Source organism: Bartonella sp. MR110HLJHH (assembly GCF_042194225.1).
Classification (GTDB): Bacteria; Pseudomonadota; Alphaproteobacteria; order Rhizobiales; family Rhizobiaceae; genus Bartonella; species Bartonella grahamii.
Genome location: NZ_JBHIMQ010000011.1, coordinates 1 through 57,671 on the forward strand (window position 1 = coordinate 1; position 57,671 = coordinate 57,671).

Consider the following 57,671-nt stretch of genomic DNA (forward strand, 5'->3'; position numbering starts at 1 on the left):
TATCAACATTTGATGTTTAACACCATTGAAGATGCTGATAATTTCACTGTTGATATGAACAATCCTTCTCAATGGTTAATCCGTGTTGGTGGACGTTTGACCAAAACCATTGCCACTGAAAACAACCGTCCTATGTCTTTCTATGGAAAAGTAAACTTGATCAAAACCTTTGGTGATGATGGTAGCATTCATATTGGTAGAGACTTTGACCTTGATCCTATGGGACCTGCAATTGAAGGCGGCATTGGCATCAATGCACAACTGTCTCACAATTTCTCCCTTCATGGTGATGTAAGCTATCAACAAAAGCTTCAGAAAACTGGTATAAGTGGTGCAAGCTTTTCAGGTGGAATACGCTATCAGTTTTAAGACAAGGCTGTAAAAATAGCCTATCATTCTATTCAATTTAACAAAAAGGCAACACAATGTGCTGCCTTTTTTGTATATTAAAGCCGTCTTTTTTACTTTTAAAACACCCTTCCCTCTTTATACTTAGCCCTTTACGAAAATCACCAAGACAAGACACAACAAACGCAACAGAGTACTTCATCCCAAATGGATGAAGAGTACTTCTTACTTTGAGAAAAAGAGAAGTCTATTAGAAATAAGTTAATACCACTGTGTTGAAAGGTGAAAACCCACTTTAAGACCAAGTAAGTTAGCTTTTTTACCAGCCTCTTCTACACCCTTTTCTGTTCCCTCATAACCCCAATTTGCACCATCTAATAATCTCTACCATCACTCAAAAGATGTCATGGTGCCACTATATCAGTATCTCACAATATTTCTCTGAATAATAATATTCAAAATTATAATGCTTTAAATAAAATCAATTATAAATACATTGTGTATTAGACATAATTCATATCAATGATTTTTTAATTTTGACAAAAAACCAGAAATGTCTTACCAAATAAAGACAATTACCGAATTTGAAAACAATTATCCATTTTCACTTCTTCTTATGAAGTTCGCGGGGAAATGAATATTTGGGGGCTCTCATAAGGAGAATACTGGTGTATAAAACATTCCTTTTATCATGCACGGCTACAGCCGCTATCATCCTGTTCAACATCCAGTTCAGTGCACGTGCTGAAATTCTTGAAGTTTCTGAGGGAAAAACAATACCAGTATCCGATAAAACCTATGAAAGGCTTCACGCAAAAGACGGTGGAAAAATCATTGGCAAGAATTTAACGATAAACCACCCAGGCCATTACGATGTATACGCTGTAACAGCTGAAGGTGTTAACAGTGTAATTGAATTACAGGATAGTAGAATTATCCCAAAACTTGATTCTGATATTGGCCTAGGTCTTGAAGCCAAAGACGGAGCTACAATCAAAATGATTGGAGGTTCCATTGCAACTGCCTTTGTTGGCGCTTCTTTTAATAACACGAATAGCAGCGAAAACATGCTAAAAGACGTAGAGATATCAGACTTAGATAAAGATGGCCTGCAATTACTCTCAGGAATAGTTACCAAGGGAAGCACGCTCACCTTAAAAAACGTAACTGTTATGCATGCATCGCACGCTCTAAAGGCAGATGATCACTCGACAATAACAATCTCTGGAGGATCATTTGATGGAGAACTCGATGGAATATATGCTTCAAATGGCAGCACGATTACTATCGACAACAAGGCTGAGATTACAACATCCAGTAGTTATGGACTCCATGCTGATGGTATAGAATCTAAGATCACAATGACTGGAGGAACAGTAAGTGGATGGGGTACAGGCACATTGTTTGCCGAAAACGGCGGACAGATTGATGTCACTGGTATTACTATAACATCGACAGATGGCACCGGAGACGGCACACACGCCGATGGCTCTGGCAGCATAATTGAATTACATAATACAACGATTAAAGATGTTTCAACGGGGCTTATGGCATACAAAGAAGCTACAATCAAGATGACTGGAGGTTCTATTACGGCTATTGCAATGGGTGCTCTCTTCGGCGACGAAAACAGCGAAGAAAATAAGCTAGAAAATGTGAAAATATCAAGTGGTAAAGACGATGACCAACAACTCTTAGGGGTAATGACCACCCATAACAACAAACTTACTTTAAAAAATATAACAGTTATTCAAGCCAATATAGGCATAGTTTCCGATTTTAATTCTCAAATAAACGTATCAGGGGGAGAATTTAATGTAAAAATCTCAGGGGCATCTGCTGAGAGTGGCGGCACCATCATCATAAAAGACAATGCTAAAATTAATGCATCTGATGGTATTGGACTCCATGCAAGCGATCCACAATCCCAAATCACAATGACAGACGGAACAGTATTTGGGAAAAAAGCTGCATTATATACAGAAAACGGCGGGCATATTGATGTGACAAATGTTTCTGCAACAGCAAAAATCGGTGGTTTGCAGATCATGTCTCTCTCTTACACGGATCCCGATAATCCACAAAAACGTAAAAGCAGTGAAATCAATTTGGTCAATACAAAACTTCATGTTGAAAATGGTACTGGAATTCTTATTGGAGCTCTCACTGACAACGATATTGAAAATAATGCAAATCTGGCAATCGGTACAGCAAATCTCAAAAATTCAGAAATCCATGCCGATGTTTTACTAGGAAACGGCATTTATTGGAAAGATAAAGAGTTTTGGAACCAGGTAGGTTTAAAATCGATCTCCAACGGCACCTTCACATTAAACGCTGATCAGTCTACTCTAGAAGGCAAAACGAATATTGCTAAAGGCAGAAATGTACACTTTGATCTGAAAAACAATACAACATGGACGTTGAAAATCAGCAAAAACGAAAAAGATGATGATGGCAATCTGCTTGATATTGCTCAAAGATCTCGTTCTGATATTTCCACGCTTAGTCTTGATAATAGCTCCATTGTTTTTAGCGAACCAACAGAAGAGCATTACCAAACATTGCATATAGGTTCTGGTAAACCAGACACAAAAGCAGTCTACAATGCAACGGGTGATACGAAGATTTACTTCAACGCAGAATGGAGTGATGGTGCTGCAATAAATGAGCAAAAAACCGATAGACTTTTGATCAATGGGGATGTCTCTGGCAACACATCAGTTTATGTTACGGGGCGCTTAGAAGAGAACAATGTCGAAGAAAATACCTCTGCTGCTGCCAATGTCCGTGGTCTTTCACTCATTCAAGTTTCTGGAAAAGCAGAAGAAAGCTCTTTCAAACTTGTAAATGGCTACACCACAAGAGGTGGTTTACCAGATATGTATACACTACGTGCCTATGGACCAGACTCAAGCCAAGGCAAAGCCAATATTGCGCAGAACCTGTTTGATGAAAAGAATGAAAATTTCTGGGATTTCCGTTTGCAACCAGAACTGCTTGGAAATGGTTCTGGTTCTGGCTCTGGTTCAACTCCTGATCCTGAAATAAATATCCCTACCGTTGCCCCTGTACCACAAACAGCAAGCTATTTGGTCATGCCAAATGCTCTCTTCTACAGTGGATTAACCGATATGGCTAAACAAAACGCGCTTTTAGCCACGATGAGAACATCCGTCTTAGGAAAAGAAGAAGAGAAACAAACAGGTTTCTTCCTCTACACTTACGGAAGCACAGGAACCTTATCTTCTGAACGCGGACCTCTCAAATACGGTTATGGTGCTGATATTCGTTATGCTGCTCTCCAAGCCGGTGTTACATTAGCAGCAATTGAAGGGCAAAATACCACAACACATCTCGGTCTTGTAGGTACCTATGGGCAGCTGTCGTTTACACCAAAGGACATGTCAGATGCCGGTAAGAACACGCTGGATAAATGGTCACTGACAGCCTATGGCAGTATACAGCATAACAATGGTTTCTACATTGATGCACTCTTGTCCTACGGTATCCTAAAAGGGCATATCGCCAATGCTCTCAGAGGAAATACCGCAAAGTTGAACGATGCCAAAATGTTGAGTGTTTCCACCACTGTTGGCAAAGAGTTTGCAACCGGAATGGAAGGTTTAACATTTGAGCCACAAGCACAAATTGCCTATCAACATTTGATGTTTAACACCATTGAAGATGCTGATAATTTCACTGTTGATATGAACAATCCTTCTCAATGGTTAATCCGTGTTGGTGGACGTTTGACCAAAACCATTGCCACTGAAAACAACCGTCCTATGTCTTTCTATGGAAAAGTAAACTTGATCAAAACCTTTGGTGATGATGGTAGCATTCATATTGGTAGAGACTTTGACCTTGATCCTATGGGACCTGCAATTGAAGGCGGCATTGGCATCAATGCACAACTGTCTCACAATTTCTCCCTTCATGGTGATGTAAGCTATCAACAAAAGCTTCAGAAAACTGGTATAAGTGGTGCAAGCTTTTCAGGTGGAATACGCTATCAGTTTTAAGGAAAGGCGGTAACAAGAAGCGTATTGCTATTCTGTACATTTTATCAAAAAAGGCAGCACAATATGCTGCCTTTTTTAATCTATATAAGCTACTATTCTTATCCCCTGAAACTTTTTTCTTTTCTCCTCAATGATCTTCTTCTCTCCCATTTACACGAGCCGCGCGGCATATTCATTATCGAATTTGTCTATAAAGCTAAGCAAAGTGTATTTTTAAACAATATAAAGAAAAGAACATTGGAAAAGATAATGATAAAAGAAGCTCTCTCTTCGTACCTTTAATCTGTTTCTTCAATCCATTAGCTTAACACCACCTGTAAGGATTCATTTATATTTCCATGTAGCGTTTTTTAGGCAAAGCATTTTGACAATGCTTATCCCTCTCATTCCATACAATATATTGATTTATAAAGATAATTATTTATTTTGCATGTTAAATGAGAGTCCCGAATATCGTAGAATTCTCTCATTTCAAACTTGTTTCATGTTGAATCAATTAAAAATTTTCTTGCACGTTACAAGCGGGGCTAGCGTGTGGAGAAAAGTTATATAAGAAAAGCTTAAGAAGCCCTATAATGAACTGTCTCAAGAACCAAGAGCTTGTCACAAACATTGGGAGCTAGCAAAGTGTGTGATGGGCTTGCTCTTTTATTAAGCTTAAAGGTATCAGCTTGCTCCTTCGTAAGCGTAAAGATGATGAGACTCTATGGCTTTAGCGTTATAACATTCATAACCACCGTCGCGAAATAGGCTTTGCTACCCTTAAGGAAAAGTCTCTTTAAAGAAAGCCTGTGAATAGCCCCCTCATCTCTTCTTCTTATAGCAGAGAAAATTTGCTGATCGTTTTGGTGAGTGCACAAAATAATACATCTCAACGCTATAGAGCTTTTATAACGATTATCCTTAATAGACAATTTTAAATATCATACTTCATAGTGTTTTTTAGCATAAGCTTGACCAAGCTAGGTTTTATGAAATCCATTTTTCCCGACTTCTTATGATCATTAAAAAGTTTTTCTTAAGAAAAACTTCAAATCATAGAGAACACCATAACTATAATTCGTTTTGTTGTTTACAATAAAAACATAATGATATAAAAACTGATTGGGTACTTGCGCCATCAGGGGAATGAAGTAAGCATCAAAGCATACCAAATACTAAAGGCATATCTATGTGTAAGAAATATATTTATAAGAAAAATTTTTTGTTATGTACAATTGCTGGAACTTTCATTTTTTCTCATTTTGCTCCAACTTATGCAAATAGACAACCTCCTGAAATTATTAGTGAGTTTAAGCTGGAAAAAGGAGAAGAAAAAACTCTTAATAACGTTTTTATCCGCAATGGATTGAGCGCAGTGCACGCCTCTGAAAAAGCAATTGCCACAATTACGAACTCAACAATACATTCAGCTTCGTTTGCTTTTGCTGTATCACAAGGTGGACGTATTAATGCTAAAGAAGTAAAAGCCAATGCCCTGTATACTGGTCTATCGATTTCAAACGGTATCATTAACATTGAAGATTCATTCATAGAAAGCAAAAAACAATCCGGTATTGTTTTTCATAGCATTTTAGATTATTTTCTGAAAGATGGTGAAGAAGTTATCAATAAGGCAATTCTTAACAATACAAAACTTCTTGTGAAAAATGGTGTCGGTATTTTAGGACCATCATCTTCAAAGTCTGTTGCCGAGGTTCAACTTAGAAATTCAGAAATTCGTTCTGATGTACTATTACAAAATAATGTAAAAAAGAAAACAGATTCAGATCCTCATCCTGTGACTTTTGTATTAACCGCCGATAATTCGATTATGGAAGGAAGAGCAAGAACCTTAGCAGTAAATACAACTGTTTTTAATTTAAATAACAATAGCAAATGGTATTTAAATGTAAGTCAATACGACATAAATCGTGATTTTAGTTCATTTAATTATGCACTCCATGATATTAAGCAACGAGCACTGTCTACCGTTTCAGTACTGAACTTCAATAATAGCTCTATTGTGTTTAATGCACCACATAGGCTGGCAAAGAGTCAATATCAAACCTTGAGTGTAGGACGAACGATTGAGCTCCCTAATCCACACGAAAACAGGGATCCTGCTATAAAAACCGTTTATAATGCAGTAGGCAATGCAAGGATTTATTTCAATACAGAATGGAGTGATGGTTTAAAAAGAGAACAACAAAAAACTGACCGCCTTCTTGTCCATGGAGATGTATCAGGCACCACAACAATTAGTTTCAATAGTCTTTCAAAAGGTGCGCCATCAAAAGAAGAAGCTTCTATTCCCGCGAATATGCGTGGACTGTCGCTCATTCAAGTATCTGGAAAAACAAATGAAAATGCCTTCAAACTAGCAAATGGCTATGTCACAATGGGCAGTTTGCCTTATAAATATGTCTTAAATGCCTATGGACCGACATCACGTCTTGGAAAAGCAGAGAGCACACAAAGCCATTTAGGAGAAGTAACTCAACAATCAAAAGAAAAGTCCTCAAAAACCGACACGACCCCCGTTGTATTAGGTGGTGTAGTTTTAAAGATTGAGGATAATATAAAAGGTGAATCAACACCAAATTCTGAGCAAATAGGGAGCACACAAAACCATTTGAGAGAAAATCAGAATTTCTGGGATTTCCGCTTGCAAAGTGCAACGCTCGATGATGAAGGAAAGATCAGAGCTCTCGTTCCTCAGGTGGCAAGCTATTTGTCCATGCCTAACGCACTATTCTCAGCTGGACTGGCTGATGTAAACAATCAAAACACTTTACTGAACACGATACAAGAAACAGGCTTTGAGAAAAAAGATCATAAAAACAAAGGAATCTTTTTCTCGACTTATGGCAATAAGATGACATTATCCTCTCACCGTACGCCATTGCAATATGGCTATGGTGCCGATATTCACTATGCAGCTTTACAAGCAGGATTTACATCAGTAGCTCTAGAAGATCAAAACATGACCACCAATTTGGGTCTTTTCGGGACATATGGGAAATTAGCTTTCACCCCAAAAGATATGGAAGGTGCTGACAAGAGTACACTCAATAAATGGTCAATTTCTGCATATAGTGGACTGCGCCATAATAATGGTACATATATCCATGCTCTCTTTTCCTATGGAATGCTCAAGGGAGATATCACCACAGCTCTCATAGGAAAGACTGCAGAATTGAAAAACGCTGATACATTCAGTGCATCGGCGACCATTGGACAAAAGTTCGAAACCAGTACAAAAGGATTGGTCTTTGAACCACAAGCACAAGTTGTTTATCAGCGTCTCATGCTTGGCACATTCTCAGATGTCGATGGCTTTGATGTAGATATGGGAAATCCTCATCAATACTTAGTGCGTGTTGGTGGGCGCTTAACACAAACGACGATTTCTATTGAAAAAGGCAGTATTCTTTCTCTCTATGGTAAATTGAATATTATTAAAGCTTTTTCTAACAATGACACCATACAGATTGGTGAATCATTCCACTTTGATTCTATGGGAGCTTCTGTTGAAGGTGGACTTGGTGTGAATGCACAATTATCACAAAATATCGCCCTTCATGCTGATGTTAACTATCAACATAAGCTTCAAAAAACTGGTATATCTGGAGCAAGCTTTTCAGGCGGAATACGCTATCAGTTTTAAGAAAAGGCAAAAAACAATTTATAGTCTATTCATTTTTAATAAAAAAGCAGTACGAATGTACTGCTTTTTTTGCAATCTATAGGAAAGAGCCATCAATAACGGTTCTTTCTATACAGCTTTCTTTAAAGGATTAGTTTCATTCAAACCAAATGCAACAAAATTCTTTATCTCTCAATGACTGTTGAAGTCTCAAGAGAGCCGCCTTTTTGACTTATAAAAATCGAATGGATTCAATAAAAATTGTTGTATATCGATAAAAAATACAAAATATTTTAGCTTTTTTACATCAAAAAAATTCATAGTGAATAATTCTATATACAAGAAAACCAACTGAAAGCTTTTTGTAAATGCACAACAAATCTTCTCCAAAAACTTTGTAGAGTTTTCATAACAACAGCCTTAAGCAATAAACATCCTTGCAAAATATTTTGATCCTTAGCACTTTAAAACAAAAATACTTATCAAGCTAGGTTTTCTGAAATCCATCTTCGCTGCATTGCGCTTTATATTTTAAAAGCTCTTCTAAGACCAATTTTTAAACGATAAATAACAAAGCATAATATTCGTTTTGTTGTTTACAATAAAAATATAATGATATAAAAACTGATTGGGTACTTGCGCCATCAGGGGAATGAAGTAAGCATCAAAGCATACCAAATACTAAAGGCATATCTATGTGTAAGAAATATATTTATAAGAAAAATTTTTTGTTATGTACAATTGCTGGAACTTTCATTTTTTCTCATTTTGCTCCAACTTATGCAAATAAACAACCTCTTGAGATTCCTACGGTCCAAGTAGCTAATGGAGAAGAGAAGAGCCTTCATAATGTTTTTGTTCGTGGTAAGTATGATGCCGTGATTGCTAAGAAAGGTCATATTACCATTACAAACTCAATAATGCACTCAGGCTTTACTTTGCTTTCTGCAACGTCAGGTGGTCAAATTAATGCCAAAGGAATTGTGGGAGAGGCAGAAGGGCATGGTTTGTCACTCACAAACGGCACAATCCATATTGAAGATTCAACATTAAAGGTCATAGGCCACAGCAGAGCCTATGGTATCAATTTTGGTTATATTTCAAGTTCTACAATAAAAGAAGGAGAAGAAGTTGTAAACAAAGCAATCCTTAATAATACAAAACTTCTTGTAAACGACGGTGTAGGTATTTTCGGACCTTATTATCCCAAAACGAATGCAGTGTACCTTAAAAACTCAGAAATTCGTTCTGATATGTTATTAAAAAATGAAGTCTCACCCTTCTTCGAGGTTCAACCTGCTACTTTTACATTAGAGGCTGATAATTCGATTATGGAAGGAAGAGCAAAAACGCTTCCTCAAAATACAACGGTTTTCACCCTAAACAATAACAGCAAGTGGCATTTAAAAATTAGTCTATTTGAGTTGGAAAATAGTTTTAGTCTATTTGATTATAAGCTCCTTGATCTTAAGCAACGAGCACAATCTATCGTTTCAGTCCTAAACCTTAATAATAGCTCTATTATATTTAATGCACCGCATAAACTAGCAGACAATCATTATCAAACCTTGCATGTAGGAAAACATCCACAAAAAGCAGAGCAAAACAGAAGCTCCGATGCAACAACGGTTTACAATGCATTGGGCAACGCAAGAATTTACTTTAATACAGAGTGGAGTAATGGTCTTACAAAAGAACAACAAAGAACTGACCGTGTTCTCGTTCATGGTGATGTCTCAGGTACCACAACGATCTATTTCAACAATCTTTCAAAGCATGCAGAACCATTCGATGATGAAGAAGATTCAATTCCTTTGAATATGCGTGGGCTCTCACTTGTTCAAGTTTCTGGGCAAGCAAATGAAGATTCCTTCAAACTTGCCCATGGCTACACCACAATGGAGGGCTTACCTTATAAATACATACTCAATGTTTATGGACCAACATCCAGCCGTGGGACAGCCGATAAGACACAAAGTCATTTAAGCGGAATATCACAAGAATCAAAACAGAAAGATGCACAAAATACCAATGCATCATCCCTTAAAAAAGAAAACAATGGACAAGCTCCCTTGGAAGAAAATGAGAATTTCTGGGATTTCCGCTTGCAAAGTGCGACTCTCGATGATGAAGGAAAGATCAAAGCTCTTGTTCCTCAAATGGCAAGCTATTTGGTTATGCATAATGCAATATTCTCCTCTGGCTTGGCTGATATAAACAATCAAAATACACTATTAGATAATATGCACTCAATAGTTTTCGGATTAGAAGGTCATAAACAGAAAGGGATATTCTTATCGACTTATGGAAACAAGATGACGTTATCTTCCAGCCGTAGTCCATTGGAATATGGTTATGGTGCAGATGTTCGTTATGCTGCTATCCAAGCAGGCATGACATTAGCAACGTTAGAAAATCAAAATATGACCGCGAATCTTGGTCTTTTAGGCACATATGGAAAGCTTTCTTTTGCGCCAAAGGATATGGAAGGTTCTGACAAAAGCATACTAGATAAATGGTTCTTTACGGCATATGGGAACCTCCACCATGACAATGGTCTCTATGTTAATGCACTTTTCTCTTACGGCATTTTAAACGGACATATTACAACAGCCCTTATCGGCAACACCACAGAGTTAAACAATACGGATACATTAAATATATCAGCTACCGTTGGACAAAAACTAGCAACTGGTATTGAAGGGGTGTCCTTTGAACCACAAGCACAACTTATTTATCAACACATTGCATTTGGCACTCTTTCAGATATTGATGGCTTCCAAGTTAATATAAAGACCCCTCATCAATGGTTGGTCCGTATTGGAGGGCGTTTAACGAAAACAATGCTTCCCATTGAAAAAGATCGTGTTCTTTCTTTTTATGGTAAATTGAATGTCATCAAAGCTTTTGGTGAAAAGCGCACTATCAATGTTATTGAATCTTTCTATCTCGATTCTATGGGCTCTTCCCTTGAAGGTGGGCTTGGCATTAACGCGCAACTTTCTAAAAATATCGCACTTCATGCTGACGTTAATTACCAACATAAACTTCAAAAAGCTGGTGTCTCTGGAATTAATTTTTCCGGTGGAATGCGTTATCGCTTTTAGAAATCTTAGCTCTCTATTTTGACGCATAAGCAGCGCTGAGATGAAAACAGTGCTGCTTATATTTTACTACATTACAAAAATTGTAGTGTGTCAAAAAGTGGTTCATTTTTAGCAAAACAAAAAAATATCTTAAGGAACATCTCTATGCATAAGAATCTTTTATGTACAGCCGCTTGTGCTTTGTTTTTTTCTTCTTTTAATTTTACGTCTACCAGTACCGCTTCTGGCTTAAACCCTCAAACACGCCATACCATTGATTTAATAAACACACCAACACAAGCATCGAAAACGACTCTTAACACATCCGCAAAAGCTCATGTGAAATTACCCATAAAAGTTAGGAGAACCGCTACCGCTGATACCGAAAGCACCTCTAAACTTACAGATAATGAAGCAGCCGCAACTTCTGCTTCTCTTGATTTGGCAGAAAAAAGAACAATTCTTACGCCACAAAAAGAAAGCTCTTTAGTCATGCCTATCGCGATGTTTTCTGTCGGTTTTTCTGATGTCAACAATCAAAATATCTCGTTAGACAATATGCAAATAACAATGTTTGAACCCAAAGATCATCCAGAGAGAGGCGTTTTCTTATCCACTTATGGCAATAAGAGCACCTTTTCTTCCAGCATTCAAGCAAAACAAGATGGTGTTCAAGCAGATATTCGCTATGCTGCATTTCAAGCAGGGGCAACATTAATAGCGCTAAACGATCAAAATATCAGCAGCAATTTTGGTCTTTTCGGAACATATGGGAAATTGTCTTTTACTCCTAAAAACAAAGAAAGCTCTCATAAGAAAATGCTTGATAAATGGTCACTCACCGCATATGGAAATATTCAACATGACAGTGGCCTCTATGCAAGTGCATTTCTCTCTTATGGAATTTTCAAAGAAAATAACACCACAGCTTTCATCAAACATACCTCAAAAGTAAATAATAGTAAAACATTAGGGGCCGCTGCAACTGTTGGTCAAAAACTGTCAACCAGTTTGAAAGGTGTAATCCTAGAACCGCAAGCACAACTTGTTTATCAGCGTCTCATGCTTGGCTCTTTCTTAGATGACGATAACTCTAAAATAGACATAAGCAAACCTCATCAATGGTTGCTCCGTATTGGCGGACGTTTGACGCAAAACAAAGGCCATGCCCTTTCCTTCTACGGCAAACTGAACGCGATCAAAACTTTTAGTGAAAACCTTCCGCTTGCTGCTATGGGATTTTTAATCGAAGGTGGTTTTGGTATTCAAGCGCACTTATCTGAAAATATCGAGTTTCATAATGATCTCAGCTATCAACATAAATTTAAAAAAGATGGCATATCTGCAATAAATATTTCCGCTGGAATGCGTTATCACTTTTAAAAATACTGGTATTCCTATCTTGAAATATAAAGCACTCTCATTATGTTTCGTTTTGTCTCTTACAAAAGAAACATAATGAGGTCAAAGTTTTATCTTTTATGAGAGAGGGGAAATATTTAGGAATACATCCATATGAAAAAAAGTTTTTTACTATACACAGTTTCTGGAGTTCTGTTTTATTCTTCCACCAGCTTGTCTTATGCTCTTCATGATACGAATGCACAACCTACGATAGATCTCCCGTCTCCACAACCCGCTCATTCAAATGCATCATCTTCATATCCACCTTTAACATCTAGCTCTACAAGAACGATCATAACCCCTCTTGTTACAAAGAGTGAATCTACAACGCCTACTCCTACGAGCACTCTACCTTCCACAACCCAACTTGAAGGAAATTTAGTTGGAAATACAATTTCTTCTTCAAAACAAAACTCTGATCTTAGCCAAGGAAGTACACAAACATCAAAGACTAAAGTGGCAAAAGGTGTACAATCTAACCCTACAGCCACACAAGATATTCTTACACAATCTCCAACGACAGAAATAGCTCCAACAGCAGGAATGGAAGCAAAATCTAGAAGACGTTCAGGTGTTCTCACCTCTTCTACAGACTCTTCCAGAAAAAAAATGCCCGAAAATTCTGTTGTATCATCACAGTCAGAACCTCCACAACCTGCACCCAGTTTACGACCAACACTTACAAACTCAGAACCTATAAGAGTGGAACTTACAAAACCAACAACAGAGCTATCGCCAACGCCTAAAGAACCAGAACTCGCACAGCCAATATCTTTAAGACCAGAAACTGGAAAACCAGCATTATCGGTACCGCCAAAATCTGTAAAACCAGCGCCCGTACAATCTGCCTCTGCACAAAAAATATCTGAAAAATCAGAGCTTGAAAAACCAATATCACCAATAAAACAACCTGAAAAGTCTACACAAATTGAGGATATAAGCTCTAGAGTTGAGGCTGAAAACGGTAAGACCATAACGCTACATAACAAAAAAATTCAAGACAATGGTTTTGCTGTACATGCAGAGGGAAATAATTCAAAAGTCAACATGATAGGGGGAACAGTTGATGCGCGTTTTGTTGCATTGAGTGTATCAGATGGTGGAGAAATTGATGCTACAGGTATTACTGTAACAGCAGAAACAGCTGGTTTGGTCAACATAGAAGGAACAATCAAACTGAAAGATTCAAGCGTACATGTCACGGGCAATCATGAAGCGGACGGTATTATTTTCCGCAACAATCCGTATAATGCCCCTAGAAAACGATATACACGCAATGCTGAAAGGAATGCCAACGCCGTTCAAGAACAAGATTTAGCCAATATTGCCGATAAAGTAACTCTAGAGAATACAAAGATTTTCGTTGAACATGGTAGGGGTATCAACCTTTATGGAATAAACATAAACGGTGAAGTCAGCCTTAAAAATTCAGAAATTCATGCCGATATTTTATTAAAAAATATAAAAAACGAAAATGCTTTCACAAACACCCTTACACTGGTTTCTAACCACTCTTCTTTAGAAGGTCGAGTAAAAACTTCTAAAGATAATAGAACTGTTTTTGATCTAAAAGAGGGGACGAAATGGCTTTTAAAGGCGAATAAAAACGCTGGAAATAATGATAATGTTTCAGATGACCATGTACAGTTTGGTGTTGATGAAAAATCATACTCTAACCTTTCTGGATTGCGCCTTACAGATAGTGTCATTATGTTTGACAAGCCAATGGAGGGACATTACCAAACTCTGTTTATAGGACCTAATCTTCCGAAAGCAGATGGAAAAGCTCATACAACAGCGGTTTATAGTGCAACAGGTGTTGCAGAAATTTATGTAAATACTCAATGGGATAAACATTCTCCTATCACGGAGCAACAGACCGATCGCATTGTGATTAATGGCGATGTCTCAGGCCGTACTGTTGTTCACATCAATCTCCAAGAAACAGATAAAAAAATAACCGATAGCTCTGCTGTTTGGGGAGAAGACATGGCGTCACTTCCTTTAGGGACACATGGGATTTCAATCATTCAAGTTTCCGGACAAGCAAACGAAAATTCCTTCACGTTATCAGGAAACTATATGACAATAGGGAAACAGCCTTATAAGTATGTACTTACAAGCTATAAACCTGGGACATCTCATGAGAGCCAAAATCTTTTTGGTAAGAACAGTAATTTCTGGGATTTCCGCTTACAGAATGCCTACATTGATAAGGATAAAAAAGTTCGAGCACTTTTACCACAGGTAGCAAACTATTTAACCATATCTAATACTTTATTTTCTGCTGGATTTACTGATGTAAACAATCAAAACACGTTGTTAGACAATATGCGAACAACAGTATTTGGGGCAGAAGACAATAAAAAGAATGGTATCTTTTTCTCTTCCTACGGCGAGAAAGTCACCTTATCTTCCAACCGCGATCCACTGCATTATGGTTATGGTGCTGATGTAAACTATACTGCTTTACAACTGGGTGTCATATTAGCCGCCTTGGAAGGCAAAGACATAAGCACACATTTTGGTTTTGTAGGAACATACGGGAAACTTGCCTTTACGCCAAAAGAGATGCAAGATTCTGAAAAGACGACACTTGATAAATGGTCTCTTGCCGCTTACAGCGGCATCCAACATAGCAATGGTATATATGTAAACACCCTTCTTTCTTACGGAAAGTTAAAAGGAAATATTACCACAGCTCTTGTTGGAAATGCCGCACAACTGGATGGTACGGAGATGCTTAATATATCTGCAACCATTGGTCAGAAATTAGCGACCAACACAAAAGGATTGGTATTTGAACCACAAGCACAATTCATTTATCAAAATCTCATGTTTGATATCTTCTCAGATGCCGATGGCTTAAAAGTAGACATGGGAAACCCGCATCAATGGTTGATGCGTATTGGTGGACGTTTAACAAAAACTATAATGGCTGTTGAAGAAAGTAAGGCTGTTTCCTTCTATGGTAAAGTAAATGTTATCAGAGCTTTTGGTGATGGAAAAACAATAAAAATTGCTAATACCTTTCATGTTGATCCTACCGGCTCTTCAGTTGAAGGAGGCATGGGGGTGAATGCATATCTTTCTCAAAAAATCGTACTAAACGCCGATATCAGCTATCGGCAAAAACTGCAAAAAGCCGGTGTATCTGGCACCAATTTGTCTGGCGGGATACGTTATCGTTTCTAAAGCAGAAGCTAATTTTAGTTTAAATAAAATGGCAGCACAAAGTGCTGCTTTTTTATTTAAACTTATATTTTTTAAATTCTCAAAAATCATTATCACATTAAAGAAGATTTTGACTTATAATGTTTTTTTGCATATTGAATAAAAAACTGAATACCATAGCATTCTCTTATCAAAACACCCCATGCATAAAGCTTTTATGCCTTACACCACACCTCAAGCGATGATATTTTTACAGCACAACAAAATAAGCATTCATGCGGATTTTAAAAAAGTCAGCCCCTTCTTCGCTGTGGACGCTCCATTTATTTTAGATGATGTACATTTAATATACCTGCTATAAAAACTTGCTATCTGTTATAAATTCTTAAAAGCGTGTTTTTCCTCTAAAATCTCAATGCCACACCAACTCCACCATAAGACAAAATATTGATTTATAAAGATTGTTCATTGTTTTGCATGTTAAATGAGAATCCAGAATAGCGTAAGATCCTTTCATTTCAGACCTGTTCCATGTTGAATCAACCAAAATCATGTCTCTTGCAAGTTACAAGCGGGAAGAGCCCTTGTGGATAAAAAACTATTAAGAAAGGATTAAAAATGCCCCTGATGAACCGTCTCAAGTGCCAAGAGCTGTAGCAACACCCACGAGCTGGCAAATATGCACCAGCTTACTCCTTTATGAAGCGTAAAAATCGTGGTGCTCTATAGATTTACCGTTATACCATTCACGGACACCACCGTGAAATGGGATTGGGTGCCTTAAGAGATGTTTCTTTAAAAAAGCACGTGAATTGGCAACACAATGACGTTCTGTTTTACATGAGGGGCGCGTGCCCCCATTAAAGAACGAGAGAAACTGAAGCGTGAAATAATGCGTGATCTTCATCATTTAACAGATAATGCTTTAGATGCTTTTGAACAAAATAAAGCTAAATTAAAGGATGGTGGTACAGAGGAAAGCTGATTTCTAGCCCTTTATTCTTTCCCAATAAGATCGCCTCCCCATTTAAAATATTACGCCAACAAAGATATAAGCAATCTATTCATTCAAATCTGGATGCTCTCTCCAATCTGGCATACAAAAACTAAAAACAGCAGAAGAAAATATTAAACCGCTTTAATTTTTGTCTCAAACATATAGATTTAAACAACTAACCGCTTCATATCACCACACTTCAAAGGACAGTGCTCTATAAGGCTTATAGGCAATATTCATCACATACTCTCAAAAGACTAATGCATAAAACCTTACATTACCATAGCTCCAAGCAAGCTGTTTTTAAGGCATCACGGGCTGGTCTAAATATTCCCTTGATCGCCTCCCTAAACTAAAAAATGAAGCTCCCTATTAACTCAGTCTGCAAACAATACTCCGTAAATATTCCCCCTTCTCTTAGTCCTCTCCCAGCTAGCTTCCCACAGCACGCAGTTCACATCACTACACCTTAAAAGACACTGTTTTAAGAACAGCGTTTTACAGTACAACAGGATAATAATCTAAATACCCAAATGCGCTTAAAACAAGTCTACTCACTAAACGCATTATTTATCCAAATAAACTGATCTACCTAATCATTGTCATCACTTAGAACAGCCAATATTCATCAGATTTGAATCATTCCTCTGTTTCTTTTACGCGTCCAGATAATTGCATAGCTCTAGAAAGATCATTAACTGCATTTAAATGCGTCTGAAGCAATTCACTATTACGCTGTAATTTTTCTTGTAAATCAGACAACAAACTTTCAACTTCATGCTCAATATCTTGATTCATGTAGCGCTTCACATCGCTCATGGATTTATTAAGATCACGCAAACCACGTATTTTACATAAATTTATTTCTTCGTAATCTGGAACACCACTGCTCTCTAGCATATTGCTTTCATAATCAACAACTTGAGCTAATCCTTTAACAGCAGCAACAAATTTTGTCATCGCCCAATCACGATCAATAAGATTATTATCAAGAACTTTTGCTTTTGATGCAAAACTATCATCACCATATTGCACTACAGACATTTTTACTTCCCCTTCAACACTCTTGTTCAATCTTTCAAATGAGGGAGATTAAACAGGTTCTCTTCAATGCTGATACACTCAATAAAGCTCGTGGTGCAAACATCGCTCAAACAACAGCACGACAATCCTTCAAAGCGTATACCACTTCAACTTTCAACGCATTCTCTCAAGTATTTTTCTTGCTTTGCTACAAAACCATCATTACGGCTATACTAATTCACCAAAACGCTATAAACTTAAACCTTACGCAGCAATATCGAAAGTTCTACATTTGCTCTGTCTATTTTGGTCTATTTCGCCTTGCCGATTTTATCTTTGCCTATTTCGTCACCAGCATGCCTTCAACAGAAAACAACAACGCTCTCACGAGAACTTTGTCCATAAAAAGACCACCTGCCGACAAAAACCCACAGCATATCTCGCAGCATATCAAAGACTTAAGCTCATTAAAAATTTCAGCATTTTAACGATAGCAGCATCTTACCCTCCATAACCTTATGGCTCTTTTTGCACCTAAACTTGCATACCTTCCGGCACCCCATAAGATGGCACCCTACAAAATTAGTTGCACCCATTCAAAAAGACACACCCTCCCCCATGCTCCTTCTGCACATATGCAGTACTTCGCATAAAAAACAAAAAGAATGCTCTTTTGAACAGATTAGCCATACAGCAATATTAAAAAAGACATCTTAAAACAGCTAAACAGCCATCAATCTCCCTTTTTTTTTAATTATCATTCGCTTTTCTTTGCAATGAACGACTATATAAGATTTTTTGAACCTTTTCAAGAGTTTCTTAGCCAATCAATTCGATACGTCTTCAATTGCATATTCACGCGCTTGTTTTAAAGAAACATCTCTTAAGTGTACCCAAGCCTATTTCGCGCCATAACCCATGAATAATATAATGATAAATCCCCCATGACATGTATAAAATCCATTGAGCACTGTCCATCTTTACGCTTAATAAAAGAAGCAAGCCAGCACACCATCACATATTTTGCTAGCCCCTCATGTTGCGATATCCTTGACATTTAAGTGCGGTTCAAAAAGCATGCCTTTCTTGTACAGTTTCACTCCGCATGGACCCTCCCCACTTGTAACTGCAAAAGACATGGTTTTGGTTGATTAAACCTAGAGCAGATTTGGAATGAAAAAACTTTACGGTATTCAGGACTCTAATTCAAGTTGAATAACGATAGATTATCATTATAAATCAAAATATTATCCAATGCATAATGCTTAACGCTCCCCACATTGATATTTTCAGAATTTCCACAGCATCTTCCTATAGGTTATTTCACTCCATAACACAGTTTGCTCTTAATATCGCGGCTTTACATGTGCTACTGGTATAAAAACATAGAAACAATCATTTTATAATAAAGGTACAATTTTTGTTACGAACTTTCTCTCATTTTCAACCTTCTAAATGCAGCTCTTCTCTTTCATACTCATCACATTTCAAATCTATCCCATGTTGAATAAATTAAATTTACTTGTTTGCACATCACAAACAACGCCCTGATGTGTTGATAAAATACACTGAAAGAAAAATGCCTCTTATGAACCGTCTCAAATGCCAAGGGCCATAGTAAACATTGGAAGCAAGCGTACGATGACAGTGACTTGCTATTTCATAAGTGTAAAGATGGTAGGATTCTATAGATTTTTATATTATTCAAATTTTATATTATTTCACGAGAGCTTTACTGTTATACCATTTACGAGTGTCATCGTAAAATGTTTGTCGTGTGCATTGAGAGATGTTTTCTTACAAGTACATAAATATGCAATACAAATATATTAATATACAACATAAGTATATTTCGTTTGGAACGTTCTGTTCTTTTGTGCAAAACATGCCCATTAGAACAGCATTAACCAATCTTACTATGAGATAAACGATCAGAAAACATTTTTGTCTTCTTCTGTGCACCTTAAAGGACAAAGATCTTAACTCAATCTGCTCTGTACGCAGTCCGAATTTTTGTCAAGCAATCTTCTCTTGACTTCCTACTCATGTGAGTCACTTAAACGAAAGGCTCAATAAATCAACCTACGAATATTCATCGCACACTAAAAAATACTTAAACGTTACAAGAAAACTTATATGCCTTATATTACCGCTATAAATGATAGTGTTTCATAGCATAACAGGATAAAAAAGTTTTCTGCAACACAAAACCTACAAAATCAATTAATATTCTCTTTAAAACTTTCTTTTTTAAGATTTACAGTGCTCTAATTCCTCAAGCCTTTACAAAAAAGGAACGATTTTAAGCTTGCCTAATATATTGTATCAACATACACTACGGTTTGTAACATATTGTTATTCATAAAATCACCTCAAAAAGAACAGAAAGAGGTTTTTATGGCTGATCTCGTAAAAGCCGCAGTGCTTTATTCAACCTTGATTATCACCATGAATGCTTTTGTTGTTATTTTAGTTCTCGTAATAGAAATATACTAAACATACTCTCTTGGCTTTTTGTAATTTGCGCAAACGATCATTTTAATTTTACATAAGATCAAAGCGAAATTTTAACTCTACAGATAAATTACACACCTAATTTCAAACATCGCTTGCAACTATTTAAGTGTTAACTCTGCTTTTTGTATGCATTTTTAACCATCAGTTTCCATCTTTTCACGCTACTTGAATCTCAACTTCATTCCCGCCTTAAAGAACTAAATTTTCTACCAGATCCGATCTGTAAATAATTTGTCTCCTTATTGAGTAAGTTCCTCTTGCTTCTCCCCTTCAGGGCATATCACAATTCTAAAGGAATATTTCAAGAAGCTTATGATAAATCCATTGAACACCATCATCACACACTTGCGAGGGAATAAACCAGCACCATCACATACTTTTCCAGCACCAAATGTTGCAACAACCTTTAATCCTTGAGATAGTTCATAAAAGACATTTTTACTTCTTTCTTCAACAGTTTTTATCCACACGGCTCTCCATGCTTGTAACGTGCAAGTAGATGGTTTTAATTGATTCAACCTAGAACAGATTTTGACGAGATCCTTATTCAACATAAAATAATTAAATTATTTTTATAAATCAAAGTATTATTCAAAAAACAACTCATACATAAAGTTTTGCATGAGCTCCACCACTCAACATGATAATATTACAACACAATTAAAATAAAAAATAACAAGGAAAAACCTTACAAACTCAGAAAAGAGAGGGGGAAAATGAAAAGATATGGAGAGCGCTCAATTCCTCACACATCCAGCAAAACCGTCCTAGCAAAACTGCCTCACGTCTTAACTAATGTTATAATATTCTCAAATCAAAAGCAATTTTTTAAAAATATTTTGAGAAAAACATTTAAGTATAAAACGATAATAATTCCATTCAGAATATTTTTCTCTTTATTAAGACAGAGAAAAGTAAATTCCAAACAAATGTTTCCTCCCAATTTTTCCGAAATTAGCCGCAACGCTTAAAGCCGGTCTTAGTGTGATGAAACATTTATTTGTGATGAACGCAGAAAAACACCCCAAAGGTAGATTCAATCTCATGTTTTAAATACATGCGACCAAAACATTAAACAATCAGCACATAGTTTGAAAAATTAGCAATAACACGTAGCAACTCATTCGGATGCAATACTATCACAATTGAAAGCACTTTTTGGCTGGACAAATAGACAGTATAGCATCCGTTTACACAAAGAGTACAGATCGTAAACGGCTAATTCTTGAAGCCATCAAAAGGCTCTCTAAAAGTTAGAGAGAGCCTAAAAAACGTAATAGAATCAACAATTAACCAATTCCTTATTGATAGAATCAATTTATTGAATTTTATGTTTTTAATTAATGCCAAACATAAGTTCCATATACGCTTGTCTGGCATGTTGACAATTTTTAGATTTCTTTATAGACGATGGATCCATCTTTTCACACTTTTTTACCCACTCTTCGAGTAATGTTTTATCTTTCTTGAATTCCGCCACGCTGTGATTTTTTTCGCAAGCAGCAAGGACAAGTCCAGTACAAAGCAGCACTGCTGTAATAATGACTTTATTCATGATTTAATTCCCTTCCTTTTTATCTTCAGTTTTTTCTTGGTCGTCCTTTCCAGAGCCGAAAACTCCCCATTTTTTACGAGTTTCTAATTCAGCTTTTTCTGCGTTTTTACAATTTTGAGAATCAAAACTCCCTGCAATAAAACATTTCTCTAACCACTGATTGAGTAATTTAGGATCTTTCTTAAAATCTGCTACGCTATAGTTTTTCTCGCATCCAGCAACAGCAAGTCCAGCACAAAGCAGCACTGTTGTAATAATGGCTTTATTCATAAATAAATTCCCCTTTTTTCAAATTTACAAAGTTTAGGACACAATTTAGGGTTCCATTAAATTTGTACATTCGGTTCATTGGTGCATTTTCAAAAATTTTAAAATCGACTTCTGTACGCAATTTTTTCCAACCTATGATGATAAATCGCGTACAAAGAAAAACACCGCTATCAATATATTTTTATGATTTAATTGTTGTCCTGCTTTTTTTCAGTTTCATTCCCTTTTTTGCCACTTTCACGAAGTTCCTTTGCAAGATTTCTATAATGCTCTTGAAAAAGCTCCATATCGGCTTGCATGACATTTTGACAATTCTTGGTTGCAAAAGCAGAGGTCCCGATTTTATCGCATTTCTTTCCCCATTCTTGCATCAATTTTTTATCTTTCTTAAATTCCTCAACACTGTAGTTTTTTTCGTGAACCAACAGTAACAAGCCCCGTGCAAAGCAACAGCGCTGTTATAATGATCTTGTTCATGATTTAACCCCTCTCTTTGTTTTATATTTTATTAACAATATCTTTGGATTCACATCCCCTCCTATATTGTGACCTTGCGTCTAACTTTCCTTTGCAAATACGCAAACTTGTAACGCAAACATGTTAAATCATGAAAACTGCTTTTATTTATCAGACTTGCATTTGTAGCATTATCTGCACGGCTGCTCTTTGTATTTGAAGTATTTAAACTTCAGCAGTAATTTTGATATCTTGGCATTTTTCAAAAACCACTTCATCATGAGAAGTCGCACAAAATCTTATCAAAAATTCGTAATGCCTATATCCATTGCAAATTCCCTGCAAAAGAAAGAATACACCTTTTAACCAACTGATTGCGCTCTTATCATTTCTTAAACCACCGGAAAAGAAAGAAAACTTTAAGTCCCCCTGCACTTTTTAAATGCCAATAGAAATGCTAAAAAAGCGATCTTATACATTATCAATTGAAGCAAAAAAGCCTATTTCCTTGCGTACCATTACGACTGGCATTAACTATTTAAGACTATAAAATCATATAAATGTAAGAAATACTGTCTATAATATGCTCAATGACTTCTTTTGTTTATTAGGAAAACTTATAGCGCGCCAATATCAGTAAATTTTACTTATTTATATCCCCCCTTTATAAACATGAATATAATTTAATAAAATAAATCGCTGCATAACAGAAAAAAATAATCAACGCTACTCTTAATTACATTATTTACGCATGTATTAAGTGAAATAAACAAAGAAATAACCTGACGTTTAAAATCATTATCAAGAAAATTTTTATGGAAGAATAAACTTATCTATTCATCTAGCGGATAAGATAGCGATATAAGATCACAAGTAGTATGATGATTATCATACTTATAGGGAAAAGTTTGTATAGGGAAAAGTTTGAAACGGAGAATTTTTCGCAAACTCATAGCTCTTTCATGAAATGATACAGAACCTTATGAAAAACAACTTAAATGAAGCAGCCCTCGTGAAAAAAGAAGGGAGATTTTATCATTATTAACTTCGTATAAAAACAAATGATATCATCTCTAGAAAAAGTATTCAAACCAACGAAAACTTATTATCATATATCACTTTTTACACTTTTCCGTATTTTTGTGAAAGCAATTCGCGCACCTCATCGGCTATTTTAGTTCCACGACTTGCACAACTTACCTTAATCAATCGATGCAAACTTTCTGGTATATCAATCGTGAGGCGCTTCATACCTCCACTCATGCTCCCTTTGGGGCTTCCTACCCATGCATCTGCTGTTAAAGGAATTGATTTATTCGTTGGTTTCGTGCCGATTTTAATTTTTTTATTCATCGCGCTAACTCCTTGATTTCCGCTGCAACAGCTTCAATCTCTGCTGTTGCTGGTCCTTGCTTATCAACTTCATAAACCGCCTTCCCCTGTGCTGCTGCTTCTGCAAAAATCACGCGCTGCGCAACGCTAGAAGAAAGAACATGCACGGGGTATATGCCAAGAGCTTCGTTCACATCACGCCCTATCGCTGTATTGACTATTTTACGATTAATAACAAAAGCAGATTCAAGATTTTCTTTATAAACACGTGCTTCGTCAATCAGCTTTACAATTCCATCGGCTGCCCAAATATCATAGGGACTAGGCAAAACAGGTATAAGCACCAAATCAGAAGCCATAAGAGCACTACGAGCAAGATCAGTCACACGTGGAGGACCATCGATAATAATATGATCATAACCATGACCAATCTGTGTAATCTCTTTGTGAACCGTTGCACGTGGTAAACCAATAACCGAAAACAAAGGTGCATCTTCACGCGCTGCAGCCCAATCCAATGCGCTCCCCTGTGGATCAACATCAATAAGCAATACCCGTGCACCGGTACGCGCAAAACTAGCCGCAAGATTAACACTCAACGTAGTTTTTCCTACGCCTCCCTTTTGATTCAAAAGTCCAATGATCATTTATTACGCCTTTCAGCATTATCGTTTTTACGATTATACAGAAAGTAATAAAAGAAGCAAGCATCCAATACGTGCAAAATAACCATTTCTCCTATTTTTAGGATAAAACGACAGCCCGCAACTTTGTCTTTATAATATTCTTTTAGCATAAGAAAAAACATTATGAAGATGATGTTTTTGAGAATAACAAAAATAAATCTAAACAAGAGACACGATCTTCTTCCCCCACCCTAAAACGAAGATTCTTACATCCATGTCGATCTGTGAACAATGCTCTGTAAATGATCCAGCTTCTTATCTCGCGCCTGCCATTTGGGCTTCTCCCTTCATGCAGTCCACTTAATGCAACTCTACAAATAAACTCCACTCTGAATATACAACAAACTATAAGAAGCATTCATTGTTTTGCACGTTGAATGAGAGAGCCGAAATCAGGAAGATTCTCTCATTTCATGCCCTCTGATATTAAATCAATCAAAATCATGTCTCTTGTACGTTACAAGCGGGGCTAGCGTGTGGGTAAAAACTGTACAAGAAAGGATTAAAATACTTCTTATGAACTGTCTCAAGAGCCAAGGACTGTAGTAACATTGGGGACTGAAAAATATAACAATGGTGCCGACTTCCTTCTTCATAAGCGTAAAGAGGGTAGTGATCAATGAATTTTATACTCTTATACGCTCGACAGGGTAAAATAGGCTTAAGAGAAATAAGAATACCTCTACCAAACGTGTGAACAAGCAACACAATGGAATGTCTATGCTTGGTAAACATAATAGATTATGCATAAAGACCAAACAGCCGTCTTGCATAAGGTCGAATAACGAACATATTGCGGAGTGAGATATTTTGCATCTTACAGCTCATTTTCCCAAAATAGATCTTCTCGACAAAAAGAATATTTTTGTTAAGATGCCATTGAAAAACTTATCTTCATTATGTTCTTTTATATACCAGACTAGGGGGGGGATCGTGAAAATCGTGCAATTGAGAATAAATAAAAATGAATTTACAACAAATTGAACCTGATATTTTTATCAGCGCCCAAATTAGCATAGAAAATATCAAAACATTGGCACAAGCTGGTTTTAAAACAATTATCTGCAACCGCCCCGATCACGAGGAGCTTCATCAACCTGACTTTTCTAGCATTAAAACGGTCGCAAATGAATATGGCATAAAAGCCTATCACATTCCCATTTCTCCTCCAACTATAGAACAGTCAGCTGTTGAAGCTATGCAAACAATTTTAAAAACCGCCTCTCTGCCTCTTCTCGCTTATTGCCATCACGGAGCACGCTCGCTGCATCTTTATCGTTTAGCGCGTCTTTAAACACAGATTTCATACGCTTCCTCCTCGCCTTAAAAGATAAAGACTCTTAAATACACATCGATCTGTAAAAAATAATCTGTCAATAATCTTTGTCTTGCGCTTTCCACTCAGGCTTCCCACTTCATAAGACTCTACACGCAAACTTTGCTGTTAAATATACAACAAACATGCACACCTGAAGCCATAAAAATGCATGAAAATTCATATGATGATCAAGGAAATCTATTTTCACCTCACCTTTTATCACTGCTTCACCTTCTTTGTCTTTCCCTTTACCAGTACGAGCTCATTCGTACACCATAGACACCTAAAACAACAGTAAAGCCACTAAGAAAACCCCATATTCCGTATAAAAAGCATGCAGAATATTTTATAAAAAATCCGTAAGCCATAATCTATGGTTAATTGCAAAATATTGATTTATAACAATTAATTATTTTGCACGTTGAGTGAGAAACCCTAATACCGTAAAATTATCTCATTTTAAGTCTATTTATAGTGAATCAATCAAAAGCGTGTTTCTTGTATGTCACAAGCAGGAAGAGTTCGTATGAAATAAAACGAGTTAAGAAAAATCCCTCTCATAAACATAAACGCTCTCAAATAGCCAAGGCTGTACAACACTGAAGGCTTGTCAATATAACTGATGATACCGGATTGCTCTTTTATTAGACATAAAGATGATAGCGCTCAACGGAGCTTGCAAGATACCATTCATGAGTGCCATCATGAAAACGGATATAGGAAGCGTTGAGAGATATTTCTTTAAAACAGGCGCGTAAATTAGCAACACAAGTATATTCCAGCATTTTATTTTACCTGTAGAACGTGATTATCCTATTCAAAAAACAACAAAGCCTGAAACTGTTATTTTCATGATTTAAGAGATATTGCTCTAGACACTTTTGAAAGTGGCAAAGCCGAATTTAAAAAAGACAGTCATCTGGACTGATTTCCCCCTTTATAACTTCATATTTTTCCCCAATAAGGCTGTAGATTGATTTCAGAGATTATCCAAATGAATATGGCAATAGACTCTCCCCATCTGGTATACAAAAGCTGTAACAGCAAAGAGAGCACTAAAGCGCTTTAATCTTTGTCTCAAACATACTGCTCGCGTTGAGGATCGCTAAAGCAAAAGTTTTATGAGAAAAACAACACCATAAAGTCATGAATAGAGCGAACATAGATTGGAAAGATGTCCCAACTTTTATCCAACACTTCTATCAAAAAACAACAAGACATAATTGGCTTTGCATTTTCATATCCTTACAAGACAGCCTTCCCGTTACATTATAGGCGTTATATTTGTGAAGGACAAAGAAGATATATGGACAGTTCTTTGTTTGAGAATCTGAAAGATTTACGTATTACGACAACCAAATTGTGCCTTTATCAATCAAAAGCATTAAAAATTTTTGAAACAAGTACACCTGCTTTCTCGCAATGATTTCTTTTTATCTGCAATCGATCATAGTCTCCTTAATGTAGATTTCCTATCACAATATACGAGAGAAACGAGACTTAAAGCATTTTCCATCAGCTTCATTCTCGTTTACGTGATTGGTTAGCACAAAGCCGCTGCTGACCACCGCTCTACTTCACGAGGCTCAACAAACGAACCTTTTTTTAATATTCATCATATGATACTAAATATCACATGCGTAAGATTTTACATAAACCCAATCCCATCATAAAAGACGATATGTCATAATAAAACAAATTAGAAAAAAGAGACCATAAATTTTTGAAATAAAAGAGTTATCGATTAAATTTTATCAAACTATAAGCTTAAAATCGCAAAAAATTTTAAAAACAGCCTTTCTCTCTCTTCACGTCTATTATTGCCAAATAGGCTGAGGCTTATTCTTTACTGCATCTTTTATGATGGGTTTTAACGGATCAGAAAGAAACAAGCAGTAAACTTTTGAATGACAACAAAAGCCATAAAATGAACTTTGAAAAAGATAATGCCAAAATCAGATATTCAGATATTCGATTCTCCCTCTCAACAACGGAAACAACATATATTCCACGATGTTTTGGAATATATCTTTGTGATTATAATCACTTTAAGTGCTATTTTTACAGCTCTTTTATCTTTTGCAGATAAGTTTAGGGCATATTTTTAAAAGTAAGCAGCCTATCCAACTTTGATAATGGTTGTGCTATCTTTAAAATTTCTTTTGCTTTTTTTTCATCACGGTGCATTTGCGCAATCAAAGGTTCAAGCCCATCAAATTTTTCTTGTCCTCGCAAAAACTGGAAAAAAGAAACGGTACAGCTTTCCCCATAAAGGTCGTCGTTAAAGTCAAACAAATAGGTTTCCAAAAGTGGCGCACCATCTTTAACAACCGTTGGACGACAACCAAAGCTTGCAACACCATCATACAAAACACCGTTCGCACGACGTAAACGCACCGCATAAACACCATGAGCCAAACGAACTTGGGAAGGCAACATTTGATTGGCGGTAGGAAATCCCAAAAGACGTCCAAGTTTATCGCCTTGAATAATATTGGAGCATACCCGATAGTGATACCCTAACAAATGAGCTGCTTTGTCCACTTTTCCTTGTGAGAGAAGCTGCCGAATAAAACTAGAGGAAATAATCAACTGTTGTGAATCTTGAAGACGCGAAACGCAAGGAACTTGCACAACCTCAAATCCATATTTCTCTCCCCTTTGGCAAAGAAGCTGCACATTTCCACTTTTCTGATGACCAAATTGAAAATTTTCCCCTGTCACCACAACTGAAACATCAAAAGCCTGTTTTAAAATCGATTTGATAAATTCATCCGCTGAAAGCGTGGCAAAGTGCGCATCAAAGGGCTGTTCAATCACACCATTAAAGCCAAGGACTTTAAAAATTTCAGCTTTTTCAGCTGCCTCTGTCAAACGATAGACAGGAGCTGAACGTTGAAAAAAACTTCTTGGATGTGGTTCAAAGGTTAAAACAACTGCTGGTTTCTTTTTTATCTGCGCGAAATCAAGCGCTTTTTGCAACACCATCTGATGTCCGCAATGAACACCATCAAAATTTCCAAGTGCCAACACGGCTCCCCGCCAAGCCGAGGGAAACATGTGAGTCCCCTGAAGACGCAAAAAATTAGCCATTACTGAAGTGCCCACATGATTGCTTGTGGTTTATAACCATGACGTTCAAGAAAAGAATGCAAAGCTTGCTTATCCACCACACCATTTTGCGCATAATCATAATGATGAATCCCCCCCATAATATAAAGGGCATCAAGACCAAAATGAGCCGCCCCCTTAATATCCGTCAAAAGACCATCACCAATAGCTAAAACTTGACTTTTTTCCACAATTCCACGAATGTTTTGAAGTTTTTCAAAGGCACACTCATAAATAGGCGCGTGAGGTTTTCCAGCAATGCGTACTTCCCCCCCTAATTGTTGATAAAGACGCGCCAATGCACCAGCGCACCAAAATTCTTTATTTCCATAATGGACAATCACATCAGGATTAGCACAAATAAAAGGTAAATTCCGCGCCCGCATGCGAAGAAACATCTCCTCATAAGCAGAGGGTTCTTCGTCAAAATCTTCAAGAAAACCGCTGCAGACGACAACAGAAGCCTCCCATTCTTCAACAAATTCACACTCTAACCCTTCAAACAGCACCAAATCACGTTGTGAACCAATAAAAAAAACTTTACGCGGAGCTGTCCGAATGAGATCGCGCGTTACATCCCCTGAAGTGATAATGGCATCATAATAGTCACGATGAACATTCATGCTTTGTAATTGAGCAGCAACATCTTCCCGTAGCCGAGGAGAATTGGTCAATAAAATAACATTTTTTCCCATTTGTCGAATTTTATACAATGCTTTCAACGCTGGTTCAAATGCATGTACACCGTTATGCACAACACCCCACACATCACAAAAAACAGCATCATAATGCGTTATAATAGTCTCAATATGGGTAAGTTCATTCATGGTGCACCTATCTTTATTTATCATTTAAAGCTGTCTTTTATTTCAAAACTACTTACCGAAAGATAATACTTGTGTCATCTGCTTTCTCAAACCATATTCCAACTTTGCATCGCTTATAGCAATCATAAGAAATGACAAAATAAATAAGTTATCGTTAAGTTGTGCAAAATTCTAAAACGCTTTATATCAAAAGCTTATCATTCCACAATGCTCATTTTTCTCATAAAAACTTTAATTCTCACAATAACTGCGTTGATACAGTTTTTTATCTAAAACACGCACATTCTTAAAAACGAACAAAAAAACTCCTTAAAAAAACGCTTCCTTAAGTATAGAATTATTGATTTATAATAATAATTTATTATTCATACATAATGAGAAACCAAAATATCTTTTCTCATTTCAAATCTGTTGATATTGAATCAATCAAAACTTTTCGCTTGCACATTATAAGCAGGATGAGCGTATAAATAAAAACACGTGAAGAGAGAAAAATAGCTCTTATGCTCCCTTTCAAAGGTAAAAACTGTCGTAATATTTTAGACTGACAAAGAGTATGTGCCCTCCAAGCATCTTTTTTTCAGTAAAGATAGAAATATAGCTTTTATCCCATTCATCGAAGCTTTTACGTTATACACTTTACGAAACGCCATTTGTGAAATGGGCGCTAACATTGAGAAATATCTTCTCAAAACAAACATGTGAATATACAACAACCAAATCTATTCTGTTTTGATTTTATTTTGCATGAGGGCTCTTTACTCATAAAAGGTTTCCCCTATCATCATGATATCTCAGACGCATCAAAACAAGCCATTTTGGTTATTGGTTAAGAACAGCACCATAGACGGTGCCTTGACCTTAAAAACCAAGGTTTACCTTTGAAAAAAGCGAATCTGAAAACGTGAGTTTAGTAAGAAAACCTTAAAAATTTGAAAGGCAAACAACCTCCTATTAAAAAAATCTATCCGTCTTAAGAAAAACTATTTTTATTGCCAATCTCCTAAAATTACTTTACTAATTAGAAAATGTATTGGTCGTATACGCAACGACCAATAGGGCCTTGAAAACCCGAAACCCTAGCGTAAAAATAAACCCAGTGTGTGGGTATCCCGGAATTCCGGGAGATTTTGCTATGTCCAGGTGCTCCAAGCACTAAAAGCAAAATGCTGACTAGGGTTCAGTGTTTTCAAGCTCCCGGAATACCAATGCGAGGGCGCTCGCAACCGGAGGGGGCAAATGCAAACTCAAAATCTTAATGTTGATCTTTTTGTAGGCAAAAAAATTCGCTTTAGGCGAAAAATGCTCAAAATGTCTCAAAAAACATTAGGGCATCATTTAGGTGTCACTTTCCAACAAATCCAAAAGTATGAAAAAGGCTTAAATCGCGTGAGCGCAGGACGTTTAAAGGAAATCTCCGATATATTGGATGTCCCTATTGCCTTTTTTTACGCTGATATCATCAAAAAAGAACATACCCCGTACCATCATGATGAAATTGTAGCGAGCAAAGAGGAATATTTGCTTTTAAAAAGTTTTAGAATTCTTACATCTGTCAAACAAAAAGCAATTTTAAAATTAATTTCTGATCAAAATTAAAACCTTTAAAAACATAAGTATAGGGTGCTACACGCTCTGTTCTTGGCTTCCTTCCCACACATCAAAGGATGCAAATCCCTCCTCAAACTGGTTGATACCCAATCCAACTTCTCAAAAACAGCTCCCTCTCGGCTTCACATTTCATATGGTTCCTTTCACAAAATTATACAAGAAAGCCCTCTCTTGAATATTCACTACACTCTCTTATCAAAACACCCCATGCATAAAGTTTTTATGCCTTACACCACACCTCAAGCGATATTGATTTATAAAGAGTATTCATTGTTTTGCATGTTAAATGAGAATCCAGAATAGCGTAAGATCCTTTCATTTCAGACCCGCTCCATGTTGAATCAACCAAAATCATGTCTCTTGCAAGTTACAAGCGGAAAGAGCCCTTGTGGATAAAAAACTATTAAGAAAGGATTAAAAATGCCCCTAATGAACCGTCTCAAGTGCCAAGGGCTGTAGCAACACCCACGAGCTGGCAAATATGCGCCGGCTTACTCCTTTATGAAGCGTAAAGATCGTGGTGCTCAATGGATCTACCATTATACCATTCACGGACACCACCGTGAAATGGGATTGGCTGCCTTAAGAGATGTTTCTATAAGACAATGCTATCCAGTTTTCTCATGATCATAATCCTCAATCTAACAAAGATGAAACAAACAATAGGATTGCAAATATGATTTTGGAAGCTCATCTGAAAGATGAAAAATGATAAAAATCTCCGCTATAAAATTTAAAGAAGCAACTATTCGTTGAACCGTAACTTCTTTATTTTAGAATTTTTATATAACACTTTACTGTTGAGTATGCATAACCGTTAAAACGCATGACCACGATCTATAGAATTAAGCTTTGGCGAGAAAAACATTTCAGTATCTGCTTGTAAAACATTTTGACAATTTTTAGATTCCTTAACAGCTTGTCCTGAAAGAAAACACTTCTTTCCCCATTCTTCCCTTAATTTTGCATCTTTCTTAAAATCCTCTACGCTATAAGTTTTTTCACACCCCACAGCGAATAATAGAGCCATGCATAATAAAATAATTTTTTTCATTTTATCCCTCTTTAAATACCTTATCTGTTAACATCATCCCCCAAATGAGTTTTAAATTTTCATACTGTATGAGAAGACAGCCTTACTATCACTTGCTTTCTTTCAAAGTGAACACTCTGAGTAAAATAATGCAAGAAGAACTCACGACAGCCATCGTATGAGTTTGTCATAAAATATAATGAGAAGAAAAAAGCCCAAACTGAGTAAAAATGACGAAATTAGAAGGCGCACTAATGTTTTTGTCCAACTGATTTCAATAGTGACATTGCGATAGGAACCGCGCCCCGCGCCCTATAGAAAGCCTATGAGCATTATAATACTTAAGTATCACGATCAATAGACTACAAAGCTATTACAAAAAAGTATGAGCTCTTTTCACCTATTTGTATGTTGATTATTGTTTCCCCCATCAAATGCTTAAATAAAAACGTCTTGTGATATATAGAAACAATCAACAATGCAAATCATTTTTACGAAGATTTCTTCGTGTAGCGTCTGTTTGAAATCCATCTTTTCGAAGTCTGAGTTTAGAAGCAGATAATTATGAAAGCTTTTCAAGGAATTAAACAGATTGATCACTTTTAAAGAAGTAAAAAAACGTGATCCAATCTTGAAGACAAAATTCTAATGAAAAAAACTTTTGCTATGAATTCTTTTAAGGCACTGTAAAATATTCTATCCGTTATATCAAATGTTACGCCATTTTGGGATCTATTCATTTTTCACTTTTATCAACTCCACTCTAGAAATCCATTTCTTGAGCGTTTTTTATCGTCTCATTTTCTCCTTCAAACACAAATACTCAAAAATGCTTTGCCACTAACAATGACATTTTCCTGCTTTTATAAAACACATAAGTAAAAATAGAGGAGGGATTTTGAGAGCAAACCTCCCTTGAAAAGGGAAGTATTATTCATTTACTTCACAAATACTTCACAAACGGAAATAATCTCACGGTTTATTCAAATTTGCCCTATGGTCTTTTGCCCTATGGTCTGGTGCAATTTTATTGATAAAGTTTCCTTTATACAAATTTAAATAAATATGTTCGTTAAAGCCAATCACGGATTTTCAAAGGGGTTGTAAGATCCATTATCTCGCCGCCATTTTAAAGGTTCAGTGAAATCACTTGACCAAAGACCAATCTTGTTGTTGCGTGCTTTTTCTTCCGCATGATGGTACTGGGTTGGAATAGGATCTTTCCCCTCTTTTGAGAGTACCAACATACCTTCTGTAAGACCTGCCTCAGCTAAATCAACCCCTTGAACAAAACATTGCGCATAATAAACACCATTGTGCATCAAAGCCTGTTTACAGGATAAATCCTGCCCAAGTGTTTTGGTGACAAGCCAAGCCGTTGTAACCGCACCACAGGGCCATTCTTGATCATTTAATCGTGCTTTTTGGCGTGGTGCACATGTGTCTACACCATAAAGATGAATATCACGGGTGATATATGAGCGCCAAGATTGTGCAGCAGGCGTCAGCAATTTAAATGTAACCCCACTTGTAACAGAGGCCTTACCATGAAAAACAACAGTATTATTTGCAACATCGTTTGATGAAACACTCTTCTGCAAATCGAGAGCTAGTTCATTTTTTTCTAATTGCTGTTTGGTGATAGATTTAACCAAATTTTCTTCTTCTCGGTTTTCTTCTTCTCGATAAAGATTGAGAATATCTTGTATATCTTGCATCCCAAATGTTTTAAAAATGCTGAAATCTATTTTATCTTTATATTGGCTTAATCCCCACACTATGGAACCCATAATGTAAATAATAACAATCAATTTAAATAGCATTTCTTAACACGCTCACTCAAAAAATTCATTGTTTTTCTATCCTTTCATATTATATATCACCAATACCCTTGTTTTTAAAGAAAAAATCCAGATATTTGTGTTGCATATTAACTACATTTTGTAAAGAATAATATTCCTTCTTGCATTGTTTTAATATTATTGTCTTTACCAATGAATACAACTTAAAATTGCCATTTTTATGTAACACAATCTCAATTTGAAAAGACTTCTGTCTCTTTAAGAAAAAGAGTTTGAGAGTGAACAGATCCACTATCAAGGCTTTTAAAACAAACAAACGAGAAGAATTAACTGTCATCAAATAACAGCATTTTTCAGTTTTTAGAGGCAATAGAATGTCGACATATGAACAAATATTATTTGTTAAAGAGAGGTAAAATGACAGATAATAGATCCCAGAACATCATTTTTATCGTTATCATGACCATGCTGCTTTTTACAGCATTGCTTGTATCAGATCCTTCTTATGCTGCTCCTGTTGCTGATGGGAGTGGTTTCGCAAAACTTGAAGGTGTTTTAGGCAGCATTGTCACAATGATGACGGGTCCAACGGCAAAGCTTATTGCAATTATATGTGTTGCTGCTGTGGGTATTGGCTGGATGTACGGCTTTATTGATTTACGCAAAGCAGCTTACTGTGTTCTTGGTATTGCTATTGTTTTTGGTGCCCCTACTCTTGTCGGTAAATTAGCGAGCACGGCATAAATGAACGAAGACACTCTTTTCCTTGCCTGTACACGACCGTCCATGTTTGCCGGTGTCACAATGGAAGCGATGGCGCTCAATGTCATGGCGACGTCCGTTCTTTTTATTTTAACGAGTGGTTTTACCGTGATTGGTTTTGGTATTGGGATGCACTTTATTTTGCGTGAAGTGACAAAACATGATCACAACCAATTTCGCGTATTATTTGCTTGGCTCAATACCCGAGGAAAACAAAAAAACCTCAACCGATGGGGAGGAGGTTCTACCTCCCCCTTACGCCTTATCCGCACTTATAAGGAACTAAGCTGAAGGAGCCAAACCGGTGAAACAGATGTCAATAATGAAACGGGAAACTTTGCCTGAAGAATATATTCCCTATATACGCTATATCAACCAACATGTCGTTGCTTTAAATTCGCGCTGTTTAATGGTTGTGATGGCTGTTGAGGGCGTAAATTTTGACACTGCGGATATTGATCAATTAAATTCTTTACACAACCAATTAAACACCCTTTTAAAAAATATTGCAGATGAACGGGTTGCTTTATATTCTCACATCATCCGCCGCCGTGAAACGATCTACCCAGAAGGTCATTTTCTTTCATCTTTTGCAACAACATTAGATGAAAAATATAAAAAGAAAATGGTTTCGCAAGAACTATATAGAAATGATCTGTTTATTTCACTGCTTTGGAATCCCGCAGTAGATAAAACAGAACAACTGGTTTCATTTTTTCAGCGCTTAAGTAAAGCGAAGAAAACACAATCTGAACCCGATGAGGAAGCTGTTCGTAAACTCGAAGAGTTAAGTCAAGACCTTATGCAAGGTTTAGAAGAGTATGAAGTCCGTCTGCTATCAATCTATGAACATGAAGGTATTTTATTTTCTGAACAAAGTGAATTTCTCCACCAGCTGGTGGGGGGAAGACGTGAGCGTATTCCTCTCACATTTGGAACTATTGCTTCAACGATTTACTCGGATCGTGTTATTTTTGGGAAAGAAATTATCGAAATTCGCCATGAAAGTAATGAACGCTTTGCTGGCATGTTTGGATGGAAAGAATACCCTTCTAAAACACGCCCTGGTATGACTGATGGTTTGCTTACGGTACCATTTGAATTCATTTTAACACAATCCTTTGTCTTTAAAAGTAAGGCGGCCGCCAGTGCGATTATGAGCCGCAAGCAAAATCAAATGATCAATGCAGCTGACCGTGCTAGTTCACAAATTGATGCACTCGATGAAGCGCTAGATGATTTAGAATCAAACCGTTTTGTTTTGGGCGAGCATCACATTTCTTTAGCTGTTTTTGCTGATCATCCCAAAATATTGACTGAAAACTTATCAAAAGCACGAGCCCATTTAACCAATGGGGGAGCCGTAATTGCCAGAGAAGATTTAGGCTTGGAAGCAGCATGGTGGGCACAGCTTCCTGGAAACTTTAGCTATCGTGCGCGTTCAGGCGCTATTACCAGCAGAAATTTTGCCGCTTTATCGCCCTTCCATTCTTTCCCTGTTGGCAAACTAAACGATAATGTTTGGGGAGCTGCTGTCGCATTGCTAAAAACACAGGCAGGTTCACCTTACTATTTTAATTTTCATTATGGCGATCTTGGAAATACGTTTGTTTGTGGTCCATCGGGATCTGGTAAAACAGTGATTGTTAATTTTCTTCTTGCACAATTACAAAAACACAATCCAACAATGGTTTTTTTTGACAAAGATCAAGGAGCAGAGATTTTTGTACGAGCTGGAGGAGGAAAATATAAACCTCTAAAAAATGGGCAGCCCACAGGGATTTCTCCCTTAAAGGGCATGGAATACACTGAAAAAAATAAAATCTTTCTTCGTAATTGGATCTTAAAGCTGGTAAGCGCTGAAGGGCAAATCGTAACAGAAGAAGAGCGACAAGATATCGCCAAAGCCATCGATTCTTTAGAAAACTTACCCCCAACACAACGCTCTCTTGGTGCACTTCAACTGTTTTTTGACAACACATCAAAAGAAGGTATCGCCATACGACTACAACGCTGGATTAGAGGCAATGATTTAGGGTGGGTTTTTGATAATGATCAAGATGATCTCAATTTAAATGCACAGTTCATTGGATATGACATGACCGATTTCTTAGACAATGAAGAAATTCGGCGCCCCTTAATGATGTATCTCTTTCACCGCATTCTTGATTTGATTGATGGGCGGCGCATCATTATTGTCGTTGATGAATTCTGGAAAGCTTTGGAAGATGATTCATTCAAAGCTTTTGCGCAAGATCGGCTAAAAACAATCCGTAAACAAAATGGCATGATGCTCTTTGCAACACAAAGCCCTAAAGATGCTTTGAACTCAACAATCGCACACACAATTATTGAGCAATGCCCCACCCAAATATTTTTTCCAAATCAAAAAGCAAATTACAATGATTATGTCGAAGCTTTCAAACTTACTGAGCGTGAATTTGAACTGATACAGTCAGAATTAAGCAGAGAATCCCGCCGTTTTCTCGTCAAACAAGGACAAAGTTCCGTCGTTGCAGAACTTAACTTACGTGGAATGAATGATGAGATCGCCGTTTTAAGCGGCACAACAAAAAACATTGAACTCATGAATGAAATTATCAACGAATATGGAGCAGACCCTGACAAATGGCTGCCCATATTTTATCAAAGGAGAAAAAATCAATGAAAAAATATGGCTTAGTTACACTGTTATCTTTTTCTTTTATTTCTCATGCAATATCACAAACGACACCCGATGCGGATGAATATTATAAACAAGCACTCGAGAATACACAAAAATTAGATGCTGCAAAATCAGAAACAGCTGAAAGCATATATAAAACTGCAACTGAAACTGCAAAAAAAATTAAAGCAATAAGTCATCAACTTGAACAACTTAAGTCACAAACAGATACAACAGCAACAGAAGCTGTAAAAAAACCTAGCCTTGAAGAGTTGCAGAAGCTTCAAGCTCTTCAACAAGAGCTTCAAGTAAAACTTTCTCTTCTTCAAGCCGATCTTCAAGTGGCTTCTTTAAAACTTCAGTCTCTTGATATGATTCAAGCAAGAGATACGAAAACAAAAGACGAAATGCGTGAAGAAATGGAACAACAAAAGCATAAATACCTTGAGGCACAATTAAAAGAAAAAGAAAAACAATTAAAAGAAAAACTTGGAAGTACGAATACAAATGTCAGACTTTAGTTTTTCTCCATTTGAAAGCGTTTCTGGGTATATTTTAACCCCTCTCGATAATGTGATGGACACAACGGTGAGAGGGTTATCTTCTGCTATTTCAGCACCCTTAAATCTCGCCGCAATCATTTTTATCTTTCTTTATGGCTATAATGTTATGACAGGTCGCGTTGCGCTTTCCATGCATAGTCTTCTCAATAATGTTGTTAAAATCGTTGTTGTGACAACAATGGCAACGAATGCGGATACATTTAATACTTATGTCAAGGATATTTTCTTCAATGATTTATCCAACGCTATTGGGAATGCACTTAACAGCAATCCTGCAAGCTCCAATGTTTTTGATTATATTTTGTTAAAGGCAAATGCTCGCTATCAAGAAGTTTTATACAATGCTTGGTTTTTTGAAAAGATCATTGTGGGGCTTCTTGGTTCTATCATGCTTTTAGCCGTTATTCTTTTTTGTATAGGTGGTTTTATTGTGCAAATGTTTGCACAAGTTGCTCTCGTAATGATTATAGGTCTTGGGCCTCTATTCATTAGTTTGTATTTGTTCAACGCAACGCGAAAATACACCGATGCATGGATTACAACTTTGATCAATTTTACCATTTTACAGGTTCTCGTGATCATGCTTGGAACAATTATATGTCAAGTTATTCTACAGGTTCTCAAAGTTTCATATGAATCAATCTATGTTCTTTTCCCCCCTGTCCTCGTCATTTCGATCATAGGGGTTATTATCTTCCGTGCGCTTCCCGGTATTGCAACAGCGCTGGCCTCTGGTGGACCATACTTTAACACTGGTGTCTCTTCAGGGGGACAGGTTTTCACAATGCTTGCCAATGGTGCAAGAACGAGTGCTAATACAGTAAAAAATGCTGCTTTACAAATCTCAGGTGCTGCCGGTAACGCTACTAAAGGTGTGGCAAGCGCGGCAGCAAAAGCAGGAAGATCTGGAGGTGGTCGTGGTCGGTTTTAAGATAAAGCACCTCTTTAAAAGAATAAGCATTTTTGTTTTTGCCTTGCGTGCGCCCTTTGGCGCACGCGCCATGATCCTGTTTCAGGTAAGATCTAACATCTTAGATCTTACAACAAAACCAATCACATAGACTTTTAAAAGTGTCCAGAATAAAGGCTCTCATGCATTGTATTCCAAGATATTTGTGAGTTCAAAAAATGAAACGAAAAATAACTTTTGTTATGGTCCTAACAATCGCTCTTACTGGTTGTGCCTCTTTGAGTGGCCCCAAAAAACCACCACGCTGTAATGGCAAACATACCCGTGCTTTAAATAAAGATAAGTGGAATTGGGACAATCAAAACGTTGTCCACCCAGAAAAGAGCGTAAGGACTGTTACCACTCCCATCATTCTCAATACTTTAGAAAGTGAAAAAGCAACAACCAATTCAGCTTTATTAAAGCCGGTTATTCATGAAGCACGATCTGATAAAACTGTGGAGGTTACGCGTGAAAAGTGATGCCCTTGAAGAATATATAAAAGAAGCGCGCTCATTTGACATTGATCGCATGCATAGCATGCGCGTGCGAATGAAAATTTCCATGGCTTTAACAGTGCTTTTTGGATTGATGACGATTGCGCTGGCTTTAGCTGTTGCAGCTTTGACGCCTTTAAAAACGGTAGAGCCTTTTGTTATCCGCGTCGATAACTCAACAGGCATTATTGATACTGTAAGCGCCCTCAAAGAATCCCCTAACGACTATGATGAAGCGATAACGCGTTATTTTGCCAGCCAATATGTTCGTGCCCGTGAAAGTTTTCAAGCATCAGAAGCAGAAAACAATTTTCGCTTAGTTTCTCTTTTATCTTCTCCAAAAGAACAAAACCGTTTTGCAAAATGGTACGCGGGCAATAATCCAGAAAGTCCGCAAAATATTTATCATAACATGATTGCTACCGTCACAATCAAATCAATCTCTTTTATAAGCAAAGATCTTATTCAAGTTCGTTACTATAAAACGGTCAGAGACTTTAATGAAAAAGAAAATATTTCCCATTGGATTTCAATATTAAATTTTTCCTACGTGAACGCACACATTTCAACGTCTGATCGTCTCATCAACCCTCTTGGTTTTCAAGTATCGGAATATAGATCTGATCCAGAGGTGATAAAATGATCAGACTTTTACAAACAACCTTTTTAATTTTTACGATCACTCTCAACTTTCACACTGTCCTCTCACTTGCAGAAACAGCGCCTGTCAGTGCACGTAAAGATAACCGCATCAGATTTGTCAATTATGACCCCTACAACGTCGTACAAATCATTGGCTCCATTCGCTCTTCAGTTCAGCTGGAATTTGCCGATGATGAAGAAGTAACCTATGTAGGAATTGGAAATTCCGTTGCTTGGCAAGTTGCACCGGCTGGTCACTTTGTTTTTCTCAAACCACGTGAAATCCAACCTGTGACCAATTTACAAATTGTCACAAGCCGTCAAGATGGAACACAACGATCTTATCAATTCGAGCTGCAAATCCGTGAAGGCGATGTTTCAGCTGGCAATGAGACATATTTCTTGGTAAAGTTTCGTTATCCAGAAGATGAAGCCTTGCGTAAGAAATTAGCCGAAGCAGAAAAAGCAAAACAACGTGAAGAAAACTTTGTCAATGATGTTTTAAATATCCATGAAGATTTTGGACCACGCAATTGGGCTTATGAAGCCCAAGGTTCATCCCTCATTGAACCTGCTTCTGTCTATGATAATGGAAAAACAACAACCTTTACCTTTTTAGGCAACATTGAAATCCCTGCCATTTACATTGTATCGCCTGATGGGCAAGAAGCGCTTATTCCCAAATCAATTAAAGGCAACAAGGTTATTGTTCATGCAACAGCTGCACAATTCACGCTACGGCGTGGGAATGAAGTATTGTGCATCTTTAATAAAAGGTTCGTACCAGAAGGAATTAACCCTGAAACAGGTACGACATCACCATCTGTACAACGTAAAGTGAACCTAGGAAGCAGCCATGAATAACACCGTGGATGAAAAAAGCATTAATGATCGCGATACAATAAAAAATGCTCAAGGAAAAAGTCAACAGAACAATGCAGGAAAAGCTATTGCTCTTATTATTCTTTTCAGTGTCTGTCTTTATTTAGCCTATTCAACACTTGTTACAGAAAAAAAACAACCAATTGAATCTTCAAAAGAAGGAAAAGTTATAAAACAAACAGAGCTTTTTCGCCCTGCAAAGCCTACCCCTTCCCCCCTTGAACAGCCTCAACGAAATAACGCTCTATTGCCAAAAGTCGAGCTACCAACACCAAACATCAATCAATTAAATTCTGATGACTCACTGTTGGAAGCAGCACAACGTGCTCCTGTATTAGCTTATGCAAATACACAACAAGGCAAAATAGATTCACAAACAAATAATGGTGTTTTGCCTCACCAACTTGAAAGTAAACCTGATGAAACGACACAACGTTTTAATCATCTTCTCAAACCCACAGTGCTTGAAGGTATTCGTGCTTCAACCCTTGGCAATCGAAACTACATCATCGCGATGGGAACTTCTATCCCTTGTATTTTAGAAACAGCCATCAACAGTGATCAACAAGGTTTTGCCAGCTGTATCGTTTCCAGAGATATCTTATCAGACAATGGTCGTGTTGTCCTTCTCGATAAAGGTACCCAAATTGTTGGTGAATATCGCGCCGGATTGAAAAAAGGCCAAACACGTCTCTTTGTGCTATGGAATAGAGCAAAAACCCCTAATGGTATCATTATATCCTTAGCTTCACCTGCAACAGACAGTTTAGGGCGTTCTGGTATAGATGGAGATATTGATAACCATTGGTTAGAGAGGATTGGATCTGCGCTTCTTGTTTCCCTGATAAAAGATGTGACAAACTATGCCAATAAACGTTTAGCAAAAAAACAAGAAAAAGAAGAAACTGAAACAATCTCTTCAGGACAAAATATTGCAAATATTGTCGTCGAAAATTATGCCAATATTCCTCCAACATTATCCAAAAACCAAGGAGAAATGGTGAATATCTTTGTTGCCCGCGATTTAGATTTTTCCAGCGTTTATAAATTGAAAGTCATCGAAAACAAAAAACAGATTACCAATCGAGCTGTTTCAAGAAACTTTTACAAAAATTCTGCGATACCTTTAGAATGAACTCAAATTTACATACCATGAGCGATGAAACCATCGCGATTGTTCTCACAAAACTTGAACCCATCCGTGCTTTTTTGAAAGATGAAAGTCTTTTTGAAATTGTTATCAATCGTCCCTATCAAGTAATGACGGAAGGTATTGATGGATGGAAAACAATAGAAGCACCGGCTCTCTCTTTTAATGAGCTTATGGGGATTGCAAAAGTTGTCGCGTCCTATTCCAAGCAAAACATATCAGACAAGAATCCAATATTATCGGCTACTCTGCCAGGTAATGAGCGCATTCAAGTTGTTATTCCGCCGGCTGTCGAAAAAAACACGATTAGTATGACAATTCGCAAACCATCATCGCAAAGTTTTTCTCTCGAAGAGCTCGCGAATAAAGGTCTGTTTTCGCTCTGTGAACAGATATCTTTCACGCCATTGAATGATTATCTTTCTCGTTTTAACGAACTCAAAATCATCGAGCATAACTTAGCTCATGCCTACTGCAATAAAGACTTTGTCTCCTTTTTAAATCAAGCTGTAAAATGCCAGAAAAATATTTTAATTGCAGGAAAAACTGGTTCAGGTAAAACAACATTATCAAAAGCATTAATCGCCAAAATCCCTCAAGAAGAGCGTATTATCACCATTGAAGATACACAAGAATTGGTGATACCGCACCCTAATCATGTCTCGATGTTCTATTCAAAAGATGGACAAGGCTTAGCCTCTGTTGGACCCAAAGAATTGCTTGAATCATCTTTACGGATGCGTCCTGATCGTATTCTTTTGCAAGAACTTAGAGATGGTACAGCCTTTTATTATATCCGCAATGTCAATTCAGGTCATCCAGGTTCCATTACAACTGTTCATGCCTCAACAGCCCTTGCTGCCTTTGAGCAAATGACCCTTTTGGTCAAAGAAAGTGACGGAGGAGGTGATTTAGAGCGTGATGATATTCGAGGACTGTTGATTTCAATGATTGATATCATCATCCAATGCAAACGGGTTGAAGGAAAATTTAAGGTCACAGAAATTTATTATGATCCCTTCAAACAACGAAACATCTTTGGAGGAGACTAAAAGAAGATCACATCGGCTGCTAAAGGCTCTTTTAAAGCAACGATTGCACATAAAAGGAAAAATACATGAAAACCAAAGCAACAGAAAACAGCGAAAATCTTTTATCGATGACAGTGGAAGAATTAAAACAACGCCGTGAAGCGGTTGAATCAGCCATCAGCACTCATGCAATAGAGGGAATAGCGCTACATTCCAAAACGCTAAAAATTTTAGAAGAATATGCAAGGGGGAATATTTCACTCGAGGAATTTAATACTCTCATGGACAACGTAACATTATAAGGAAGCTACGATGCCAAAAGCAAAAGAAAAAACAAAAAATATACAGACAGTTTCTCCCCATCATTATGTCTACCCGAACACCACAACACTCAAAAATAAATATGGAATAAAAAACTTGAAATCCTTTCTGGAGAAATGCTCGCATGATACAGCAAAAGCGATGGTTAATCTGCGTGAAGCCCCCCTACCAGAAAAATTTGATACCTCCTATCTATGCTCTATTCATTATCAGTTGTTTAAAAATACCTTTGAATGGGCTGGTCATCTTCGCCATCTTCCCTTTACATTTGAAGATGGTACCACAGCCGCTATGCCCGAAATGAAAAGAACAGGATGGGAAAATCCTTTTGCACTCGGTGATGAAATCCCTGAAGGTTTACAAAAATTAGATCAAACACTTGCCGAAAAAGATAATTTGCAAGGCTTAACGCGTGAGAAATTTAACTCTGAAGCAATAAGCTTATTTAACTTCCTTAACCAACTCCATCCTTTTAGAGAAGGCAACGGACGTACACAACGGGTCTTTTTTGAAAAGCTTGCTCAAGCAGCAGGCCATCAGCTTGATTTTTCACTTGTTACAAAAGAACGCATGATGCTCGCCAGTGTTGCTGTAGCAGAAAATGGTGATCTAGAACCAATGCAACATCTATTTGAGGATATCTCTAATCCCAATAAAATACTTCTTTTAAAGGAATTCATGAACAACATGAAAGAACTTGGGCGCAATGTTAATGATCGTCCCGTTATGGTTGCAAAAGAAGGTGAAACCTACACAGGGATGTATAGAGGTGCTGGTTATGATAGCTTTGCATTCAATGTGAAAGGGGCTTATATCATCGGCAATAAAGAGCATCTCACACCAGAACAACTCAAAACATTAAAACCCGGTGACAAATTTACCTTTACAGTTCCAAAAACAAAAGAGCTTGAAAGCATTCTCATTCCAGAAGAAAGATTAGCTCCTTTGACAGAAAATAAAAAAGCCGAAATGGTTGCAGAAGATTCTTGCGTCCACGCAAGCTTAAAACAGGTCCAGAAATTGGCAAAAATTGTTTATGGTAAAGAAAAAACATTAGATAAACAGATGCTAGAGATCATCAAAAATCCAAGCTTAGGCCAACAGCTCGCCAACCAGATTGAAAGAGCACCGCACTCTGTTTCTCATCTTGCAGGTTTCAGTTTATGCGGACTACAAAATCAAGCACGTGCAAACGCTAAAAATCATCTTGAGATGCTCTGTACTACCGTTGCAAATTTCGCCCATGCTGTAAAACATGCGGAGAAGGAAATTACTCAAGAACATGCAACAGAACAAAGTCGTCGTGCAAAAATAGTAAAAATGCCAAGCAAAAGCTTACAAGAGCTCTTCACCTTGCCAAAAGAATTACAGCAAGAAGCTTTAGCAAAAAATCCTTTACTTCAAAAAGAGCTTACCGACTTTGTAAAAAACATCAATAGCCGTCTCTCACTAACTGAACATAAAGCTGTCAAAAATAATGAGTATGAAACACTGGCTCAAAGCATTGGTGTATCAGAAAATAAAGCCAAACAAATTACACAAACCGTTAAGCAAGCCAAAGAACTACATCAGCAAACACAAGTATGCACAATGCATCGTTCCAAAGCATTTTCTATGGCTTGCTAAGAATGGATAAAAGCTTCCTACTTTATAAGAAGGGCTCATAAACGAGAACTGTTTGGCGTCATCTGCGCTTTTTCAAAAAAGAGAGAGTTTAATATCACACACCTGAAAAAAGAGCTTTTAGCAGCATAGTCTGATAGAATTGAAAGTAAATACAATGAAATATACCAAGACACAAATGGTGCTCATTTTAACACCAATCGCTTTAGGTGCTTTAACGATATTCCTTGTTCCTCATTTTTTGTTGTTTATAACAAATGGACTAAAGAGCAATCAAATTTATTGGACTCTTCGTTCAGAACCTTTACTAGTCCTAGCACTAACAGCTGCTGTGTCATTGTTTTATAGTCTCTCGCAAAAGCTGCACTTACGTAAAGGAATTACTTTCGTTTCCCTTATCTTTTTTGGAACCACAGCTCTTTACTATATTGGTGGAGAAATAAAACGTTTAGGTCCCTATGTTGGACAACAAGGAATAACGTGGAATTATGCGCTTCAATTCATGGACCCCATGGTTGTCTTTGGCATCATCATTGGTGGTTTTTTTTCCATTATTCAATTCATAACAACCTCTCCACCTAAAAATAAGGTCAAGCGTGCAAAAAAAGGTGTGTTTGGTGAATCCGCATGGATGAATTTAAGAGAGGCAGCGAAAATTTTTCCTGCCAATGGGCAAATTGTTGTGGGGGAAAGATACCGTGTTGATCAAGATAATGTGTGCAAAATTCCCTTTTCACCTGGCAATAAAACAACATGGGGAAAGGGGGGAACAGCCCCTTTGCTAACCTTTAATCTTGATTTTGGTTCAACTCATATGATCTTTTTTGCTGGTTCTGGTGGCTATAAAACCACAAGTACAGTAGTTCCCACGTGTCTAACCTATCCAGGGTCTATTATTTGTCTTGATCCTTCAACAGAAGTTGCCCCAATGGTCAAATTTGCGCGTCAAAAGATGGGGAATAGAAATGTCATTGTTCTCGATCCCAATTCATTTTTAACAAAAAATTTTAATGTCATTGATTGGCTTTTAGACGACAGCGTACCACGCACACAACGCGAAGCAAATATTGTAAGCTTTTCTAAATTGCTTCTTACAGATAAAAAATCAGACAATTCTTCAGCGGAATATTTCTCGACACAAGCTCATAACCTTTTAACAGCCCTTCTTGCTCATGTTATATTTTCTGATGAATATAAAGACAACGAGCGCAATTTAAAAACATTGCGTGGAATTCTCTCTCAATCAGAAACAGCTGTTGTCAATCAACTACGTATGATTCAAGAAACAACACCTTCTCCTTTTATTCGCGAAATGGTTGGTATTTTTACAGAAATGGCAGAGCAAACCTTTTCAGGAGTCTATACAACCGCATCAAAAGACACTCAATGGCTTTCTTTGTCCAATTACGCAGATCTTGTCTGCGGAGATGATTTTTTTTCCTCAGATATTACAAATGGCAATACAGATGTTTTTCTCAATCTCCCCGCAAGCATTTTAAACAGTTATCCAGCTATTGGACGCGTGATTATTGGCGCTTTTCTCAATGCCATGGTTACAGCAGACGGTAACTATAAAAAGCGTGTTTTATTTGTCTTAGATGAAGTTGATCTTCTAGGCTATATGAATATTTTAGAAGAAGCGCGCGATCGTGGACGTAAATACGGTACATCTTTAATGCTTTTTTATCAATCCTCTGGTCAGTTGGTCAATCACTTTGGAGAAGCTGGAGCACGTTCATGGTTTGAAAGCTGCTCCTTTGTCAGCTATGCTGCCATTAAAGACCTCCAAACTGCCAAAGACATTTCAGAACGCTGTGGCCAAATGACTGTTGAAGTAACCGGAACAAGCAAATCAAGAGGCTTATCTTTAGGAAAGAGTTCATACAACGTCAATTACCAACAAAGAGCTCTGATTTTACCCCATGAGGTTATTCAAGAAATGCGTCAAGATGAACAAATTATTCTTATGCAAGGACAACCTCCTTTGCGATGTGGTCGCGCCATCTATTTCAGAAGAAAAGAAATGTTAGCCGCAGCTGCCAAAAACCGCTTTGCCCCACAAAAGAAAAACTAGCCTCCTATTATGAGATCTTGACTATGAAAAGAACAACAACAAAAACAATATACATTTCTGTTTTTTAAAAGCCCGTTAACAAAAAGTTTTTGCCCACTTCCTCACACACATAGGGAAAACATGATAAAAAAACCGTGTTTTTTCCTTTTTGTATTTTGTGTATTGTTTTACCAGCGCCCATCGTCTTTATAAAAAACACCAATCCCCTCAAATCACCTATAACTAAACCAACATCTCCACTGAGGAAAGTCTGTAAATACATTCCTACAAAGCTTTTTGTGTATAATTTATCCCCTACAAAAAACCCAAAATTTAATCTTTGAGATAAGAACTCTCAAGACACCTACACTCAAGAACATCGATTTTTTCCAAAAAAATATTTTAGATATGCATCAAAATGAATAAATCGTTCTTATACAAACTTTTACCCCTTTACGATATCATAAAGTGTTCTATTTTAAAGATAAAGCGCTGAAAAAAGGCTTTTCTCCCCAACTAAAGAAAGGGTTTCCTCTCTTATGGATCTTAAAGAAGCGCAATACGATAAGAGTAACAATACAAAATAAAAAACAATTTGTTTCAAAAATACACAAACAAGATGTTCATATGGCAAGATGTTCATATGGAGCAATAAGAAAAACATAATGGAGAAAAATTTTTGATGACTGCTTTTGCCCATAGATTCACTAATCTGAGTACTGTGTATGAAAAGTACCAACTCCATCCGCAAACCAAGAGCGATTGCACCCGCCATATCCACGATCTTCATCAAAGCGCTCTTGCAAATAACTTTGTTAAAAGTAAAAAACCAACAATTTTAAACAACATTTTTCTTTTTGACCTCTTCCTTACACCTCAAAGAATGAAGGTTTTATCCAGAGTCAATTTGTAGATAATCCATTTTCTGACCACTCATGGGATTCATATCAGCGCCCTCAATAGCAGTATTTTACAGCACAAGATAATAAACAAAGGAAACATCAGAAAAGCTTTCCAAAAATAAATGAAAAAAGAAAATATACATGAAAACAATCACAACAGAACATTTGGCATTTCTCACACCAAAAACCTTTCAAAAGTATCACAAAACGATCGATACAACCATCCATACACTTGAGGGAAAAGCGCTCCCTCTCATAACACCAAAATCTCAAAAGAATACGCGAAGGGGAATTTTTCACATGCAGCGTTTAAGACGCTTATCAACCACCACCCCACCTACCTAGGAGAGATTATATGTTAGAGCAAAATTATTTATATAAAGGTACCCTAACACTCAAAAATAAATATGGCATAAAAGACCCCAAAAAACTGTATGAACGCTGTGCCCATGATACCGCCAGAGAAGCCATCAATTTTCGCCATGAACCACTTCCACAAAAATTTGATTCCACTTATTTAAAATTAATCCACTGGAGCCTCTTTCACAAAACTTTTGAATGGGCTGGAAAAACCCGCGATATATCCTTTACATTTGAAGACGGAACCTCTGCCCATATGCCGGCGATGCGTCCCAAAGGTTATGAAGTTCCTTTTGCTATTGGTCCACAGATAAAAAAAGAGTTAAAACAACTCGAAAAAACACTGAATGAGAAGAACAATTTAAAAGGTTTATCGCGCCAAGAATTTGCTGAAAATGCCGCTGAAGTTTTTATGGTGCTCGAGCACGCACATCCTTTCCGAAAAGGGAATGGGCGCGTAAATCGAATGTTTATGGAAAAACTTGGACAAGCAGCAGGACATACCATTGACTTTTCTTTCATCACAAAAAGACGCATGACAGCAGCTTGTATTGAAGCCATGCAATATGGCAATCCCCAACCGATGAAAGATCTTTTTGAAGATATCACGCATCCGCAAAAATCCCTTGTTTTAAAAGAATTCATCTCCCAAATGAGAAATGCTGGACTGGATGAAATTAACAATCGTATTGTTGTTGCCGCAAAAGAAGGGATCCCCTATGAAGGCATCTTTAGAGGTTTTTCAGCAGAAGGTTTTGTCATGGAAGTAGACGGTGCTTTCGTCGTCGGCCACAAAGATGATCTCCCCCCAGAACTCGTCAAAACATTACTCAACGGTGCCCGCCTCTGCTTTCAAAAAAACAACGTTCAAAGCTTACAAGAAACACTGATCCCAAAAGAGACATTAGCACCTCTCACACATGAAGAGTTATTCACAAGGATTTCACATGACCCTTATGTTGAAGCATGCCGAAAAGAAATCGAAAATTTATCAAAGACTGTTTATGGTAAAGCCCACGCATTAAAGACAAAAACGGATATCTTAACGGCAGATCCAAACTTCGGAAATCAGTTTGCCAATGAAATTTTACAAAACCCTCAATCAATTTCTAAACTTGCAGGAAGAAAAATACTTGGCATGAAAAGTCCAAACCGTAGACAGGCGGAACAAACCGCTCCACAACTCAGCCAAGCCCTTAAAAATTATACCACAATAACACAACAAACAAAAGAAGAAATTTTAGAGCAACATCAAAGAGAACAAAAACGCTTGAGCCACACTGTCGAAACACCTGAAAAAAATTTACAAAACCTGTTTGCCTTACCAAGAGAACAACAAAGAGAAGCTTTATTGCATTCTCGTTCACTGCGACAAGAACTCCATCACTTTTCGCGCCAACTACACAATCGTCTATCTTCAGAAGATCGTAAAGCCATACAAGAAAAAGATTATACCAGACTAGCTTGCCTACTTGGGACATCGGAAAGCAGAGCAAAAGAAATTGCGAATACTGTAAGGAACACCAAAGAAGCACAATGTCAAGCTCACACCTTAAAAGTTAATCGCTCTTCATCACTTGCTCTTACCGGCTAGAAACGCGTGAACTTTTGCCTTCCAACTAACTCTTGGCGCAAATCATTTTATCTCCATTGCGCCCACCAGTTGTTTTAGAATGTTACAAAAAACAGTCCTAAAAATGAATCCTGTAATTTACTATAACTTATTGATAAAATTTCATAAAAAAGCTGTATAAAAGACATAAATGTCCACTATATACAAATATGAATAGCGCGAAATCTTTGGAGGTCATTCAATTCGATATCTGCCTTGTGTCTTACAGTTATCAGAAAGTGGGGAATGCGCCAAAGCCAAAGAGGTTTTCTAAAAATATTGAAAGGAAACAGCCATGAAAAAAAGTCACCCAACCGCTTCTACCAATATAGATGAACTAAGACAACAATTTGAACAACAAAATCTAGGAGCTTCTAATGTAGAAGACCTCTACGCAAAGGTTAATAAACCACCCAAAGAACAGCGCAACTCACAACAATATACACTTCAACAACCACCAAAAACGATCTATGCTCCCCAAAAGCCACTAGAACAACAAAACCTAGGAGCTTCTAAGGTAGAAGACCTCTACGCAAAGGTTAACAAACCACCCAAAGAACAGCGCAACCCACAACAATATACACTTCAACAACCACCAACAACGATCTATGCTCCCCAAAAGCCACTAGGAAATCCCTATGACAGACTTGGTGGAGAACCAAGTGATGGGCGACGCGCCGACAGACTCGTAGATCCCTATGCAGTAACCGATCTGGAGGCAAAAGGTTGGCAAACGTCCCCCTACGACACAGTTGGTGGAGATGCACAGGGTAGGCATTCTTCCCATGAACCAGAACATCTCTATGCAGAGCTTGAATTTGGTGAACGTGGTGGTCTCTCTCCCCAAAAATCACTCGAATCTGTCTATGCAACGGTTGGCATGGGGGCTGAAGGCAGGCAAGAGTCTGAACAACGAGAAAATCCCATATATCAAGGCGTTGGCTCAGGCAAGATCTCCCCTCCCAGAACCCCAAAAGATGTTGTTACAACAAAGCTTTTACAAAATACAAGCTTTCAATATGGTGTAAGAGAAATCCAAGAGCGATGCAGAGTTGTTTATGGTAACGAGCATGCTTTGAATGGACCACTTGCGAAGATCCTTGATGATCCTCAAAATGCAGAACAAATCTTATGGAATCTTGCAGAAAATCCTCAAAGCGCTGGTAAGCTTGCAGGTCACAAAATACTTGGTGTAAAATCTCCAAGCCGCAGAGAAGCTGAAGAGGAGTTTACTCACCTTTGCTCAGCTCTTGAGAGACATATGCATAACACACAAAAGCTCCATAAACAATTTACACATGAACATGAAAGAGGTCAAAAACAAGAAAGTCCAGAAAGAGGCCCAGAACACAGACATCACCACCATCATCGTCGTCATCACACAAAAGGACAAGAACAAAATAGTCCAGAGCACAGCCCACAACGGCAAAGACATGGCGAAAAAGGAATGGCTTTTGCCATGTAAGTGAGCCCCCGTAAAGTACATAAATTTTTATTTTTCATTGAATTTCTTGGCGCAAATCGTTTCATTACGATTGCGCCAAGAGTTGTTTTAAAATATTATAAAATAGTTCTAAAAGTGGATCCGTAATTTATCATAATTTATTGATAAAATTTCATAAAAAAACTGTATAAAAGACACAAAGGTCCGTCACACTGATCCTGAATAGCACGAAATCTTTGGTGGTCATTCAGTTGGATATCTTCCTTTGTACAAAAGTTATCAAAACTAAAAGTGGGGAATGCACCAAAGAGGTTTTCTAAAAATATTGAAAGGAAACATGTATGAAAAAACATCATCCACACCCTTCTGCAAATCCAGAAGCCCTCTATGCAACAGTTAATAAACCAAACAGAGGAAACCAGCACACACCAACCCCAGAAGAGGAAGTTCTGTACGCGTCAGTTAGCAGTATTGCTCCTTCAAGGGGTAGACACCATCATCAAAGAAGAGAAGATCCTGAAACAGACTATACAGAGGTTGCTCCCCCAAAACACGAAGCTGAAGTTACATACGCATCAGTTAGCAGTATTTCTCCTTCAAAAGGTAGACACCATCATCAAAGAAGAGAAGATCCTGAAACAGACTATACAAAGGTTGCTCCCCCAAAACGCGAAGCTGAGGTTACATACGCATCAGTTAGCAGTATTTCTCCTTCAAGAGGTAGACACCATCATCAAAGGAGAGAAGATCCTGAAACAGACTATACAAAGGTTGCTCCGCAACAAAGAGGAAGACCTTCATCTTCCCTCACAGCTGAGCAAATAACTGTCATACTTTTAAAAAACCCACATGTCCAAGCTTATGGAGAAGAGGTTATGCACTGGGGTAAGGTCGTTTATGGCAATGACACGCTTTTCCAGCAACACTTGCAAGGAATACTTACAGATCCCAGTAAAGGAAAAGACCTTTCAAATCAACTTGCTGAAAATCCTGAATCTATACATAAACTTGCTGGCCACTCCGCACTTGGCTTAAAAAGTCAAACACGCAAAGCAGCTGAAGACGGTTTTAAACCACTCGTTGATGCTATTGATGGTTATACAAAGGCTGTAAAAGAGGCAAAGGAGAGGCTTTTGCAAACCCCTCAAGCGGAGCAAAGACGCCATCAAGAAAATTCTCAGCAAGCTGAAAGAGCTCATCATCGTCATCATCACACAAGAGGACAAAACCAGGAGAGTCCAGAGCACAGTCCTCAACGACAAAGACACGGTATGGCTTATGCCATGTAAGGGGTTATAAGCATAAAGACGATAGTTTTGTTTTTCATGTAATCTCTTGGCGTAAATCGTTTTATTGCGGTTGCGCCAAGAATTGTTTTATCTTGTGACAAAAAATAGTCCTAAAAATGGATTCAGTAATTGACTATAACTTATTGATAAAATTTCACAAAAAAACTGTATAAAAGACACAAAGTCCCATTACGATGGTGACAAATAGCGCCGATCTTTGGAGACCACTCAATTTTGATATCTTCTTATAAAAACCATAAAAATATAAAGGGCGAGAGTGTACACCAAAGAGGTTTTCTAAAACAATTCTTGAAAGGAAACATGCATGAAAAAAGATCACCCTCACCCTTTTTCATCCCCTTCAATACAAGAACTTATAGCGCTCTATGAAAAAGCGGCGGCAGAAGTTACAAGCCCAGAAAGCCTCTATAAAGAAGCTCCTTCACAAAGCAAAAGACTGTCATCCATACCGGAAAAAGATGAGGAAAGACAATCTCTTTTAAAAGAAGAAACTGTACATGAATCAACAAATCCAACAACGCTTCTAACAAGAGGTAGCTCTACCAAAAGGCAGCAAAAACCTGAAACGACACATTCAACAGTTACTTCACAAGTTTCTCTAAAAAGGGCAACAAGAATTCTCTCAGAGGAAGAAATCATTCAATTGCTTCCACACCATTCATTGGTTCAAACATATCGAGAGGAAATCCAACGTTTATCCGCAAGTGCATATGGAGATTCAAATATTTTGCAAGAAAAAATGGAGGAAATTCAAGAAAATCCCGCTGCAGGAAAGGAGCTCTCATGGCGCATGGCAGCCCATCCTGAAAGTATCGCTAAACTTTCAGGCACCAGTACGTTGGGCTTCAAAAATCGAACGCGCAAACAAGCGGAAGAAGATTTTTCCGCCCTTTGCGTCACCGTTGATTGTTATACAAAAGCTGTAAAACAGGCAAGAGAGAGTCTATTGCAATCTCCAGAGCAAGAACTCAAAAACTATGAACGTTTAATGGGAAAGGCAGCAGTCACTGAACTTCTGCAAAAACCAGATCAACGTGAAAAAGAAACTCTTTCAGGGGCAGAAATTTCTACCAAAATTCAACAACATTCAAAAGTCAAAAGGCACCATGCCCAGATCAAATATTGGTGCGAAGTTGTTTTTGGTAACGCAAACATTTTGCAATCACAAGTGGAAAAACTTTTCCAAAACCCTGAAACAATAGAAGCGCTCGCACAGCAACTTGTCGGAAATCCTCAATCTTTTCACAAGTACGCTGGTATCAGTCTTTGTGGCTTTAAAAATCAAGCACGCAGACACGCTGAAGCTGGTCTTTCTCACTTAATTGACGCCGCTGACAATTATGCAACGGCTGTAGAACAAGTAAGAGAGAGCATTTTGCAAACCGAGCAGGCAAAACAAAAACGCCATGAACCATCTTCTAAACGGACGCAAGATTTGCATCAACAACAACGCTTATCACAATCTGTTGAACGCACTGAGCATTCAACAGTAACTCATGAAGAAGCAACAACCTCTACTCAACAAAGAGAAACAGATTTTAGTCCTCGCAAAACTGCGATACCAAAAGCGATGGCTTTTGCGAGCTAATAAGTTTTCACATTGAATCTAACGTCTTGGCGCAACACATGGCAAAGGTCATTTGCGCCAAGAGAGCCAAGTCTTGTGAACAATTCAGTTTCATATCCTCTCTCATAAAAGCAAGTAAAAAAGCATACAACAGAATAAAAACCAACGTACATTTTTAAATAGTATTTAAAAACAATATTGGAAGAGTTTGAAAGGAACATGTATGAAAAAAAGAAATCCTTCCCCTTTTATCACCGAAATGATGGAAAAATTTCAACAACAGACTGAACAATCCCCCACCAGAACCCCCCCTCCCCAAGTTTCTCAAAGTTTGCCAAAACCAACTGTACAAAAACGCCCAGAAAATTTATCACACCACCCAAAGGTTGCTCCACCGCCCCCCCCACGCATGAAAAACCCAGTGCAAACCAGCACAATACCTCCTAGCACCAAAAACCAAGAGACGCCTCTCCCACAAAAAAAAGTGGCTCCGCCAAAACCTCCGCGTGCAAAAGAGAGACAACAACATAAACCAACAGCTCAAGAGTTCCCCTCCCTACAGACAAAAGTGGCTCCGCCAAAACCTCCGCGCATGAGAGAAAAAACACAAACCGGCACAACAATCCCCAGTTCAAAAATCCCCAGCTCAAAAATCCAAGAAAACTCCTCTCCGCACACAAAAGCAGCGCCACAAAGACCTCCGCGTGCAAAAGAGAGGCAACAAAACAAACCAACAGTTCAAGAGTCCCCCTCCCTACAGACAAAAGTGGCTCCGCCAAAACCTCCGCGCATGAGAGAAAAAACACAAACCGGCACAACAATCCCCAGTTCAAAAATCCCCAGCTCAAAAATCCAAGAAAACTCCTCTCCGCACACAAAAGCAGCGCCACAAAGACCTCCACGCGAAAAAGATAGGCAACAAAACAAACCAACAGTTCAAGAGTCCCCCTCCCTACAGACAAAAGTGGCTCCGCCCCCTCCCCCACGCACGAGAGACAGAGTGCAAAACGGTGCAAAAATTCAGAATCCTGAAGCACACTACCCAAGTGTTAGACCCAAAACACCATCACATATGAAAGTCAGGCAACAAAGTAGTTCATCATCACAAGATAGTGGAACATATGCAGTACCTCCTTCACGAAAACCGCACCGTATGGAAAACAGAAAACAAAGCGATGCTGTCATCCCAAAACCTGCCTCTCCACACACAGCAATTGAACAGCCAAAACCGTCTCACGGACAAAAAAAATCTATTAATACAATGGAACGAGAGCTATTACTCGTAGCATATCAAGAAGAAATACGATTTTTGTGCGAAAAGGTTTATGGCAACAAGCTTATTTTAGAAGAAAGAATAGAAGCAATCAAAGAAAACCCCGATATGGGAGAAAAGCTCTTATGGGATGTTACAGAACAGCCTAAGTCTATTTCTAAGCTTGCTGGTAAAAAAGTTCTGGGCATAAAAAATCATGCGCGCAGAAAAGCTGAAGAAAATCTTCCTACCCTACGTACTGCCATTAACGATTATGTGTATACTTTAAAATATACAAAAAGTGAAAAGATTTCACGAGGTTCTCACACGGAACAACAACACCAGCGACAAGCACAAGAGAAAGAGCCAATAAATCAACATTTACAAAATCCGCTCAATTCAGAAAAGAAAATAAAGCCTCTCTCAAATCAGGAAATTGCCCGCAGAGTTCAACAAGATCCATCGGTTCGATATGGTCAAAGAGAGATCGAATATTGGTGCGAAATTGTTTATAATGATCCATTTATTTTGCAATATAGAATAGAAGATATGCAAAAAATTCCAGAGATAGGAGAAGAGCTTGTATTTCAAATTGAAAACCCTTCTAGATCTTTTGCTCCGCTTGCTGGTAGGCAAGTCCTTGGCATAAAAAATGGAGCACGCAAAGCTGCTGAAGAAAATCTTCCTACCCTGTGTACCGCCATTAAGGATTATGCTGAAACTGTAAAACAGTTAAGAGAAACCATTGTGCAAAACCATCAGGCAGAACAACAAAAACGTCATCAACCGCTTAACGATCCCGATAAAAAATTGCAAAAGCAGCAAAACTTATCGCGGTCCCCGAAGTTACCTGAACGCTCAACTTCAAAGCAGCATCAAGAGGTTGCAGAAACTTCTAGACAAGAAGACCAGCCGCATGTTCGACCGCGCAGAGCCGAAACATCAAAAGCAATAGCTTTGTCGTGATAAATCTCCTAATTGTTGGCTTTTCATACAAAACTTTGGTGCAATTACCTTGCCAAGATTGCATCAAAGATGGTGTATAAAATACAGAAAACTTTGAATAAGACACCCCATTATTTTACAGAATTCATTGATAAAATTTCACGATAATACTTCATAAAAATTACAAACTTTAACTTTGTTCCATGCGAATAAGGTCAATTTTTTCAAGCATTCAAATGGGCATTCTTCTTTGAAGAAAACGCAATGAAAATAATTAAAGGCAAAAAATGTAAAAAAAGCTTTCAAAAAATAATGTTAACATTTGAAAGGAAATATACATGAAAGAAAACACTAAACATTATGCCTCTTCCACACAAGAAGAATTGCAAGAACAACACCCTGCAATTAGTGCAGCCATTTCTAAGCAAATCAATAAAGCATCGCAAAATTTCTTTTATCCCAATAGCAAAGTGCTTAAAAATAAATACCGCATCAAAGAGCAAGAAATATTAAAGGAACAATGTTGTGATGATGTAAAAAAAGAAATGATAAAACTGCGTCAAGAACCTCTACCTGAGCAGCTTAATTCCTCCTATCTAAAATATCTTCATCAACACCTCTTTTCCCGTGCATTTGAATGGGCCGGACAAACACGCGAAGAACCTTTTACATTTGAAGATGGTAGTGTTGCTTCTATGCCCATTTTGAAAAGAAAAGAATTTACAAAACCTTTTGCGATTGGCAGAAAAATACAGGAGGGACTAGAAAAGTTAGATAAAACACTTGCTGAAAAGAATAATTTACAAGGCTTAACTCGCGAAGAATTCGTTGAACAAGCAGCTGGAATAATGATAGATTTGCACCACATGCATCCTTTCAGAGAGGGCAATAGGCGCACAAAGAGACTGTTTGTTGAAAAACTCGCTCAAGCAGCAGGA

At 37.6% G+C, this 57,671-nt stretch carries 41 protein-coding genes and 1 pseudogene (1 of these 42 running past the window's edge); 29 read left to right on the top strand and 13 right to left on the bottom strand.

What is annotated here, in order from left to right:
* The 5 genes from ACFIKB_RS07065 to ACFIKB_RS07085 all read left to right on the top strand — a co-directional run.
* Positions 1–369, top strand: a 369-nt coding sequence (locus ACFIKB_RS07065; protein ID WP_375653143.1) for an autotransporter outer membrane beta-barrel domain-containing protein, incomplete at its 5' end; no start/stop codon positions are given.
* Between the two features lie 647 nt (positions 370–1,016).
* A complete protein-coding gene (locus ACFIKB_RS07070) occupies positions 1,017–4,373 on the top strand; it encodes an autotransporter outer membrane beta-barrel domain-containing protein (RefSeq protein WP_375653145.1) in 3,357 nt (1,118 codons plus the stop codon).
* 1,171 nt (positions 4,374–5,544) lie between these two features.
* Entirely contained in the window at positions 5,545–8,022 is a 2,478-nt protein-coding gene (locus ACFIKB_RS07075) for an autotransporter outer membrane beta-barrel domain-containing protein (RefSeq protein ID WP_375636411.1), read from the top strand.
* A 674-nt stretch (positions 8,023–8,696) separates the two neighbouring features.
* Positions 8,697–11,108, top strand: a complete 2,412-nt coding sequence (locus ACFIKB_RS07080; protein WP_375653148.1) for an autotransporter outer membrane beta-barrel domain-containing protein — start codon at positions 8,697–8,699, stop codon at positions 11,106–11,108.
* A gap of 144 nt (positions 11,109–11,252) precedes the next feature.
* A complete protein-coding gene (locus tag ACFIKB_RS07085; protein ID WP_375636407.1) occupies positions 11,253–12,470 on the top strand; it encodes an autotransporter outer membrane beta-barrel domain-containing protein in 1,218 nt (405 codons plus the stop codon).
* 257 nt (positions 12,471–12,727) lie between these two features.
* Here ACFIKB_RS07085 and ACFIKB_RS07090 read toward each other — a convergent pair whose 3' ends face one another.
* Entirely contained in the window at positions 12,728–13,465 is a 738-nt protein-coding gene (locus ACFIKB_RS07090; RefSeq protein ID WP_375636406.1) for a hypothetical protein, read from the bottom strand.
* A 73-nt stretch (positions 13,466–13,538) separates the two neighbouring features.
* On the opposite strand from ACFIKB_RS07090, the gene ACFIKB_RS07095 reads away from it, so the two are divergent.
* Positions 13,539–15,686, top strand: coding sequence for an autotransporter outer membrane beta-barrel domain-containing protein (locus ACFIKB_RS07095; protein WP_375653150.1), 2,148 nt, complete (start codon positions 13,539–13,541; stop codon positions 15,684–15,686).
* Between the two features lie 1,615 nt (positions 15,687–17,301).
* On the opposite strand, the gene ACFIKB_RS07100 is transcribed toward ACFIKB_RS07095, so the two are convergent.
* Positions 17,302–17,706 (bottom strand): flagellar protein FlgN, encoded by a 405-nt coding sequence (locus tag ACFIKB_RS07100; RefSeq protein ID WP_273788300.1) that lies wholly within the window; start codon positions 17,704–17,706, stop codon positions 17,302–17,304.
* A 2,735-nt stretch (positions 17,707–20,441) separates the two neighbouring features.
* Positions 20,442–20,672, bottom strand: coding sequence for a hypothetical protein (locus ACFIKB_RS07105; protein ID WP_375644942.1), 231 nt, complete (start codon positions 20,670–20,672; stop codon positions 20,442–20,444).
* A gap of 428 nt (positions 20,673–21,100) precedes the next feature.
* Between ACFIKB_RS07105 and ACFIKB_RS07110 the strand changes: the two are divergent.
* A pseudogene (locus ACFIKB_RS07110) lies at positions 21,101–21,459 on the top strand (integrase); the annotation flags it as partial.
* Positions 21,460–21,538: 79 nt separating this feature from the next.
* On the opposite strand, the gene ACFIKB_RS07115 reads toward ACFIKB_RS07110, so the two are convergent.
* The 5 genes from ACFIKB_RS07115 to parA form a co-directional block, all read right to left on the bottom strand.
* Positions 21,539–21,757 (bottom strand): EexN family lipoprotein, encoded by a 219-nt coding sequence (locus tag ACFIKB_RS07115; protein ID WP_375636402.1) that lies wholly within the window; start codon positions 21,755–21,757, stop codon positions 21,539–21,541.
* Positions 21,758–21,760: 3 nt separating this feature from the next.
* Positions 21,761–22,027 carry an EexN family lipoprotein gene (locus tag ACFIKB_RS07120; protein WP_375644940.1) on the bottom strand — a complete coding sequence of 89 codons (267 nt, stop codon included), beginning with the start codon at positions 22,025–22,027 and terminating at the stop codon, positions 21,761–21,763.
* Between the two features lie 188 nt (positions 22,028–22,215).
* A complete protein-coding gene (locus ACFIKB_RS07125) occupies positions 22,216–22,452 on the bottom strand; it encodes an EexN family lipoprotein (RefSeq protein ID WP_375644939.1) in 237 nt (78 codons plus the stop codon).
* A 1,153-nt stretch (positions 22,453–23,605) separates the two neighbouring features.
* Positions 23,606–23,836, bottom strand: coding sequence for a plasmid partition protein ParG (locus ACFIKB_RS07130; protein WP_015856697.1), 231 nt, complete (start codon positions 23,834–23,836; stop codon positions 23,606–23,608).
* Positions 23,833–24,462, bottom strand: a complete 630-nt coding sequence (gene parA, locus ACFIKB_RS07135) for a ParA family partition ATPase (protein ID WP_375647479.1) — start codon at positions 24,460–24,462, stop codon at positions 23,833–23,835. The genes ACFIKB_RS07130 and parA overlap by 4 nt, the downstream gene beginning before the upstream one ends.
* A gap of 1,003 nt (positions 24,463–25,465) precedes the next feature.
* Between parA and ACFIKB_RS07140 the strand changes: the two genes are divergently transcribed.
* The gene (locus ACFIKB_RS07140; protein WP_375636395.1) at positions 25,466–25,795 is read left to right on the top strand and encodes a TIGR01244 family sulfur transferase; all 330 of its coding nucleotides are present in this window, start codon (positions 25,466–25,468) and stop codon (positions 25,793–25,795) included.
* 668 nt (positions 25,796–26,463) lie between these two features.
* Here ACFIKB_RS07140 and ACFIKB_RS07145 read toward each other — a convergent pair.
* The 3 genes from ACFIKB_RS07145 to ACFIKB_RS07155 form a co-directional block, all read right to left on the bottom strand.
* A complete protein-coding gene (locus ACFIKB_RS07145; RefSeq protein ID WP_375653151.1) occupies positions 26,464–26,604 on the bottom strand; it encodes a hypothetical protein in 141 nt (46 codons plus the stop codon).
* A gap of 1,306 nt (positions 26,605–27,910) precedes the next feature.
* A complete protein-coding gene (locus ACFIKB_RS07150) occupies positions 27,911–28,912 on the bottom strand; it encodes a bifunctional riboflavin kinase/FAD synthetase (protein WP_375636391.1) in 1,002 nt (333 codons plus the stop codon).
* Positions 28,912–29,757: a TIGR01459 family HAD-type hydrolase gene (locus ACFIKB_RS07155; protein ID WP_375636389.1), complete on the bottom strand. Its 846-nt coding sequence runs from the start codon at positions 29,755–29,757 to the stop codon at positions 28,912–28,914. The genes ACFIKB_RS07150 and ACFIKB_RS07155 overlap by 1 nt, the downstream gene beginning before the upstream one ends.
* A gap of 1,239 nt (positions 29,758–30,996) precedes the next feature.
* Here ACFIKB_RS07155 and ACFIKB_RS07160 point away from each other — a divergent pair.
* Entirely contained in the window at positions 30,997–31,356 is a 360-nt protein-coding gene (locus ACFIKB_RS07160) for a helix-turn-helix domain-containing protein (RefSeq protein ID WP_375636387.1), read from the top strand.
* An 829-nt stretch (positions 31,357–32,185) separates the two neighbouring features.
* Here ACFIKB_RS07160 and ACFIKB_RS07165 read toward each other — a convergent pair.
* The gene (locus ACFIKB_RS07165) at positions 32,186–32,422 is read right to left on the bottom strand and encodes an EexN family lipoprotein (protein WP_375636384.1); all 237 of its coding nucleotides are present in this window, start codon (positions 32,420–32,422) and stop codon (positions 32,186–32,188) included.
* A 1,061-nt stretch (positions 32,423–33,483) separates the two neighbouring features.
* Entirely contained in the window at positions 33,484–34,224 is a 741-nt protein-coding gene (locus ACFIKB_RS07170; RefSeq protein WP_375636382.1) for a hypothetical protein, read from the bottom strand.
* A 396-nt stretch (positions 34,225–34,620) separates the two neighbouring features.
* Between ACFIKB_RS07170 and ACFIKB_RS07175 the strand changes: the two genes are divergently transcribed.
* The 20 genes from ACFIKB_RS07175 to ACFIKB_RS07270 all read left to right on the top strand — a co-directional run.
* Entirely contained in the window at positions 34,621–34,947 is a 327-nt protein-coding gene (locus ACFIKB_RS07175; RefSeq protein ID WP_375653154.1) for a TrbC/VirB2 family protein, read from the top strand.
* Positions 34,948–35,256, top strand: a complete 309-nt coding sequence (locus tag ACFIKB_RS07180; RefSeq protein ID WP_273788309.1) for a type IV secretion system protein VirB3 — start codon at positions 34,948–34,950, stop codon at positions 35,254–35,256.
* Positions 35,257–35,278: 22 nt separating this feature from the next.
* Positions 35,279–37,633 (top strand): VirB4 family type IV secretion/conjugal transfer ATPase, encoded by a 2,355-nt coding sequence (locus tag ACFIKB_RS07185; protein ID WP_375636421.1) that lies wholly within the window; start codon positions 35,279–35,281, stop codon positions 37,631–37,633.
* Positions 37,630–38,151, top strand: a complete 522-nt coding sequence (locus tag ACFIKB_RS07190) for a type IV secretion system protein VirB5 (RefSeq protein WP_375636378.1) — start codon at positions 37,630–37,632, stop codon at positions 38,149–38,151. Before ACFIKB_RS07185 ends, ACFIKB_RS07190 begins: the two co-directional genes overlap by 4 nt.
* Positions 38,138–39,124 (top strand): type IV secretion system protein, encoded by a 987-nt coding sequence (locus ACFIKB_RS07195; protein WP_375636376.1) that lies wholly within the window; start codon positions 38,138–38,140, stop codon positions 39,122–39,124. The genes ACFIKB_RS07190 and ACFIKB_RS07195 overlap by 14 nt, the downstream gene beginning before the upstream one ends.
* A gap of 197 nt (positions 39,125–39,321) precedes the next feature.
* On the top strand, positions 39,322–39,624 hold the full coding sequence (locus tag ACFIKB_RS07200; RefSeq protein WP_375647474.1) for a type IV secretion system protein VirB7: 303 nt from the start codon (positions 39,322–39,324) through the stop codon (positions 39,622–39,624).
* Complete coding sequence (locus tag ACFIKB_RS07205) at positions 39,578–40,282, top strand: virB8 family protein (RefSeq protein ID WP_375653156.1); 705 nt, start codon at positions 39,578–39,580, stop codon at positions 40,280–40,282. The genes ACFIKB_RS07200 and ACFIKB_RS07205 overlap by 47 nt, the downstream gene beginning before the upstream one ends.
* A complete protein-coding gene (gene virB9, locus ACFIKB_RS07210; protein WP_375636374.1) occupies positions 40,279–41,145 on the top strand; it encodes a P-type conjugative transfer protein VirB9 in 867 nt (288 codons plus the stop codon). Before ACFIKB_RS07205 ends, virB9 begins: the two co-directional genes overlap by 4 nt.
* Positions 41,138–42,298, top strand: coding sequence for a type IV secretion system protein VirB10 (gene virB10 / locus ACFIKB_RS07215; RefSeq protein ID WP_375644934.1), 1,161 nt, complete (start codon positions 41,138–41,140; stop codon positions 42,296–42,298). Before virB9 ends, virB10 begins: the two co-directional genes overlap by 8 nt.
* Positions 42,295–43,365: a P-type DNA transfer ATPase VirB11 gene (virB11, locus tag ACFIKB_RS07220; RefSeq protein ID WP_015856713.1), complete on the top strand. Its 1,071-nt coding sequence runs from the start codon at positions 42,295–42,297 to the stop codon at positions 43,363–43,365. Before virB10 ends, virB11 begins: the two co-directional genes overlap by 4 nt.
* 65 nt (positions 43,366–43,430) lie before the next feature.
* Positions 43,431–43,646 carry an antitoxin VbhA family protein gene (locus tag ACFIKB_RS07225; protein ID WP_375636370.1) on the top strand — a complete coding sequence of 72 codons (216 nt, stop codon included), beginning with the start codon at positions 43,431–43,433 and terminating at the stop codon, positions 43,644–43,646.
* 10 nt (positions 43,647–43,656) lie between these two features.
* Positions 43,657–45,291, top strand: a complete 1,635-nt coding sequence (locus tag ACFIKB_RS07230; RefSeq protein WP_375636369.1) for a BID domain-containing T4SS effector — start codon at positions 43,657–43,659, stop codon at positions 45,289–45,291.
* Positions 45,292–45,445: 154 nt separating this feature from the next.
* A complete protein-coding gene (traG, locus tag ACFIKB_RS07235) occupies positions 45,446–47,362 on the top strand; it encodes a Ti-type conjugative transfer system protein TraG (protein ID WP_375636367.1) in 1,917 nt (638 codons plus the stop codon).
* 1,022 nt (positions 47,363–48,384) lie between these two features.
* Entirely contained in the window at positions 48,385–48,588 is a 204-nt protein-coding gene (locus ACFIKB_RS07240; protein WP_375636365.1) for a hypothetical protein, read from the top strand.
* Positions 48,589–48,598: 10 nt separating this feature from the next.
* Positions 48,599–50,197, top strand: coding sequence for a BID domain-containing T4SS effector (locus tag ACFIKB_RS07245; protein WP_375653158.1), 1,599 nt, complete (start codon positions 48,599–48,601; stop codon positions 50,195–50,197).
* A 313-nt stretch (positions 50,198–50,510) separates the two neighbouring features.
* A complete protein-coding gene (locus ACFIKB_RS07250; protein ID WP_375653160.1) occupies positions 50,511–51,680 on the top strand; it encodes a BID domain-containing T4SS effector in 1,170 nt (389 codons plus the stop codon).
* Positions 51,681–52,000: 320 nt separating this feature from the next.
* Positions 52,001–52,948, top strand: a complete 948-nt coding sequence (locus tag ACFIKB_RS07255) for a BID domain-containing T4SS effector (protein ID WP_375653163.1) — start codon at positions 52,001–52,003, stop codon at positions 52,946–52,948.
* 325 nt (positions 52,949–53,273) lie between these two features.
* Positions 53,274–54,557: a BID domain-containing T4SS effector gene (locus tag ACFIKB_RS07260; RefSeq protein ID WP_375653165.1), complete on the top strand. Its 1,284-nt coding sequence runs from the start codon at positions 53,274–53,276 to the stop codon at positions 54,555–54,557.
* Between the two features lie 202 nt (positions 54,558–54,759).
* Positions 54,760–56,754 (top strand): BID domain-containing T4SS effector, encoded by a 1,995-nt coding sequence (locus ACFIKB_RS07265; RefSeq protein ID WP_375653167.1) that lies wholly within the window; start codon positions 54,760–54,762, stop codon positions 56,752–56,754.
* A gap of 317 nt (positions 56,755–57,071) precedes the next feature.
* On the top strand, positions 57,072–57,671 hold the 5' end (the start) of the coding sequence (locus ACFIKB_RS07270) for a BID domain-containing T4SS effector (RefSeq protein WP_375653170.1). It continues 2,631 nt past the right edge of the window; 600 of the gene's 3,231 nt are visible here — the first part of the coding sequence; its start codon is at positions 57,072–57,074; its stop codon lies off the right edge, out of view.

Excerpts from the sequence above, each read along its gene's own strand:
- ACFIKB_RS07075 (WP_375636411.1), top strand. The coding sequence starts at position 5,545 with ATGTGTAAGAAATATATTTATAAGAAAAATTTTTTGTTATGTACAATT.
- ACFIKB_RS07080 (WP_375653148.1), top strand. The coding sequence starts at position 8,697 with ATGTGTAAGAAATATATTTATAAGAAAAATTTTTTGTTATGTACAATT.
- ACFIKB_RS07085 (WP_375636407.1), top strand. The coding sequence starts at position 11,253 with ATGCATAAGAATCTTTTATGTACAGCCGCTTGTGCTTTGTTTTTTTCT.
- ACFIKB_RS07090 (WP_375636406.1), bottom strand. The coding sequence starts at position 13,465 with ATGGTCTTACCGTTTTCAGCCTCAACTCTAGAGCTTATATCCTCAATT.
- ACFIKB_RS07095 (WP_375653150.1), top strand. The coding sequence starts at position 13,539 with ATGATAGGGGGAACAGTTGATGCGCGTTTTGTTGCATTGAGTGTATCA.
- ACFIKB_RS07100 (WP_273788300.1), bottom strand. The coding sequence starts at position 17,706 with ATGTCTGTAGTGCAATATGGTGATGATAGTTTTGCATCAAAAGCAAAA.
- ACFIKB_RS07115 (WP_375636402.1), bottom strand. The coding sequence starts at position 21,757 with ATGAATAAAGTCATTATTACAGCAGTGCTGCTTTGTACTGGACTTGTC.
- ACFIKB_RS07120 (WP_375644940.1), bottom strand. The coding sequence starts at position 22,027 with ATGAATAAAGCCATTATTACAACAGTGCTGCTTTGTGCTGGACTTGCT.
- ACFIKB_RS07130 (WP_015856697.1), bottom strand. The coding sequence starts at position 23,836 with ATGAATAAAAAAATTAAAATCGGCACGAAACCAACGAATAAATCAATT.
- parA (WP_375647479.1), bottom strand. The coding sequence starts at position 24,462 with ATGATCATTGGACTTTTGAATCAAAAGGGAGGCGTAGGAAAAACTACG.
- ACFIKB_RS07140 (WP_375636395.1), top strand. The coding sequence starts at position 25,466 with ATGAATTTACAACAAATTGAACCTGATATTTTTATCAGCGCCCAAATT.
- ACFIKB_RS07145 (WP_375653151.1), bottom strand. The coding sequence starts at position 26,604 with ATGCTGGAATATACTTGTGTTGCTAATTTACGCGCCTGTTTTAAAGAA.
- ACFIKB_RS07150 (WP_375636391.1), bottom strand. The coding sequence starts at position 28,912 with ATGGCTAATTTTTTGCGTCTTCAGGGGACTCACATGTTTCCCTCGGCT.
- ACFIKB_RS07155 (WP_375636389.1), bottom strand. The coding sequence starts at position 29,757 with ATGAATGAACTTACCCATATTGAGACTATTATAACGCATTATGATGCT.
- ACFIKB_RS07160 (WP_375636387.1), top strand. The coding sequence starts at position 30,997 with ATGCAAACTCAAAATCTTAATGTTGATCTTTTTGTAGGCAAAAAAATT.
- ACFIKB_RS07165 (WP_375636384.1), bottom strand. The coding sequence starts at position 32,422 with ATGAAAAAAATTATTTTATTATGCATGGCTCTATTATTCGCTGTGGGG.
- ACFIKB_RS07170 (WP_375636382.1), bottom strand. The coding sequence starts at position 34,224 with ATGCTATTTAAATTGATTGTTATTATTTACATTATGGGTTCCATAGTG.
- ACFIKB_RS07175 (WP_375653154.1), top strand. The coding sequence starts at position 34,621 with ATGACAGATAATAGATCCCAGAACATCATTTTTATCGTTATCATGACC.
- ACFIKB_RS07180 (WP_273788309.1), top strand. The coding sequence starts at position 34,948 with ATGAACGAAGACACTCTTTTCCTTGCCTGTACACGACCGTCCATGTTT.
- ACFIKB_RS07185 (WP_375636421.1), top strand. The coding sequence starts at position 35,279 with ATGTCAATAATGAAACGGGAAACTTTGCCTGAAGAATATATTCCCTAT.
- ACFIKB_RS07190 (WP_375636378.1), top strand. The coding sequence starts at position 37,630 with ATGAAAAAATATGGCTTAGTTACACTGTTATCTTTTTCTTTTATTTCT.
- ACFIKB_RS07195 (WP_375636376.1), top strand. The coding sequence starts at position 38,138 with ATGTCAGACTTTAGTTTTTCTCCATTTGAAAGCGTTTCTGGGTATATT.
- ACFIKB_RS07200 (WP_375647474.1), top strand. The coding sequence starts at position 39,322 with ATGAAACGAAAAATAACTTTTGTTATGGTCCTAACAATCGCTCTTACT.
- ACFIKB_RS07205 (WP_375653156.1), top strand. The coding sequence starts at position 39,578 with ATGAAGCACGATCTGATAAAACTGTGGAGGTTACGCGTGAAAAGTGAT.
- virB9 (WP_375636374.1), top strand. The coding sequence starts at position 40,279 with ATGATCAGACTTTTACAAACAACCTTTTTAATTTTTACGATCACTCTC.
- virB10 (WP_375644934.1), top strand. The coding sequence starts at position 41,138 with ATGAATAACACCGTGGATGAAAAAAGCATTAATGATCGCGATACAATA.
- virB11 (WP_015856713.1), top strand. The coding sequence starts at position 42,295 with ATGAACTCAAATTTACATACCATGAGCGATGAAACCATCGCGATTGTT.
- ACFIKB_RS07225 (WP_375636370.1), top strand. The coding sequence starts at position 43,431 with ATGAAAACCAAAGCAACAGAAAACAGCGAAAATCTTTTATCGATGACA.
- ACFIKB_RS07230 (WP_375636369.1), top strand. The coding sequence starts at position 43,657 with ATGCCAAAAGCAAAAGAAAAAACAAAAAATATACAGACAGTTTCTCCC.
- traG (WP_375636367.1), top strand. The coding sequence starts at position 45,446 with ATGAAATATACCAAGACACAAATGGTGCTCATTTTAACACCAATCGCT.
- ACFIKB_RS07240 (WP_375636365.1), top strand. The coding sequence starts at position 48,385 with ATGAAAACAATCACAACAGAACATTTGGCATTTCTCACACCAAAAACC.
- ACFIKB_RS07245 (WP_375653158.1), top strand. The coding sequence starts at position 48,599 with ATGTTAGAGCAAAATTATTTATATAAAGGTACCCTAACACTCAAAAAT.
- ACFIKB_RS07250 (WP_375653160.1), top strand. The coding sequence starts at position 50,511 with ATGAAAAAAAGTCACCCAACCGCTTCTACCAATATAGATGAACTAAGA.
- ACFIKB_RS07255 (WP_375653163.1), top strand. The coding sequence starts at position 52,001 with ATGAAAAAACATCATCCACACCCTTCTGCAAATCCAGAAGCCCTCTAT.
- ACFIKB_RS07260 (WP_375653165.1), top strand. The coding sequence starts at position 53,274 with ATGAAAAAAGATCACCCTCACCCTTTTTCATCCCCTTCAATACAAGAA.
- ACFIKB_RS07265 (WP_375653167.1), top strand. The coding sequence starts at position 54,760 with ATGAAAAAAAGAAATCCTTCCCCTTTTATCACCGAAATGATGGAAAAA.